The organism is Pseudolabrys taiwanensis (genome assembly GCF_003367395.1).
Classification (GTDB): Bacteria; Pseudomonadota; Alphaproteobacteria; order Rhizobiales; family Xanthobacteraceae; genus Pseudolabrys; species Pseudolabrys taiwanensis.
This window is the reverse complement of sequence record NZ_CP031417.1, coordinates 2,203,202-2,260,387: the sequence shown is the minus strand read 5'-3', so window position 1 is coordinate 2,260,387 and position 57,186 is coordinate 2,203,202. Positions and strand designations below refer to the sequence as shown.

The following is a 57,186-nucleotide window of genomic DNA, read 5'->3' as shown; positions in this document are numbered from 1 at the left end:
GGTGACGCCGCTGAGTTTCGCGAGCCTGACGGCCGGATCGCTCGACCGGAACCAGCAGAGCGTTGCGAGCGTGCTCGATGCGAACCGCCCGGATGCCGGCGCGGTGCCGAACGGCGCCGCGAAGGCGCTGTATGACGCGCTGTATACGCTGTCGTCACCCGAATCCTACAGCTCGGCTCTTAGTCAGTTGAGCGGTCCAAGCCAGCCCGCGGTCACCAGCGCAGCGGCGACGGCCTTCACGGGCTTCATGGGCTCGCTCGCCGACCGTCAGAACGCCTTGATGCTGGGCGCGGGCGATGCGCAGGAAGCGTCGTCGCAGTCGGTCGCTTTTTCCTATGCCAGCAACACACCGAGCGCCGAAGCACGGCAAGCTGCCGATGCCTTTGCCAGCGCCATGCCGGTTGCGCCGTCGAAGGAGGGGTGGGGCGTGTGGGGCCAGGCCTTCGGCCGATGGAGTTCGGTCGGGGATAATGGCGGCCTGCAGGGCTCGAAGAGCCGCAGCGGCGGTTTCACGCTCGGCGCCGACAGGTTGTTGGCGGATGACCTGGTCGGCGGCCTGGCGATGGGCTTTACCCGCACCACCACCGACGCGCAGAGCGGCAACGGTACATCCAACAGCTACTCCGGCGCGATCTATGCGAGCTGGACGCCGGGCCGTGCGGTCATCGACATGCGGGCCGCTCTCGGTCAAACACAGATGCAGACGTCGCGCATGACGGATCTGACCGCGGGCACCATCAACGGCAACACCCAAGGCTGGGGCGGCGGTCTTGGCATCGAGGCTGGCTATCTCATTCCGTTCGCGCACTTCACGATGAAGCCTTACGCCGGCATCGCTTGGCAAGGTTTGCGCCTCAACGGCTATAGCGAGACGCAGCAACCGTTTGGCCTGACTTATCCGGCGCAGAGCTTCGAAAAGCTCACCACGACGGTCGGCGCATCCTTCAGCGCCATGACTCATGTCGCGGGCGGCGTTACGCTCATGCCAGAACTCAAGCTGGGCTGGGCGCACGACCTGCGCGACACGACACTGGTGAGCCAGGCGGCGCTGCTCGACAATGCCTTCTACGTCAACGCCGCCGAGCCGGGCCGTGACGCCGCCTTGGTCGGACTCAAGCTGGCCGGCTGGACGCGCGAGAATCTGCGGCTTTTCGTGGCCTATAACGGCGAGTTCCGTTCCAACGCGACGAGCCACCAGTTTTCGGGGGGCGGTCGATTCACGTGGTGAGGTGCTGCCCGGTCCCGTGCAGCTTCGTATCTTGCGCCGCGGCGCTCAATGTCGCCTAACGCCAAGGCGCCGCCAGACTGTGTTTTTTGACACATTGGGCGTCACAGCATTCACCGGCATTTCGGTGCAGGCAGCCGTCTCGGTACATGTGTATGGGTCGCCGGCCGGTTCATCGCGTCCTTGCTCCTTGCGCAGGACTTCGTTGGGAACCCATCGGCGCCTTGCGGTTTGGTTGCACGTGGTACTTGGCAAAAAATGCGGAAGGAAAATGCCAGGTGACCGCGGACGAGGAGGTTAGTCGAATGCGTAAGCCGCTGACCAAACGGTGGTCCGATGGGGATATAGCTGAGCTGCGACAACTCTATTCGCGGCAGCTGCCGCTTTGGCGTATCGCGGCGCGGCTGAGACGCCCTCAGAAATCGGTCAGAGGCAAGCTGCAGGAGCTGCGCGGTTCGATAAGCCGTCCGGCGTTGTCCGAGAGCGGTGTGCTCACCATGCATGATGCTACGCCTGAAAAAGGCGACCCGCGCTGACTGGCGGTTTGGCGCGTTTGCACTCTGAGAGGCGTCTTAAGCTTTCAGACGCCGCCAATCCGCCGTCCGTGGACGGCCGCCAAGTAAGGCGCGCGATTCGTTTGCGCCAACGTGGCGCGCAATTCGCGAATGCTCATTCGCACGTCTTCGATGGCGTCGGAGAGGGAGCCGATCCGAGTCGACACGATGGTCACCGACTCCCGAAGATTGGACGGCAAGTGCTTGATCGTGTCGTCCAGCGTCGCGAACAGGATCTCAAAACACGGCGAGCGATCGGAATTGCAGACTTCGAGCCGCCAGACGCGAGATGCCGCCTCGTTATTCCGCATAAGTTCGCGCACGATCGTTTCCGCATGGGTGCGGGCGGCCGCTTCGTTGTCGAACTCGTTTCCGTCGAAGTCTCGCAGCAGCGAACGACCGGTTCTCAGATTAAAGAAATAGCGGGGCATGGTCGGACCACGATGGCTCTGTGGCTTCAGTATGGCGTCAATCTAGAAAATGTTTCAATCACAATTCGGTGCCGGGTTCTGCAGCCGCGTATGCGTGGCACGCCGGATCGTCTCAATGTCATCGATCCGCACGATTGCGTCGCGAACGATGCCGGTCTCCTTTTGGTATTCTTTTACTCGTCGCTCCCAGTCGGTCGCGACCAGCGTCTGGTGCCTCTGTCGGGCGTCCTTCTCTAGTTTGCCGGCGACCGCCGCTCGCTCTTCGAGGGCCCGCAAGGCTACGGCAAGCGCGCGACGCAGGCTTTCGTCGAGCGCAAGACTCATCAAATCGGCCGTGTAGGCGCTGCAACTGCAGCACCGATAGCGCGAAGGATTGCCTTCATCGATTTTCGTCAGGGGGGCGTGACAGGCGGGGCAGGAAAGCAACGACCGGCGCCTGAACTCGCCGGTTTGCTGCATACTGGCCCGTCCTGTGCGAGCGACTTCGACTTCGTACGGGAGGAGCTTCGAGATCGGCCGCGTGTCGCCAGCCGGCTGCCGTACGAGCCTGTCCAGAAGCTGCGGCATGTGCGCAAGCGGCACCACATGATCGGCGCTGACGCGGTCGAGTGCTTTGAGGGGCATATCGGAGAAAGCGGCGTCCTTTGGGTCCTGCACCACGGTCACGCCGCCGCATTCGGCGATCGAACATAGTCCGGAAGCGCCGTCGTCCAGGGTTCCCGTCAGGACGACGCCAACCGTCCGCGCCGCACAACACAAGGCCGCCGAGCGCAACATAGGATCGATCGCTGGACGGGCATTGCTCTCCCGTGGCCCATGTCCCAGCCGCACCCGGTCGTCGTCGATCAGCAAATGACGATCGGCCGGCGCGACATACATCGCTCCGTTTCTGATAAGCTCTCCGTCTTCGGCGAATTTGGTCGGCAACTGCCCCGCGCTGTTCAGCAACTCATCCAAGACGGACTCGCCATGGCTGGGCAGATGGATTGTCACGAGAACCGCTGCGGGAAGATCGGCATCGAGCTTCGATACGAGAAATCGAAGCGCCTCCACGCCGCCGGCGGACGTGCCAATCGCGAGGATATTTCGGTTACCCATCGGCGTTCTCCGCACCCCTTGAGAGGACAATTCGCCAAGCGAGATAGCGGTTCGAGTTCCCCTGAAAGCAACGCCAAGAAAGGTTTGTCAGTCCATGGGGCGAGTACTATGGTGCTGATATCGGGGCATTTTCTGCGGAATGAGAGCGTATGGCTGAGACAGGCGGTGGCGCTTCGACGCAGCCACGGAACGATAACGGTCGTCCAGTCATGGTGGCGATGGGGGCGTCCGCCGGTGGTCTGCGCGCCCTTCAAGCGTTCTTTGCGGCGCTTCCCGCCAATACAGGTGCGGCTTTCGTGGTTGTCACGCACCTCGATCCCGAGCGGCACAGCCAATTGCCCGAACTGTTATCCGCTCGCACCAGCATGACCGTCGTGTCCGTCGAACGTCGGATGAAGGTCGAGCCGAACCACGTCTATGTCATCCCGCCTGACCGTAGTCTACGGATTGTCGATCATGAGATCGAACCGATCGAGTTCGCGGAGCCGCGGGGCAAACGCGCGCCTATCGACGCCTTCTTCCGTTCGGTGTCCGAACGGCTCGGCGACGGCTTTGCGGTCATTCTAAGTGGTGCCAATTCAGATGGCGCCCTCGGCGTGCGAGCCGTCAAGGAAACGGGTGGTATCATTCTCGTGCAGGATCCGGCCGAGGCCGATCATGCGACCATGCCGCGCAGCGCCATTGCGACCGGTATCGTCGATTTTGTTCTGCCCGTACGCGAGCTCAGCGCGCGTCTCGCGGATTTAATCAGGCTGAAGCAGAGCGGGCCCTTTGCGGACGGGCCGAAGGTCGACGAGGAGTTGGTGCACCGGATCATGGCACACCTGCGCATCCGCACCGGTCACGATTTCTCGAAGTACAAGCGCTCGACCGTTCTACGCCGGATCGTCCGCCGGATGCAGGTGACGCGCACTGACGATTTGAAAGCCTATTACGATCACATGAGGGAGAACGCGGAGGAGGCTAATGCGCTCCTCGCCGACCTCCTGATCTCCGTGACGGGTTTCTTTCGTGACGCCGAAGCGTTCGAGGTGCTGCGGAAGTTGGCGCTTCCGCAGTTGTTCGACGCCAATGCCGGGGAGCCGATCCGCGTCTGGGTTGCCGGCTGCGCAACCGGCGAAGAGGCCTACAGCATTGCCATGTTGCTGTTGGAAGAGGCGAGCCGCCGCGAATTGCGACCTCCCATTCAGGTCTTCGGCTCGGATCTTGACGGTCGGGCTCTCACCATCGCGCGGGAAGGGCGCTATCCAGCAGCCATCGAAACCGACGTCAACGACGAGCGGCTAAGGCGCTTTTTCGTCAACGAGGGGGACGGCTACCGCGTGCGCCAGGAATTGCGCGACGTGGTGCTGTTTGCCGTGCATGATCTCCTCAAAGATCCGCCGTTCTCGCGCGTCGATCTGATCTCTTGTCGCAATGTTATGATCTATCTGGACCGTGAGCTGCAGGAGCAGGTCTGCGGGACATTCCACTACGCGCTCAATCCCGGAGGCTTCCTGTTTCTGGGGTCGTCGGAGACCGCCGAGAACCCGCCGGGCCTGTTTCGCAGCTTAGATCGCAGCGCGCGCGTTTACCAATCGACCGCTCATGCGGGCGAAAAACCAAGGCTGCTACCGCGCTTGCTCGGTCCGGTACGGATCAGAGAGCAAATCGGCCAACTGGCGCGGGGGATGACGCCGTCGGCGGCACTGAGCGATGCGGCCATGCACCGCCGGGCGATCGAGCGCGTGGCGCCGCCCAGCATTTTGGTCGACGAAAATCACCGCGTCATCCATCTGTCGGACCATGCCGGGCGTTATCTTTTGCCGTCCGGTGGGCCTTTGAGCGGCGATGTCGTCGATCTGGTTCGGCCCGAGCTGCGCTTCGAGTTGCGTTCCGCGCTACACCGGTTGTTCGAGCAGCATCTGCCGACGTTGAGTTTGCCTATTCACGTTCGCTTCAATGGCAGCACCAAACGCGTGTTGCTTCAGATCAAAGCGACGGAAGAGGAAGAGGCAAACCGCACGGCCATCGTCATGTTCGTCGAGGGGGACGAGGTCGAAGAAGGCGGCGCTTCGGCGGACCATCGGTCGACCAACGAGACGGTGCGGCGTCTGATGCAAGAGTTGGAGCTGACCCAGGCGCGGCTGCGGACCGTGCGTGAGGAGTCGGACGCCGCCAACGAAGAGCTGCGCGCCGCCAACGAAGAGCTGCAGTCGATCAACGAGGAGTACCGCTCGACGTCCGAAGAGCTGGAGACGAGCAAGGAGGAGTTGCAGTCGATCAACGAGGAACTGCAGACCGTCAACAGCGAGTTGAAACTGAAGCTCGAGGCCATTTCACGGGCGCATAGCGACCTGCAAAATCTCATGGCCGCGACGGATTTCGGTACGCTGTTTCTCGATTCACGCTTGCACATCAAGCGTTTTACCGAGCGGGTGACCGAGCTTTTCTCCATCAAGCCGGCCGACGAGGGAAGGCCGGTCACCGATTTCGCGCACCAGCTTCAGTATGACGATCTGATCAAAGACGTGCGGGCGGTGTTGTCGGACCTGGCGCCGGTGCGGCGTGAGATTCATAGCCGGGCGGGGAAGTGGTACGACGTGCGCATTCGGCCCTATCGTACTGTGGACGATAAGATCGACGGCGTCGTGATTACATTCGTCGACGTCACCGAACGTCGTGACGTCGAGGAGGCGCTGCGCGAAAGCGAGCTGCGCCTGCGGCAGCAGAAACAGCTCGTCGATCTGTCTCGCGACCCGATCTTCGTATGGGATTTCGACGGCGGCATTCTCGAATGGAACAAAGGCTGCGAAGTGCTTTACGGCTACAGCCGCGCCGAGGCGCTCGGAAAGGACAAAGAACGGCTATTGAAGACCGTGGTGCCAGGCGCGACTTTCGATGAACTTCGCGCGCGCCTGCTTCGTGACGGCAACTGGTCCGGCGAGTTGCGGCAGACCGTCAAGGACGGCCGGCAGATCACGGTCGAAAGCATCATTCAGCTCGAGGCCATGGATGGCCGCCGCTTTGTGCTGGAAAGCACGCGCGATATCAGCGAGCGCAAGGGGTGGGACGAGCGCCAGGATATGCTCCTCAGGGAGCTCAAGCACCGCGTCAAGAACATCCTCACCGTGGTCGGCGCGGTCGCAAACCAGGCCTCGCGCGAAGCCCAATCGACAAAGGAATTCCTCGATACCTTCCGCGGCGGCCTAAGCGCGCTTTCGAGCGCCCACGACCTCCTTGTGCAATCCGATTGGGAGGGTGCGGACCTGGAGGTGTTGGCACGCAGGCAGCTCGAGCCTTACATGTCGAAAGTGAAAGATCGTCTGACGGTGCGCGGCGAAGCTGTGCTTCTGCCGCCGGCCATGGCGACGCCGTTCAGCTTGGTTCTGCACGAACTGACCGTCAACGCCGCCAAATACGGCGCGCTCTCGGTCGCCAATGGCCGCATAGAGGTCAGTTGGACGGTCACGCCTCGGGATGGAGCCAATCACCTCTCGCTTGTTTGGCGGGAGAGTGGCGGCCCCACGCTGGGCGATGTCGAGAAGATGGGCGCGGGAAGTGCGCTGTTGAACCAGGCGATCCCCGGCGCGACCGTGAAGCGGACGTTCGAAAAGACGGGGCTCGTCTGCACGGTGGACGTGAACCTGCGGAACGCCATTTAGAACCGAGCTGCTCGTGCGATCGGCGCACTAGCAGTTGGCAGCCGCGGCGACGTTGCTGCCGTCGGCGGCTGCGGCGACACCAAACGACCTGTTCTTTCGCTACCCCTTGCGGGCGGGCGCCAGCGCGAAGTCGAAGTTGAGTGTGTGGTAATCCTTGTCCATCGTCTTGCCGTCGGGCGCGGTGCCGGGACGATGGTGGATGAAATCGGCGATGAGTGTGTCTTTCACGCCAAACACGGCATCGCTGTCGAGATACTGGTCGCCATTGACGAAGACATGCGTGGCGATTTTCTCGTAGCCGGGCGCCTCGATCATGAAATGTACGTGGGCGGGACGCCACGGGTGACGCGCCTGCACGGTCAGCATATCGCCGACCGGGCCGTCGTAAGGGATCGGATAGGCCGCGGGTTTGATCGTCCAGAAGTTGAAATCCCCATTCTGGTCGGTGCGGAAGCGGGCGCGGCCCGACAGGCCACCAACCTTCTCGATCTGTTGCACGTCGTAGTAGCCGTCGTCGTCCGAATGCCAGACATCGACGATGGCGTTGTCCAAAGGTTTGCCGTCGAGCGAGGTGACGCGCCCCGTCACGTAGAGCGGATCTCCCTTCATGCCGCCGTGAATGTCGGCGCCGAGCGGATACTCCGGCGGGTTGGGCACGTAGAACGGGCCGAGCACCGTCGTCTCCGTGCTGCCGGAGGTGCCGTGATTGATGGCATCGACCAGCATCGATACGCCGAGCGTATCCGACAACAGCACGAACTCCTGCCGATTGCCATCGCACTTCTGACCGGTGCGCGTGAGGAAGTCGATCGCCGCGGCCCATTCCGCATCGGTCACGCGTACATCGCGGACGAAATCGTGCAGATGGCGCACGAGCGAGGTGAAAATCTGCTTCAGGCGCGGATCGGGCGTGTTCTTGATGCGGTCGAGCACCGCGTCGGTGATCGTGTTCTCGTTGAAGTTTCGCATGGCGTTTCCTCCGAATTCTTATGTCAAGCCTCGGCACCGGAAACCGGCGGTTCGCCGGCCCAGGCGCCCGCAATGAGATCGCGGATCGCCTGGCGCTCCAGGGGGCGGGGATTCCAGTACGGGTTCTTTACCGCCAGATCGGCCGCATGGTCGATACCGTCTTCCGGCATGCCGAGCGAGCGCAGGCTCGTGGGCGCTTTGAGCGCGCCGGCGAGGTCGAACAAGGCGCGCGCGCCGTCGTTTCCGCCGAGCGCACGTCGAAGCACCTGTTCGGCCGCGGGCGCCGCCGCGGCGTTATACGCGAATGCGTGCGGCAGGACGACGGTGTGCGTTTCGGCATGCGGCAAGTCGAACGAGCCGCCGAGCACGTGGCACAGCTTGTGATGCAGTGCCATGCCCACCGATCCCAGACACATGCCGCAGAGCCAGGCGCCGTAGAGCGCGTCCGACCGCGCCGGTCTGTCCTGCGGGTTCGCGACGATGACGGGGAGGGCGCGGCCGAGGGCCGTGATCGCCTGCTCGGCCATCACCGAAATGATCGGGTTGCGGTCTTCGGCATAAAGGGCCTCCACCGCGTGCGCGATCGCGTTCATGCCGGACGTTGTCGACAATTTCGCCGGCAAGGTTAGGGTCAGATCGACGTCGTAGATCGCGACCTCCGGCTGCACTTTGGGCGATCTTTGCGTCGTCTTAACGCCGTTCTCCGTCTCGCCTAGGATCGGCGTCATCTCGGAGCCGGCATAGGTTGTCGGCAGCACGAATTGCATCGCGTCGGTGCGCAAGGCGATCGCCTTGCCGAGGCCGACGGCCGAGCCGCCGCCGACGGCAACGGTGCAATCGGCACCACATTCTTTAAAGCGTTCGAGCGCGGATTGCGTGACATCGGTCGGCGTATGCATCGCGGCGCCGGCAAAAGTGTCCACCGCAATCGGACCAAGCGACGCGGCAACGGCGTCGACGCTCGCTGCCTGCTCGCGTGTGCCGACGACGAAGGCGCGTCGGCATGGCGTCCGCTCGATCTCCGCGCGCAGGCGCGCCGCCGTTCCGCTACCGAAGATCACCCGGGTCGGAAGCCCGTTGTAGACGAATGTTTCCATGACGTTCACCGGCGGCGCTCTGAGCAAGAGCGAAAATATTTGCAAATGAAAATAAAACGCGATAGCCGTTCTGGCAAGGGCCGGCGCGATGGCGCGCCAAAAAGGGCAACGCGGGAGGTTTCGGATGAAGGGCAAGATCGGGCTGGAAGAGCACTTTGCCATCGAGGAGACGCTGCAGGATTCGGCCGGCTTCCTGCCCGAGGTCTACTGGAAAGAGCTGAGCCACCGGCTGATCGACATTCACGACACGCGACTGCGCGAGATGGATGCGCACGGCATGGAGATGATGCTGCTGTCACTCAACGCGCCGACGGTGCAGGCCATTCCCGACCCGAAGAAGGCTGACGAGATCGCCCGCCGCGCCAACGATTATTTGGCCGAGCAGGTGGCCAAGCGGCCGGACCGCTTTCAGGGACTCGCGGCCTTGCCGATGCAGGACCCGGACCTTGCCGCGCGCGAATTGCAGCGTTGCGTTCGCGATCTCGGCTTCAAGGGCGTGCTGGTGAACGGTTTCTCGCAGGTTCGCGAGGAAATCAGCGCCGTCTATTACGATCTTCCGCAGTATTGGCCGTTCTGGGCGGAGGTCGAGAAGCTCGACATGCCGTTCTATCTGCATCCGCGCAACCCGCTGCCGAGCATGGCGCCGATCTATGACGGCCATCCCTGGCTGTTGGGGCCGACCTGGGCCTTCGCGCAGGAGACGGCGGTCCACGCGCTACGCATGATGGCGTCGGGTCTTTTCGATCAGTATCCAAAGCTCGACATCATCCTCGGCCATCTGGGCGAGGGGCTGCCTTACAACATGTGGCGGATCGATAACCGCAATGGCTGGGCCAAGGCGCCGCCGCGCTACCCGGCCAAGAAGAAGCTTTGCGAGTATTTCCAGGCCAACTTCTATCTGACGACGTCCGGCAATTTCCGCACCCAGACGTTGATCGATGCGATCCTGGAAATCGGCGCCGACCGCATCCTGTTTTCGACCGATTGGCCTTTCGAGAACGTCGATCACGCGGCCGACTGGTTCGACACCACAAGCATCAGCGAGGCGGATCGGGTAAAGATCGGCCGCACCAATGCGATCGATCTGTTCAAGCTGAATCTCGATCGGACGTGATCGGGGTTTTGGCGCGGCGGCCGCGGCGCGCCGCTGTCTTGCCGGAGGCGGCCTTCCGCCGGGTCGCCTCGTCGAGGTTTTCGAAAACCTTCCGCAATGCGTGCTTGAGTTGAGCGATCTCGCTTTCGCTCAAGCCCTGCATGGCCACTTGCTCGTAATGAAGCGCGTAAGGCGCTACTTTCTCGACGAGTTCCAGGCCCTTTTCGGTGAGAGCCAGGCTTAAGGCGCGGCGGTCGAGACCGGAGCGGCGCCTCACCACCAGGCGCTTGCGCTGCATGGAAACGATCAAGCGCGACAGTGTCGAAAGATCGATGGTCGTCCGCTCTGCCAATTCGCCGAGGCGGTGGTCGCCTTTGTGCCAGAGCTCGATGAGGACGCGCCACATCGGCAACGTGACGCCATAAGGCTCGACGTCGCGCGAAAACACCAAGCCGATTTTCATACCGGCGCGGTTGAGGAGATAAGGCAGGAAATCCTGGAGGACCAGCCGTCGCGACATAGGTTCATTCGCATATATACGAATAAACCCAACTAAAGCACGCGGTCGGCCGGTGCAAGCCGATTCCGCCCGTTACGTCGTGCGCGAGGCGGTAAGCGGCATGTGGGCGCCGTACTGGCCGTTCTGGAAGATCAGGGGCGCAACGCTTTCGCGGAGGGTGACGTCCAGCACCGTCCCGATAAAGATCGTGTGTGAGCCGAAGGAAATCTGCCGCGTGTTCCTGCAGAACAGATTAGCCTGCGCATCGGTCAGGTAGCAAAAGCCATCGGCATTGCTCCAGCCGAAGCGGTCGTAATCCTGTGCCGTCGCCGGTTTGGAAAAAGCCTGGGACGCTTCGGATTGATCGCTGTACAGGACATTCACGCAGAACAGCTCCTGGTCTTGCAGGACTTTGTGAAAGCGCGATTCGCGATAGACGCAGACGAGAAGCGACGGCGGCTCCATGCTAAGGGACGTCACCGCCGTCGCGGTCATTGCGTGACGGACGTTGTCATTCAGTGTCGAAATGACCGATACGGTCGAGGCAAACCGGCGCATGGCGAGGCGAAAGGCATTTGCGGCGTGCGGCAGGTGGGCCATGTTCGTCTCCAAAATATTTGCAAATGATAATAATTGTTGGCGTGGCGGCGTGCAAGCGTTGAGCAGTTTCCGTTTCTTTCGCGACTAATGATGTTGCGATGCAGCGAGCGAGAAAATAATATTTGCAAATGCAAATTATTTCTTGATCGGGTTTTGGGGCGGGATTATCGTTTTGCCATTGAGGTCGTCTTGCGGCGAGGACTATGCGATGGCGCTAGCTGTAGTCAGGGAAGGTAGGTCCAGGCCCGAAGTTGCCGATCTGTTGCGGCGGGCTGGTGAGATCGCCGTATTGGCCCGGCAGTCCGCCCCGGAAACCGAGAGGAACCGCCGGGTTTCGGCCGACCTGGTCGCTCGCATGCGCGAGGCGGAACTCTTCAAGATCATGCAGCCGCGGGCGTTCGGCGGCTACGAATTGGGCTACGATGTGTTCGTCGAGGCGGTGGCAACCATTGCCAGCGGCGACGGCTCGACCGGTTGGGTCTACAGCCTCGGCGCCGTGCACCAGTGGCTGATCGCGTGCTTTCCGATGGAGGCTCAGCACGAGGTCTGGGACGATAACCCGGATGCGATCGCGGCCGCCTCTTATGCGCCAAGCGGACGCGCCGTACCGACACCGGGCGGCTACCGGTTGAGCGGCCGCTGGAGCTTCGCGAGCGGGGTCGACAACGTACAATGGGGCATGATCGGCGGTATGCTGCCGGGCGAGGGCGGGAGTAAGCCGGGCTTCCTCCTCGTGCCGCGCAGCGAATTCACCATCGATGACGATTGGTTCACGATGGGGCTCGCCGGCACGGGCAGCAAGACGATCGTGGTGGATGATGTCTTCGTTCCGGCTTACCGCACCGCATTGTTTTCCGACCTCCTGACCGGGCAGGCACCCGGCAGTAAGGCCAGCCCAAACCCGCTCTACAGGCAGCCTATGCTTGCGGTCGTGCCGCAATGTCTGCTCGCGCCGGTGCTCGGGATGGCGCGCGGCGCGTTGTCGACCTTTGTCGAACAGATCAGCGGCCGCGCGACCCGCGGCGCAGTCGCGGGCGGCAACAACAAGATGACCGAGTTCGCGACCGTGCAACTTCGCGTCGCCGAGGCGACCGCCTGCATCGATGCGGCGCAGCTCATGATCGCGCGCGACCTTACCGAGACACTCGATATCGTCCAACGCGATCAGCAGGTCGACGTGCCGACCCGCATGCGCAACCGTCTAACGCATACCTTCGCCACCAAGCTCCTGGTGCAGGCCGTCGATGCGGTCTTTACCGCCGCGGGTGGGAATGCGCTGGGAACGAAGCAGCCGCTGCAACGCTTCTGGCGCGACATCCACGCGGCAGGTTCGCATATCAGCCTGAACTGGGATGCCGTCGGGTCGATGTACGGCCAGCATATGTTCGGGTTGGAGCCGAGAGGGCAGTACTAGCGCGGGTTCGATGACAGCCGACGCCGAAAACGGTGCGGCCCAACGACAAGAATAAATAACGATAGGGAGAGACGCTATGGTTGAGCTCTATCATTTCTGGAGTTCTGTATGCTCCGTGCGCTGCCGGATGGCGCTGGAGGAGAAGGGCGTCGCTTGGACGAGCCGCTATATCGATCTGTTCAAGTTCGATCAGCTCAAGCCGGACTACTTGAAGATCAATCCGGACGGGATCGTGCCGACCCTCGTACATAATGGTGAGCCGGTACGGGAATCCACGATCATCAACGAGTACATCGATGATGCATTCCCGGGGCCCAAGCTCATGCCGGCCGACCCGCTCGGCAGGGCGCGGATGCGCGAGTTCATTCGCAAGTGCGAGGATGGCTTCGACGGCATCGTCAAGCTGACGATCGTGAAATACATCCTGCCGAAGCTGCGCAACCGTTGGGGCGATGCGGAGCTCATCAAGCAAGCCGCGCGCCGACCGATGCGATATTACCAGGATGTCCACTCGCGTGCGGTGCGCGGCGAGATCGCTGAGGCCGAGCTCGCTGCCGCACGTGGTATGATCGAGGAGCTGCTTGACCGCGTGGAGGCCACGCTCGATCCGGGGCCTTGGATCGTCGGCTCGGAGTTCACGCTCGCCGATATTGCCGTGGCGCCTTACATGTTCCGGTTGTCGGCGCTTGGCGCCGACCAGTTCTGGTCGAAGAGCCGTCGGCCACGCGTGAATGAGTGGTATCAGCGCCTGTCGGTCCGCCCTGCTTTTAAGACAGCCGTTTTCTGGCCGGACGAGAGTGGCGGCGGCTACGAGGAAGTGGGACTTCGTGCCACAATGCCGGCCGACGCCTGACGGCCGCTGAACGAGCCGACAACAAAAATAGAGGGAGAGAAACCTATGCGACAGATACTGCGTCTTGCTTGCGCGCTTGCGCTTGCCTGTGGATTGGCGACCGCCGCGGCCGCCCAGCAGTTCACGATGAAGATCTCCTCGCCGACCATCAACGATCTGTCGCAGGAGTGGGCCAAGCAGTTCAAGGCCGGCATTGAAGCCCGCTCCGGCGGCCGCATCAAGGTCGAGTACTATCCGGCGAGCCAGCTCGGTCCCATTCCCTCGACCGTCGAAGGCACCGCAATGGGCACCATCGAGGCGGTGGTGCCGGCGAGCGGCTTCCTTATCGGCCTGGAGCCACGCCTGCAGGTGTTCGATGCGCCGGGTCTGTTCACCGACATGGCGCAGGCACAGCGCGTCTTCGCGGACCCGCAGGTCCGTGCGCGGCTGGCGACCTTCGGCGCTGCGAAAGGCATCGAGCCGCTCGCGATCTTCGCGCATGGGCCGCTGATGTTGGTCTCGCACAAGGCTATCCGCAAGGTCGACGACTTCAAGGGACAGAAGATCCGCGTGCCCGGCGCCGCGCCGCTCCAAGTCGAGCCGTTCCGCAAGCTTGGTGCGCTCCCTGTGTCCATGCCGCTTGGCGAAGTGCTGTCTGCCATGCAGAACCACACGATCGACGGCCTCATCGCCAGTGCGACCGTGTTCACCGCGTTCAAATATTACGATCTGGCGAAGGGCATGACCGTGTTGCCGGGAGCGTTCCTCATTGCGCCCGTGATGGCGAACAAGGCTTTCCTGAAATCGCTCGGCCCCGAACTCGAGGCGATGGTGCGTGAGGAGGCCTTCAACGCCCAGCGCAAGGTCGAGAAATTCGGCCTCGAGGACGTCGAGCGTACGTACGAGATCTGGAAGAAGAACGGTGGCGAGATCATCACGTTGCCGCCGGCGGAACAAAAGGCCTATCTCGATCAGGTGCAGTCCGTGCTGCCGAACATCACCAAGGCCAATGCCACGCTGAAAGAAGACTACGACGTGCTGACGGCTGCGTCGGCACGTCTGAAATAGCTTCACCGCTGTCATCGCGCCGGAAATCATATGATCGAACGCGTCGGAAATCGGATCGTCACCGTGGCCGAGCGTATTCTTGCGCTCGGCCTCATCCTCGCAATCCTGCTCGATTTCGCCAATGTGTTGGGCCGCTATACCGGTGCGTTCTCCGTGCTCGGGATCGATGAAGTCGAAATCTACATCCTGATCTGGATTGCCTTTGTCGGGTCGGCCGCCGTCACCTGGCGGAGTCTGCATTTGCGGATGGACGTCTTCGTTGAGGCGTGTCCGCTGCCCGTCAAGCGGGTCATCGTCACGATCGAAATGGCCGTCATGTTCGCGGTCACGGCCTTCGTCGGCACGCAGTCCTATGCTTACGTCGCGAAAATCGTTGCGCTCGGCGCGGTGAGCGACATCGCCGGCATCCCGATGTGGATCCCGCATTCGGCCGTGTGCATCGGCTTCTTCGCGATCGCGGCGATTGTACTGGCCCGGGGGGTCGAGCGCCTGCGCGTCGTCGACCAAGTGAAGGGTGAGGTGAGGCCATGACCGTCGCCCTCGGCGCTCTGCCTATCGTACTGTTGTTCTTCGGCTTCCCGATTTTCCTGGTGCTGCTGACGTCAGTGACGGTGGCGCTGGTCTTCTTCATGCATCTGCCGCTCGCGGTGCTGCATCAGAACCTGTTCGGTTCGATCAACGGCTATGCGCTGCTGGCCATTCCCTATTTTATCTACGCTGGCGAGTTGATGGGGCGCGGCTCGGTGGCCAGACGGCTGGTCGATTTCGTGCAGGCCGGCGTCGGCTCGGTGCGCGGTAGCCTTGGTGTCACAACAGTTGGCACGGCGACAATTTTTGGTGCCATTTCCGGCGTCAGCGCGGCCGCGGTCGCAACCATCGGCAAGGTAATGTATCCGTCGATGGTGCGCGCAGGATACCCGGCTTCGTTCTCGGCCGGCCTGATCACCGCCATTGGGGCGATCGACATCATCATCCCGCCGAGCATTCCCATGATCGTTTACGGCGCGGCCGCGCAGGAGTCTGTGCCGCGCCTCTACGCGGCCGGTATTGTGCCCGGCCTGCTGCTGGCGCTGGTCATCGGCGGCTATGTTATTGTGCGCGCGTGGGTCGGCGGGTTCGGCAAGGGCGAGCCGTTCAACGGCACGCGTTTCGTCGCCGCGACATTGCGCGGCCTTTGGGCGCTTGGCGCGCCGGCCATCATCTTGGGCGGCATTTACGGCGGCGTCTTCTCGCCGACCGAGGCGGCCGCGGTCGCCTGTGTCTATGCGGCCTTCGTGACGCGCTTCGTCTTCCGCGAGCTGACATTCGGCGATATTGTCGAAGCCGCCGTGGCGACCGTGCGCTTCACGGCCCAGATCCTCATCATTGTCGCCTGCGCCGGCGTCTTCGCCTGGATTCTGACCGTCAATCAGGTGCCGGCGATGTTGGTCGCGACCATCCAACACTTTGAAGTGTCGCCCTGGCAGTTCCTGCTGGTCGTCAACGTTCTGCTGCTGTTTACCGGATGCTTCCTCGATCCGTTGTCCTGCATTCTCTTGCTGACGCCGCTGTTGATCCCGATCGCGAAATCGCTGGGGATCGACACGGTTCACTTCGGCATCGTGTTCATGGTCAATCTTGCGATCGGTCTCTTTCATCCGCCGTTCGGGATCAACATCTTCGTGGCGCAGTCGGTATTGGGCATCGATTTGAAGCAGATCTACAAAGGCATCATACCCTTCGTGATCCTGTATCTGCTGGTGCTGGTCGCGATCACCTACATCCCACAGATCTCGCTGATCGGCGTCCGGCTTTTCATGGGCTGACCAGCGTGGGGCGGTATCAAGGCGCTGGCGCGGCGCGAGAAGGCGCGCCAGTATAGTGGCTCAGACGCCGTGACCACGTTCGCCTTGAGGCAGCATCATGCCGGTTCCCGTGCCAAACCTCTATCCGCCGTTCAATATTGTCCGCCTCAGTCATATCGAGCTGGTCGTCACGGATCTCGCCAAGAGCCGAGCATTCTATGTCGACACCTTGGGCCTGCAGGTGACGCACGAGGGTAATCGCGAGATCCATTTGCGGGCGCTGGAGGAGAGGGGCCATCACTGCATCGTCCTGTGCCTGGGCGATACGCCACGCGCCGGTCATCTAGGCTTCAAGGTGTACGACGAGGGGGATTTGGACCGCGCCGAGGCCTTCTTCGGCGCTAAAGGGCTGCCGACCGAATGGGTCGAGCGGCCGTTCCAATCGCGCACGTTGCGCACCTGCGACGTGCAGGGTGTTCCCTTGGAGCTCTACTGCCGAATGGAGCGGCTGCCGCCGATCCACCAGCAATATGCGCTCTATAAAGGCGTGAAGCCTTTGCGGATCGACCACTTCAATTGCTTCTCGCCGGACGTCGACGAGTCGGTGGCTTTCTACAACGAGATCGGCTTTCGCGTGACCGAATACACCGAAGACGACGTGTCGAAGCGGCTATGGGCGGCATGGACCCATCGCAAGGGCGGTGTTCACGATATTGCCTTCACGAATGGCCGCGGTCCGCGGCTCCACCACGTCGCTTTCTGGGTGCCGCATCCGATCGCGATCATCGATCTGCTCGATCTCATGGCGACCACCGGCTACGTCGGCAACATCGAACGTGGGCCTGGCCGGCACGGCATATCCAATGCTTTCTTCCTCTACGTGCGCGATCCGGACGGCCATCGCATCGAGATTTACTGCTCCGACTATCAGACCGTCGATCCCGATCTTGAGCCGATCAAATGGGATTTGAAGGACCCGCAGCGGCAAACTTTGTGGGGGGCGCCGGCGCCGCGGTCATGGTTCGAGGAAGGCAGCCTGTTCGACGGCGTGACGCCGAAAGCGCCCATCCTCGAAGCACAGCCGATCGTTGCGCCGTGAATGAGCGCGGCCTAATTACGCCGCTGCGATTTCGATAGAGCGGCGCGCACGCGCATGGGCGTGATCGGCAGCTGATAAATCTTCGCGTCGAATGGCCTCAGCGCGTCCTCCACCGCCGACGCAATGGCGGCGGCAGCGGGGATGGTGCCGCTTTCGCCCGCGCCTTTCACGCCGAGCGGATTGAGCGGCGTCGGCGATTCCAGGTGCGTGATCTCGATCGGCGGCACGCAATTCGCAATCGGCAAGAGATAGTCGGCGTATTGCGTGGTCAGCGGCTGACCGTCTTCGCCGTAGCGCATCCATTCGTAGAGCGCCTGGCCGATGCCGTGCACGACACCGCCGAGGATCTGGCCTTCGACGAGCGTCGGATTGATCAGCCGGCCGCAGTCGTGAACGACGACATAGCGCAGAAGTTTGACGGCGCCGGTGTCGGGATCGACCTCAACCTCGACGACGTGCGTGCCGTTCGAATAAGTGATGGCGTTGACAGAGAAGATGGCGTCGGCGCCGAGCCCGGGCTCGAGTCCGCCGGGCAGGGCATAGCCGGGCAGGCCTTGCAGCGCTTGGGCGAGGGCGGCGATGGTCGTCCCAGATCCCGGCGCCCCGGCGACTTCGACGCGGCCGTCGCGCAAGATGAGATCCGCGGGCGCGACTTCGAGTTGGCTGGTTGCCGCCGCCAGGATCTTCTCTTTCACGGTGCGGCTTGCGGCCAACACAGCCGGGCCGGCCGTTGCGGCTTGACGGCTGGCGAACGCACCGAGGCCGACCGCGGTCGCTGCTGTATCGCCCGCGATAACGTCGATCATGCTCATGTCGACGCCGAGTTCGTCGGCGCAGATCTGCGCCAGGATGGTCGCTGTGCCTTGGCCCTGTGCCGTCGCGCCGGTGGTGATGACGATACGGCCGGAGGGCCCGATGCGCACGCCCGCCGCTTCGAACGGTCCGCGCCCTGTGCCTTCGACATAGTTGGACAGGCCGATGCCGAGATAGCGGCCCTGTGCGCGCGCCGCACGTTGCCGCGCCGGGAAGTCCGCCCAGCCGGCTTTCTGCAGGGCATCGGCCTGACAACGCGGATAATCGCCGCTGTCATAGGTCATGGTGCCGCCATCGCGCGTCTTGACGCCGGTGACGTAGGGCATCTGCCTGGGAACGATGAGATTGCGGCGGCGCACCTCGGCGCGGTCGAGGCCGAGACGCTCAGCCAGCCGATCGAGCAGGCGCTCCATCACGAAGGTGCCTTGCGGTCGGCCGGCGCCGCGCGTCGGCGTCGCCGGGATCATGTTGGTGATGACGAGCTTTAAGTCTAGATCGAAAGCCGGCAGCACATACGGCCCAATGAAATTGGTCGCCGAGTTGCCGGGCAGGGCGATGCCATACGGCGTATAAGCGCCGTGGTCATGGACCAGCGTGCCGCGCACGCCGAGCAGGTGGCCTTCGGCATCGGCGGCGGCCGAGATGTCCCAGACTTGATCGCGCTCCTGCGTCGTCGCCGTGAAACGCTCGTAGCCGTCTTCGAGCCAGCGCACCGGACGCCTGAGCAGCATTGCCGCGAGCGGGATCGCGACCTCCTCAGGATAGAAGACGAATTTCGGACCAAAGCCGCCACCGACATCGGGCGCGACCACACGCACGCGATACTCGGCAAGGCCGAGCATGGTCGCGATCAGCGCCTTGGCGCGGTGCGGCATCTGCGTCGAGTCGAAGACGACGAGTTGATCGAGGCCGCCGTCGAACTGCGCTAGTAGGCCGCGGCCTTCGATCGAATGCCCGCCGCCTTTGTGCAGCTCGAAATGTTCGGTGATGACGACGGCGGCTTTATTGAAAGCGCTGTCGCAATCGCCGTAATTGACACGGAAGGCGGCGGCGAGATTGTCGGCGCAGTCGAGCCGCGCCTGCGGCGCGCCGTTCGTCAGCCCCGCGACCGGGTCGACGACCGGCGGCAAGACCTCGTAATCGATATCGACCAATCCGGCCGCGTCCTCGGCGATGGATCGGCTCTCGGCGACGACCAGTGCAAGGGCTTCGCCGACGTGACAGACTTCGCGGCTCGTCAGCACTTCCGGATCGAGCACATGGCGGATCGCACCGCTCGGCATGCCGACCGGGATGCGCGGATGCTTGAGATGATGGGCGAGGTCGGCGGCGGTGTAGACCGCATGCACGCCTTCAAGCGCCCGGGCGGCCGTGACATCAATCGATTTGATGAGGGCATGCGCGTGCTGGCTGCGCACGAAAGCGGCGTGCAGCATCCCGGCTGGAGCGATGTCCCCGACATAGCGGCCACGCCCGCGCAACAGAGCGGGGTCTTCGAGACGCCGTACGCGCGCGCCGACCAGCCGGCGATGGCCACCGTCGGCGCTCATGGTTGAACGATCGCCCCGGCCGGCCGCATATGTCAGGTCGCCTTGCGCACCTTCGCCTTGGGCGTCAGCCGCTCGTCCGGCGGTGCGATCTCGGTGACGAGGTCGCCGATCAACACCTTGTTCGGCAGCGGCGCGAGCGTCATCTCGCCTTCGTGCAGGCGCGTGGTGCAGGCGTAATCGACCTCACCATCGATCACCATCATGCATTCCTTGCACGCATTGGCGTTGATGCAGGAGAAGCGGAACGCCAAGGACGGATCGATCTGGCTGCGCACCCAGCGCAGGCCGTCGAGCACCGTCTGGCCCGGCGCGAAGGGCACCTCGAAGCGCGCGTCGCTCGCCGGCTTCTGCGGATCGCCGCGGCGGATGATCAGGGTTGCGTTCATGCCGGGATGCTCACTTTCTTGGGTGGCGCCTGATAGACCGGCACCTTTTCGAGGCTGAGGTCGCCGCCCTTCAGCGTTGCGACCTGGTTGCACAGCCAAGCGTCGTCGTTGAGACCGGGGAAGTCCTCGCGCTGATGGGCGCCGCGGCTTTCGGTGCGGGCCTTTGCGCCGATGATCACGCTCTTGGCGACCAATAGCATGTTGCGCAGGTCGAGCCAGTCGAGCAGCACGGCGTCGTAGGGTGTGCCGGCGGCCATCGGATCGTCGCCGATCGCGGCGGCTATACGTTCGACATCGGCCAGCGCGCTGTCGAGCTTGTCGCCGGTGCGGAAGGGGCCGACCTTGTCCGTCATCAGCGCCTGCAATTCGACGACGAGCTCCGCCGGGTTCGCGGCGAGCTTGGCCGTCCGGCGCTTGAGCAGATCGAGCGCCGGCGCGGCCGCATCCGGAGACCAGCGGGCCGGCGATTTACGCACGGTTTCCGCCGCGCTTTCGCCGGCGCGGGCGCCGAAAGTGAAGGCTTCGGTGATGCCGTTGCCGGACAGACGGTTGGCGCCATTAGCGCCACCTACGGCTTCGCCGCAGGCGTAGAGGTTCGGCACGCCGGTGGCAAAACGCGTGTCCACGCGGACGCCGCCCATGTGATAGTGCGCGATCGGCGAGACCTCGATCGGCTGCTTGGTGAGATCGATGCCGTTGGCCGCGAGTGTGTCGATCACCGGGCCGAAGGAGCGCCGCAGCTCGCTTTCCGGTACGTGCTGGAAGCTCAGGTAAGCACCGCCGGCCGGGCTGCCGCGTCCGGCCTCGACTTCCTGCGTGATGGCATAGGTCGCGAGATCGCGGGTGAGCACGTACTGACCGTCATTGCGTTTGTTGGCGTTGGCGTAGCGGTGCTCGAACTCTTCCATTTCGCCGTTGAGCAGCGTGCCGCCGAGCTTGTAGCGGAACGGATCCCACATGATCGGATCGAGGCCGACGAGACGCGGGGCAAGATGGCCGATTGGGAAAAACTGCACGAACTCCATATCGATGAGCTGTGCACCGGCGCGCAGCGCCAGCGCATAGCCGTCGCCACCCATGTTGAACGAGGCGCTGTTGCGCCGGTAGAGTCGTGTGAGGCCGCCGGTGGCGATGATCACGGCCTTGGCGGCGATGGTCACCGGCGCGCCGGTCTGCATGTCGATTGCGGTTGCGCCGCAAGCGACGCCGTCGCCGTTGAGCGCGATGTCGACGATCATCAAGTCGCCGACACGGCGTACCTCCGGGATACCGATCAGCCGGCCGCGCAATGTTTTCGATACGGCGGGACCTGTACGCAGAAAGTCGACGTAAGCGCAGCGCGGCCGGTCGTGGCCCGGCGCATGCGCTTGCTTGATATGGCCGTTCTCGCGTGCCCAGCCGACCTTCCATTCGTCGAGTTCCAGGATGCGCTTCGGTCCGTCCTCGCAGAGGATGGCGGAAAGCCGTTCGTCGCAAAGGCCATGCCCGGCGGCGAGCGTGTCGGCGAGGTGATACTCCCAGTGGTCCGGCGTCTGCGCGCCGAGTGCGACCGCGACCGTCATCATCGCCATGACCGTGGCGCCGCCACGGCCGATCAGGCTACGGTCGGCGAGGATCACGGACGAGCCGCCTTTGGCCGCTTCGAGTGCGGCGTACATGCCGGCGCCGCCGGCACCGATTACCAGAACATCGGTCTCAAGATGCATTGCGTTATTCCACTCCGATGTCGTGCCATATGGTTTCGCAGAGCGAACGGAACTCCGGCATCATTCTTACCGCACGGAAGTCCCGTGGGCGCGGCAAATCGACGACGTATTCCGAGACGATCCGGCCGGGGCCGGCAGCCATGACGATGACGCGGTCGGACAAGCCGACGGCTTCCTCGATGTCGTGGGTCACGAACACGACGCTCTTGTCGTAACGGCTCCAGATGCGCAGCAGTTCGCGGCCCATGGCCATTTTGGTCATGGCGTCGAGCGCGCCGAACGGCTCATCCATGAGATAGAGCGCCGGTGCATAAGCGAGCAGGCGGCCGAGGGCCACGCGCTGGCGCATGCCGCCGGACAAAGAAGCAGGACGGAAGTCGCGAAATTTGGTGAGGCCGAGAAGGTCGATCAGCTCGGCGATCCGCGCGTCGCGCTCGCCCTTCGGCGTGCCGTTGAGTTCGAGGCCGAGCGCGATGTTCTGTGCAACCGTCGCCCAAGGCATCAATGTATCGCGCTGGAACATGAAGCCGACGTCGGGCGGCGGCTCGGTCACCGTCGCACCGTCGACGATTACCTGGCCGCGTGTCGGCGGCATCAGTCCGGAGATCAGCCGCAGCAGGGTCGACTTGCCGCAGCCACTGGGGCCGACGATGGCAATGAATTCGCGGTCGGCAATCGTGAGGTCGACTTTGTCGAGGACGGTGAAGGTCGCACCGTCGGTGCCGGTGAAGTCCTTGCCCACGCCTTCCAGCACAACGCGTGGACGCGCCTCCTCAGGCCGCAAAGCAGCCGTTTGGTTGGGCGCGATCCGCGTTTTGTCGTCCATGGGCTTGCTTACTTCAGCACCGAGGCGTCGAAAGCCTGTTCGAGCGTCACAGGCTTAAGAGAATCGTCGGTGGCGAGCACGATCTTGTTGAGATTGTCGATCGACTCCTTGGTGACGATGCCCCCCTTCGGCGCGCGCGCGACCGAGCTTTTGGCCACTTCCGCCGCGAGCTCCGGCGAGAAGTTGGGGTACATCTTCTGGATCATCGCCTTGGCAAGTTCCGGATCTTTCGACAGTTCGTCCATGGCCTTGACCGTGGCGCGGGCAAATCCCTTTGCCGCCTTCGGATTGCCCTTCACGAAACTCTCGAGCGCGAGCGCGGCGAAGGACGGGTAGGGCAGGGTACGATAGTCGAGCACGATCTTGTAGGCGCCCGGCGTCTTCATCATGTTCGCGACGTCGGTGAGGATAGCAAGACCCGCCGCTACGCGATCGCTATCGATCGCCGCCTTCATCGCCGCGCCGCCGCCGGCGCCGGACAGTTCGAAGTCGCGGTCCGGATTGAGGCCGAGTTCCTTGATCGAATAGCGGATCGTGTTGTCGGTCAGCGAGCCCGGCGCTGTGATGCCGATGCGCTTGCCTTTGAGGTCGGCGAGGCTCTTGGCCGGATTGTCGGCCTTCGCGACCAGCGCATAGGAGTGATACGTGTCGAGGCCGACGAGAATGACCGCCGGCTGACGCCGCGCGCGCAGCCGGATCACATGGTCGGCGGCGCAGAAGCAAACGTCGATGCTGCCGCCGGCGAGCGCCTGGACGGCCGGGCCGCCGCCTTTGAAGTCGACGAATTCGAGCGCGATGCCTTCCGCAGTGTAATAGCCCTTTTCCTTCGCGGTGTAGACCGGCAGCAGCGCCTCGTTGTAGGCCGCGACGCCGCCGGTGACTTTGGTTTGCGCCTGAGCCGGAAGAGCCATGAGGCTGGCGGCAAACGCCAAGGCAATAAGGCTGTACTTCGATGTCATGATGAACTTGTCCGTTGTGTTGAAGGAAATCGCTACGTGCGCTCCGGCACGAGCCAGCGTTCGACCAAATCGACGGCGGTGTTGAGAATAACCGCGATAATCATGAGCAGGACGAGACCGGCGAAGACACCGGTCGTATCGAGGCGGCCGCTCGCATTTTCGACGTACCAGCCGAGCCCGCGGTTGGCACCGAGCAGTTCGCCGAGCACGGAGCCGATGAGCGCAAGGCCGACGCTGATGCGCGCCGCGGTCACGAGCCAGGGCACAATCGACGGAAAGAGAACACGTCGGGCGATGAAGGCGCGTTTGGCGCGCATCGACCGCATGAGATCGACGAGATCGGGATCGACCGCACGCAGACCCTGCATGGTGTTCAACAGGAAGATGAACACCACCAAGGAGAAGACCATCATCACCTTGGAAAGCAGGCCGATGCCGAACCAGAGAATAAAGAGCGGTGCGAGCGCGATGCGCGGCAGGCTATAGAGTCCCATCAGGATCGGATCGACCGCTGCCGCGAGCCGCGGACGATAGGCGAGCGCGGCGCCGAGGCCGACGCCGCAGATGAGGCCGAGCGCCGAACCGAGCAGCGCCTGCCAGACGGTCGTCTGGGCGTGCCACACAAGATCGCCGGAGACGGCCATCTGATAGAGCCGCTGAGCGACGAGGGAGGGGCGGCTGATCCAGAAAGGATCGACGATCGTCCGCGCCGCGAGTTCCCAGATTGCGATGGCGCCTAGAAAGACGGCAAGCCGCTCCGCGACGAGGCGCAGGGTGCGGTTTCCCGTGCGTGCAGGGAGCTTCGGTTGATCTTTAACGGCGCTCGTACTCATCAATTCAACGTCACGGGTCTGATGTGAGATGGCTAGCTTTATCTATAAGCATGAAAAATTGCCGATAAACATGCCAAGGGTCGCAGCGTATCAATCTCGCTTCGCGGCATGGTGGTGCCAATAAAACAAGACAAGTCACGCGCGCTTGTCGGCGGAGGCGGCGCGTGACTGTTCTGGCTACGCACAAGACGTGCCAGAGGTTCGGCCCACAAACATTTTTGGCCGAGCGAGACTATCCGACCTTCGCCGACCCCGTGGGGCGGAAGAAGCTTCTCCGATACGGCGAAAGATTAGGCGGCATGTTGCTCAAGCCGTCCGCACCGCGGACGGCCGAGCACAGGGTCAATGCCGTGTCGCGCGACGGTCTAGTTCGATTGCCAGAGCGGTCGAAATTGCGTGGCGACGACATCGGCATAGCCGGGATGTGTTTTGAGAATACCGACGTCGCGGGCAAAGGCATTCATGCCGTCGACGAACGTCTCGGAAATCGTCGCGTCGTAATAGGGCAGGTCGCGGCGAATGAGCTCGGCGATCAGCTCGGCTTCCGCCGGCGGGAACAGCTTGCGGCCGACCGCTGTCGCGCGCTCCGGGTCTTGTCTCAGCGCGGATTGGGTTTTCACGATCGCACGGACGGCCGCGGCGGCGGTCTTTGGCGAGCGCTCGATCAGCGCATCGGTCGCCGCGATCGAGGCCATGGTGTAGTTGAAGCAAGGCTTCGGGCCGTCGCCGCGACGAACGTCCAACACGACTTTGCCGACGCCCCGCCGCACGGCGACTTCGGTGCCCATGCCGTTCGCCCAAAAGCCGTCGATCTTCCCGTCTTCGAGCGCCTTGGCCGCTGTCACGCCGAAGTTCACGCCGGCGCCCGTCGTGTTCGGGACGGGCGCGATCTTCACGTCGTCGCGGACGAGATCGATCCCGGCTTCGGTCAACAGTCGACGAAGTCCCATTTCAACCCATGGCGCGGCCCCGATGCTGCGGCCTTTGACGATGCTGACATCGCCCCGCACCGGATTGAGGTCCGCGCGCATGACCAGGAACCAGTACATACCCTGTGCCTGCGCGCAGAGCAGCTTGACGCCCTTCCACTCGGGGAAGGCCGCGAGCGCCGAATGCGCCGAACCGCCGACGAAATCGACCGCGCCATCGCGCATCGCTGCGTAGGCCTTGTCGACCGGGAAGATCATCTCGAGTTCGACATCGAGCCCTTCCTCTTTGAAGAAGCCCAGCTCGACAGCGGCGGCGGCGGGGAAGTACGAATTCGAAATGAGATCCGGAACGGCGATCTTGAGCGGCACGAATTAAACTCCTGGCATTGGCTGCCGCAGTCATAGCCGCATTTGTGCCGGGACGCATCGCCTTTCGACAATGCGTTCACGGCGGTGCAATGAGGCGGATGCCGCTGCTTCGTGCGTTGCTCAGGCCGACGGCAGCTGGGGGAACAACACGCGAGGATTGTCCTCGAGGATCGTCTTCACTTCCTCGGCCGAGAAGCCCGCCTTTCGGACCGTTTCAACCGGGTCGATATCGGCCGGCGGGAACGAATAGTCGCTCCCGAGCGCGATGCGATCGACGGAAACACGGCCGGCGAGCCATTTGAGAATGCTCGGATCGTGCAGGATGGTGTCGTAGTAGAAGCGTCGCAGATAGCTGGACGGCGCATGGAGAGCCACATCGCCCTGCTGCTTGCGGTCCATCCGCTCATGCATGATGTCGAAGCGCCCGGTCAGATACGGGAACGTGCCGCCGCCGTGCGACAGCAGAATGCGCAACGTCGGGAAGCGATCCAGCACGCCGGCCGAGATCAGCGATCCGACGGTGAAAGTCGTGTCGACGGTGTATTGCGCGATCTGTGACAGGGCGAACTTCGCCGAGCGTGGATTGGGCTGCGCCTGCACCGGATGGATGAAGATGCCGGCGTTGAGGTCGGCGGCCGTCTGCCAGAAGGCATCGAGATCGAGCTCGCCGAGATTTGTGCCCTCCACATTGGCGGCGACGACCACGCCGACGGCGCCCAGTTCTTTCATCGCGTATTCGAGCTCGGCGGCGGACTCTTGCGCGTGCGGGAAGGGCACCGAGGCGAGCATCGAGAACCGGTCGGGCGTCTTCTGGCAAAGTGCTGCCATATGCTCGTTCATGTAGCGGTGCCACTTCACCGACTTGTCGCGCGGCAGGCCGTGCGCGAAAATATCGGTCCACATCGAGAGCACCTGCCGGTCGACGCCCTGCTGTTGCATCGCCTCGATGCGGCGCTCCACCGGTTCGATCAGCTTCGGAAAGAAGGGCCTGATCTTGAGACCGTAGTCGAAGTGCAGCGCGCACGAGCAGGTGGGCGGATGCTGGATGACGGAGAGGCCGAAATCGGCCGCGCGACTTTCGACCGTCTCGATCAGTGACGGAGGCACATAATGGGCGTGAACGTCGATCGGCATGGCGGCACTCTATAGGTCACGAGGGACGAGCGGCGCGAACGATGTCGCGCCGCCCAACGAATGGACAGTGGCGTTTTACTGCGCCTTGGTGCCGGTGGCAGCGATGATCTCTTTCCACACCGGCAGAGCACTTTTCATAGTGGCAGCGAACTGATCGGGGCCGATGCCGGACGCCACCAAGCCTTGCACTTCCATCGACTTCTTCAGCTCGGGCGTGCCCATCGCCTTGAGGATCGATGCGTGTAGTTGTTCGAGAATCGGCTTCGGTGTGCCGGCCGGGGCCAGAACGCCGAACCAAGCCGAGAAGTCGAAACCAGGATAGGTTTCGGCGATGGTCGGCACATTCGGCATGAGTGCGATGCGCTTCGCTGTCGTCACGGCAATCGCTTTCAATCGGCCATCGTCGACGAAAGGCTTCACCGAAGGCACCTGGTAGATCATCATCTTCACCTGGCCCGACACGACATCGGTGATGGCCTGGCCGACGGCTTTGTAGGGCACGTGAGTGAGATTGATGCCGGCCTTCAGCTTCAAGGCTTCGCCGGCCAGATGCGTGGTCGTGCCCGTGCCCGCCGACGCATAGTCGAGATTGCCGACTTTCTTCACGTAGGCGATGAATTCGGCAAGATTGGTCGCCGGTACGGATGGATGAACGACCATGATGGCCGGTGCATCGGCGACCAAGGTGATCGGCGCGAAGTCGGCGATCGGATCGTAATTGACGTTTTGCATTGTCAGCGGGCCGACGGCATGGCTTGCCACGGTGCCGAGCACCAGCGTGTAGCCGTCATTGGGCGCTCTGGCCGCCTCCATCGCGCCGAGCGTGCCGCCCGCGCCGGGCTTGTTCTCGATAATAAAGGTCTGGCCCAAGTCGGCGCCGACGGAATTGCCGATCAGCCGAGCGATGACGTCGGCGGTGGAGCCGGCGCCGAACGGCACGATCAGCCGGATCGGCTTTGTCGGATACTTCTGGGCGTAAGCGAACGGCGGAAGAAGGGCGGTTGAAGAGAGTGCGGCGGCGGCCGTCAGAAATTGCCTTCGGTTCATTGCGGTGTTCCCTTATTTGCTTCGATTTATTCAGGAAGGCCCGGCCGGCGTACTTATTGCGTACGCTCTTTCTCTTCGTGAATGAGACTCCATATCGTCGGCGGCGACAATGGCAATACGCGCGGCTGCGCGCCCAGCGACCGCAGTGCGGCCGCGACGGCGTTGCCGATGGTCGCCGCAACCGGCACCATGCCGCCTTCGCCGGCGCTCTTCGCGCCCAATGGATTGGTGGGTGACAGGCGCAGTTCCAAGGCGACGCTGCGCAGGGAGGGGAAGTCCGTTGCCGTCGGCATCAGGTAATCGGCAAAGGAGGCCGTGAGAAGCTGACACTGATCGTCGTAGATCAGATGATCGAGGAATACGCCGCCGAGCCCTTGCACCAGCGCGCCGATGGCCTGGCCGCTGACGATCATCGGATTGATGGCGCGGCCGACATCCTCAACCGCGACATAATCCAAGACCTCGACGTGGCCGGTGTCGGGATCGACCGCAACGTATGCGGCGTGCGTGCCGTAGCTGTAGGTCGGCTTGTTGACGAGGAAGATGCCATCGACCGCGAGCGGACCCTCGTCCGCGCCGCGGCTCGCGGCGATCTCGGCGAGGCTGATCGATGCGCCACCCTCGGATGTGACGGCACCGTTTTCAAAGCGGAGCCCGGAATTCGGCCGGCCCAGCAGGTTGGCCGCGGCTTCGATCAACGCGGCGCGAAACTTTTCGGCGCCGTCGACGACCGCGGAGCCGCCGACGATGATCGAACGGCCGTGATAGCTGCCGAGGCCGTCGGCGAGCCGTGCGGTCGAGCGGTGGTCGATACGGAAAGCGGTGAGCGGAAGGCCCAACGTGTCGCCCGCGATCTGCGCCAAGGTCGTCTCGAGCCCTTGGCCGAGCAGGGACGAGCCGGTTGCGACGCTGATCGATCCGTCTTTCTCCAGGACGAAACGTGACGTCTCCTTCGGCCCCGCGCCGCCGCTCTCGACAAAGCTTCCAATACCGACACCATGATAACGGCCGTCGATCAGCTTACCCTGGACCGCGGCTTTCCCTTGCCAATCGATCTCGGTCAGGCAGCGCTCGAAGGCGGCGTGATAGTCGCCGGTGTCGTAGGCGGCTTCCGGCAGATGCGGCGCACGCTTGCCGATCGAATAAGGGAGCTCATCTTCCCGGATAAGATTGATGCGCCGGAACTCGGCAGGATCGATCTTCAGATCGGCCGCCACCATGTCGAACAGCCGCTCGCGAAAGAAGTTGGCTTCGAAGCGCCCCGGTCCACGATAGGTGCCGACCGGCGTCTTGTTGGTCATCAGCGCGAGAACGGTGATGTCGACATTGGCGATGCGGTAGGGGCCTTGCAGAAACATGCCGGCCGCCGTCGGCACCACGCCGCCATTGGTGCGGATGTACGCGCCCATGTCGCCGAACACGTTGCCGCGCAGACCGGTGATGGTGCCGTCGAGCGCACAGGCGATCTCGACCGTGGCGCCGACATCGCGCGAATGGTTTGTCGACATGAGGTGTTCGCGGCGATCCTCGATCCATTTGACCGGCCGGCCGACGAGGCGCGCCGCGAAGGGGATGAGGTAATCCTCGGGATAGAACTCGCCCCGTACGCCGAAGCCGCCACCGACGTCGACCTCGATCAGATCAAGGTTCTCCTCCGGCAAGCTCATCATGCGGGAGAGGGCGCGCCGATTGAAGTAAGGCACTTTCGCCGCGCCGTAGAGCTTCAGCTTCTGGCCGCTCTCGTCCCATTGCGCCAAGAGGCCGCGCGTCTCCATCGGCGCCGCGGTGTGGCGGTGGCTGCGGAAGGTTTCCTTGCGAGTATAAGCCGCTTGAGCGAAAGCTTTGTCCGGATCGCCCGATCGCGCGTGGAAACGCAGCGCGACATTGGTGCCTGTTTCCTCGAACAGAAAAGAGTCGCCTTCGTCGACCTCCTGATCGCCGACCGGCGGCAGGCTTTCGATGTCGATCTCGATCAAATCGAGCGCGTCCTCCGCGATCGACCGGCTGTCCGCGACGATGACGGCCAACGGCTCGCCGACATAGCGTACCTTTTCGGCGGCGATGATCGGCTGCAGATAGGGATCGAACTCCGGCAGCGGCACGAGGCGGAGCGGAATCGTCGGGATAGGCCGCGGTATGTCCGCGGCGGTGACGATGGCGTGAACGCCGGGCAGCGCGCGCGCGGCATCGAGTCCGAGGTTGACAATGCGGCCATGGGCGACGGGACTGCGCAAAATGGCGGCATGCAGCGCGCCGGGAATATTCAGATCGGCAACGTATTGCCCCTGGCCGGTGAGGAAGCGCTGATCCTCGACTCGCTCGAGCGAGGCGCCCACCAGCTTGTGGCCACTGACCGCCTTCATGGCTGGGCGCTCGTCGTTGACCGGGCGCGATAACTCTCGCGCGCTTCCAGGATCGCCTGAATGATCGTGACGTATCCGGTGCAGCGGCAGATGTTGCCTGAAAGCACTTCGCGAATGCGGGTCTCGTCGGCGTCCGGCTCCTGAGTCAACAAGGCGTGTGCCGTCGTCAGGATGCCGGGCGTGCAGAAGCCGCATTGCAACGCATGATGCTTGCGGAAGGCGCGCTGCAATGGCCCGAGGGTGCCGTCCGGCTCGCTCAAGCCTTCGATGGTCACGACCGTGGCGCCGTCCGCTTGCGGGGCAAGCATCAGGCACGAGCGCACCGCTTCGCCATCGACGATGACCGTGCAGGCGCCACAGATGCCGTGCTCGCATCCGACATGCGTGCCCGTCAGGCGCAGGTCGTCGCGCAGAAAATCGGCGAAGGTCGTGCGCGTGTCGGCGGCGTGCGCATGCTGACGGCCATTGACCGTCAAATGGATATCGATCTTGCGGCTCATGCGACGGCCTTTGACAAGGAAATGCCGGCCGACGCGGCAAGCGCGCGCTCGACCATCGTGCCGATCAGGGCGCGGCGATATGGCGCGGGCGCATGAATGTCTTCCGAAGGCGTCGTCGATCGCTCCGCCAGCGCACGTGCCTCGGTCAGAAGCGACCGCGTGATCCGCTGACCTGCCAGCAGATCCTCAACGTCGGTCAGGCGGCGTGCGCCGTCGGCATCGCCGATGATCCCGACATGCGGATCGAGCGCGCGCTGATCGCCATCCAGATCGTAGAAGACCGCCGCGGCGGCCATGGCGAAATCGCCGCGCCGACGTGCGAATTCCTCGAAGCCCCAGCGCCGCGCCTGCGGCCATGCGGGAAACCGGATCTGGACGATGATTTCGTCGGCCGCCAGCGCGGTCGTCATCGGCCCCAGTACGAAGTCGGCCGCCGGAATCACCCGCTCCCCGTCTTGCCCGGCCACAACGACCTCCGCGCCGCAAGTCACGACCAGGGTCGGAAACTCGGCGACCGGATCGCAATGGGCGAGGCTGCCGCCTGCCGTGCCGCGATTGCGGATCTGGTAGTGAGCGACGTGGCCGATCGCCGCGGCGAGCAGCGGATGCGCGGACTTGAGTGACGGATGACGCTCGATATCGTGCCATGTCGTCCGCGCGCCGAGGCGCACACCTGACTCCGTGATCTCGATGCCGCGCAGTTCGGACAAGCCGGCGAGGTCGATCAGAATCTTCGGCGCAAGCAGCCGAAAGGCCAGCATTGGCATGAGGCTTTGGCCGCCGGCGATCAGCTTCGCGTCGTCGCCATGCGCGGACAGAAGATCGAGCGCCTCTTTGAGCGTCTTTGGCCGAATGTAATCGACGTCCGGCAGCTTCAACCGCACACCTCAGACCGGATTGTTTGACGGGCTCGTCAGCACATTTGCGGCCGATAGTAAGTCCGGCAATTGTTTGTGTGCAAGCGAATTTATGACGATGTTCTGCGGGTTTTTACGGCCGCAAGTGCCACCCGGCTGGGCAGTAGCGCGCGCACTGCGGAATCGTCCGTCGCGTGATCGTTGCGGGCCGCCATTCATCGCCGATTGGTAGGTTAAGTCGCTAATGCGCGAGGGAAGCCGCTGCCTGCGAGGTGAAGACGACGATGTGCGGCGTTCCATCACGCGTGTTGTATCGATACGAGCACCGCGAGGGATGATGACGATCGTCAAGACGTTCGGGTGAGAACGCGACAACTTGTCTCGTGATGTCCGAGCCATCGCGCAATCCGTAACCTTCGCACACGTCGCTCGATGTTCTGCAGCGCAGCAACACCATACGTGCCTGATCGATGCGCTCATGGATGGGGACAGTGACCGGCGTCGAGCGTGCGCCAGTGGCGCCGCCCTCTCCATGCCGCGGGTTCGACGGGGCGACGGGCTTTCGGTGCGAGGTCCGCCATGAACTGCCTTCGCCGCCGGGGCCGGGCAGCCAAGACCGGCCGACCTCTGATAGATAATTAGTGACGAATATTGACAATCGTCAGCGCTCATGGGAGTTTGAATGCCTCCGACGAGGTGCTCTCGATGACGCGCTCCGCCATTTTAGCTAACCTGACCAAGCTGTTAGCGGTTTCGCCGGCATTTCTCGGCTTGGCGCTTGCCGGGTGCAACGACAGTGTGGCCGAGAAATCCGAGCCGCCGCGGCCCGTTCTTGTCGCCACCGTTCACTATGAGCCTCAGGCTCCTGACCGCAGCTTCGTCGGCACCGTCAGACCCCGCATCGAGAGCGATCTGGGCTTTCGCGTCGCTGGGAAAGTTGCTCGCCGCCTCGTTGAGGTCGGGGCGCTGGTCCAAACCGGTCAGCCTCTTGCCGTTCTCGACGAAGCCGATCTGAAGCTGCAAGCCGAGCAGGCCGATGCGGAGTTGCGCGCGGCCACTGGCGTGCTCGCACAGGCCGAAGCGGCCGAGACACGCAGCAAGGACTTACGCGCGAAAGGTTGGTCCACCGATGCCCAGATGGATCAGGCGCGCGCTACCGCCGATGAAGCCCGCGCGCGGCTCAATCGCGCGCAACGCTCGGTCGAACTGACACGCAATTCTCTTTCATACGCGACGCTCGTGGCCGATGCGCCTGGTGTCGTTACGGCGACACTCGTCGAACCGGGGCAGGTGGTCGCATCGGGACAGGCCGCGATCCGCGTCGCGCGGCTGGCCGAGAAGGAAGTCGTCGTTGCCATTCCGGAAACACTGCTGTCGCGCGCCAAGTCGGACGAGGCGCGCGTGTCGGTGTGGTCGGCGCCCGGCAAGCAATATGTCGCGAGGCTGCGCGAACTCGCGCCCGCCGCCGATCCGACGACGCGTACATACCTTGCGAAATTCTCCATGCCGGGCGCCGGCGACGACGTGCGCCTCGGTATGACCGCGACGCTGGTCCTCTCCGATGCGCAAAGCGAGCGCGCGGCGCGGCTACCGCTCGCAGCGCTGTTCAATCAGGGTGACGGACCTTCGCTGTACGTCGCCGACGCCGACACCGGCGCGCTGACGCTCAAGCGCGTCAAGGTCAAGGCTTATGAGAGCAAGGACGTGCTGATCAGTTCCGGCGTCGACGAGGGCGCCAAGGTCGTTGCCCTCGGTGTTCAGAAGCTCGATCCGGCGCAGAAGGTGAAAGTCGTATCGTCGTTGTCGTTCTGAGTAGCGACGATAGTCGGCGCCGCGGTCCCAAGAGCCCCCACAGGATCGCGTGCCAAGCCCGCTGGAAGCGAGTTCGTTCGCTTCGTCGGCGGGGAGTGGGGTGGGCGCCGATGCGGTGTTCTCCGACGCGGTATCGCGCCCACCCCACCCACTAGCGCATCGCGCCTTGGCGTGAGGGGGGGGACGACAGCGAGATATTTCGAACAAGGACGTTACGATGCGGCGGTCTAACCTATCGGCTTGGGCGGTGGCGCACCCCTCGCTGATGCTTTTTCTCATCGTGATGCTCGGCTTCGCGGGCTTTCTCTCGTATCGCAGCCTCGGCCGCGCCGAAGATCCGTCCTTCACCATCAAGGTGGTGATCGTCACCGCAATGTGGCCGGGCGCCACGGCGACCGAGATGCAGGCGCAGGTCGCCGATCCGATCGAAAAGAAGCTTCAGGAGTTGCCCTACTTCGACAAGGTGACGACCTATACCAAGCCCGCCTTCACCGCGATGACGGTGGCATTCAAGGACAACACGCCCGCGCGCGACGTGCCGCAGCTCTTCTATCAGCTGCGCAAGAAGCTCGACGATATCAGGGGCGATCTGCCGTCTGGATTGATCGGCCCGTCGATCAACGACGAATACGGCGACGTCGATTCGATCCTCTACATGCTCACCGCCGACGGCGCCGACTATGCCCAGATGAAGAAGGTCGCGGAGGCGTTGCGCCAGCGGCTGCTCAAGGTAAAGGACGTCACCAAGGTCAACCTCTACGGCACGCAAGACGAAAAAATCTACGTCGAATTTTCGAACGCCAAGCTCGCGACCCTCGGTATCACACCGGACCAACTGTTTCAGTCGCTGGCTAAACAGAACGCCGTCGTGCCGGCAGGCGTGGTGGAAACGGCGTCGCAGCGCGTGCCGCTGCGCGTGACCGGCGCGCTCGACGGCGCCAAGGCCGTCGCGGAAACGCCGGTGGAGGCCAACGGCCGCGTCTTCCGCCTCGGCGATATCGCCACCGTTACGCGCGGCTTCGTCGATCCGACCGATTATCTCGTGCGTCAGGAAGGCAAGCCGGCGATCGGCATCGGCGTGGTGATGGCCAAGGGCGCCAATATTCTCGATCTCGGCCACAACGTGGAGACGGCCACCAAGGACTTCATGGCGAGCGTGCCGGTCGGCTTCGAGCTCAAGCAGATCGCCGATCAGCCGGTGGTCGTCGATCACGCGGTCGGCGAGTTCGTGCGCTCATTCATCGAGGCGCTGGCCATCGTTCTGTTCGTGAGCTTCCTGGCGCTCGGTTTCCGCACCGGGATCGTGGTCGCGCTGTCGGTGCCGCTCGTTCTCGCGATCGTCTTCGTCGTCATGAACGCGATGAGCGTCGACCTGCATCGCATCACCTTGGGCGCGCTCATCATCGCGCTCGGTCTGCTCGTCGACGACGCCATCATCGCCGTCGAGATGATGGTCGTGAAGATGGAGCAGGGTTGGGATCGCACGCGCGCCGCGTCCTTCGCCTGGGAATCGACTGCGTTTCCCATGCTGACCGGAACGCTCGTGACGGCGGCGGGCTTCCTTCCGATCGGCTTTGCCAACTCTTCGGTCGGCGAATATGCCGGCGGCATCTTCTGGGTGGTGGCGATCGCGCTCGTCGCTTCTTGGGTCGTCGCGGTGATGTTCACGCCCTATATCGGTGTGAAGCTGCTGCCCGACTTCGCGCGTCATGGCGCGGCTGTGGGGCACGATACGCACAACATCTACGATACGCGGATGTATCGGGGCCTGCGCCGCATCATCGAGTGGTGCGTGCAGCGGCGGTTGACGGTGGTGTTCACGACGGTCGCCATCTTCATTGCGTCGATCGTGGCGTTCGGCAACGTGCAGCAGCAGTTCTTCCCGCTATCGGAGCGGCCGGAGCTGTTCTTCCAGTTGCGGCTCCCGGCCGGTACGGCGTTCGATACCACGTTGCAATCGGTAAAGAGGGCCGAGTCGCTGCTGAAGGGCGACAAGGACATCGCGACCTACACCGCGTATGTCGGGCGTGGCTCGCCGCGGTTCTGGCTCGGTCTCAATCCGCAATTGCCGAACGAGTCCTTTGCCGAGATCGTCATCGTGGCGAAGGACGTCGAAGCGCGCGAGCGTATCAAGGCGCGCCTCGAGAAGGCGGTGGCCGAAGGCGAACTGTCGGAAGCGCGGGTGCGCGTCGACCGTTTCAACTTCGGCCCGCCGGTCGGCTTTCCGGTGCAGTTCCGCGTCATCGGCCCGGATACGAAAAAGGTGAGGGACATCGCCTATCGGGTGCGCGACATCATGCGCGCCAATCCGCAGGTGGTGGACCCGCATCTCGATTGGAATGAGCAGTCTCCCTATCTGAAGCTCGTCGTCGATCAGGATCGCGTGCGCGCGCTCGGCATGACGCCGCAGGACATCTCGCAGTCGCTGAGCATGCTCATTTCCGGCACGCCGATCACCACAGTGCGCGACGGGATCGAGAAGGTCGAGGTCGTTGCCCGCGCTGTGCCGTCGGAGCGACTCGATCTCTCCCGCATCGACGATCTTGCCGTCTATTCGCGCAACGGCGTTGCCGTGCCGTTGTCGCAACTCGCCACCGTCGAATATGCGCACGAGGAGCCGATCCTCTGGCGTATCAACCGCGACATGGCGGTGACAGTCCGTAGCGACGTCGCGGAAGGCGTGCAGCCTCCCGACGTGACCAATGCCATCTGGCCGAAGCTGCAGTCGCTGCGAGACAGCCTCGATCCGAGCTACAGGATCGAGATCGGCGGCGCGATCGAGGAATCGGAGAAAGGCAATGCCTCGATCTTTGTGCTCTTCCCGCTGATGGTGGTGGTGATGCTCACGCTGCTGATGTTCCAGCTCCAGAATATCTCGCGTCTGATCCTGGTGTTTATGACCGCTCCGCTGGGCATCGTCGGCGCCTCGCTCGGCCTAAACGTGGCCGCGCAGCCCTTCGGCTTCGTCGCGTTGCTCGGCCTCATCGCGCTCGCGGGGATGATCATGCGCAACACCGTCATCCTGGTCGATCAGATCGAAACCGATGTCGCCGCGGGGCACACCCGCCGTGAGGCGATCGTCGACGCGACCGTCCGCCGCGCGCGGCCGGTGGTGCTCACCGCCCTGGCCGCTATCCTGGCGATGATTCCCCTGTCGCGATCCGCGTTCTGGGGGCCGATGGCGATCACGATCATGGGCGGGTTGTTCGTGGCGACCTTCCTGACGCTGCTGTTCCTGCCCGGTCTCTATGCGCTGTGGTATAGGAACCGCCTGGACGAGCGGGGCGAGGGCACGGCGGAGCAGCAGACGGCATCGCCGCCGATTCAGCTTGCCGCGGCGGCGGAATAATCTGACATAGAAGAGGGTTAGAGAACCTACCGATGACTGGCGTGGCCGACCATACCGAGACCGACATTCGCGAACGCATTCTCCTGACTGCGGAGCGGCTATTTCGTGAGATCGGCTACACCAAGACCACGGTGGCCGATATCGCCAAGCACCTGCGCATGAGCCCGGCCAACGTCTATCGCTTCTTCGATTCGAAGAAGGCGATTCATGAGGGCGTCGCCCGGCGGCTGATGGGGGAGGTCGAGGCGGCCGCGCTCGCCATCACCCAGAAGCAGGGGCTGCCGGCAGCCGACAAGCTGCGCGAGTTGCTGGCGGCGGTGCATCGCATGAACTCCGAGCGTTATGTTGACGACTCGAAAATGCACGAAATGGTCGCGGTGGCGATGGTCGAGAGCTGGGACGTCTGCATCGCCCACATGCAGTGCATTATCGGCTCCTTCGCGACCGTGATCGCCGAAGGCGTGGAGAAAGGCGAATTTCATGTCGCCGATGTGCCGACGGCAGCGATGTGCACCTGTTCCTCGCTGGTCAGTTTCTTCCATCCTCAGCTCATTGCCGAGAAGAAGGACATGCCCGGCCCGACGCTGGAGCAGCAGATCGAATTCGCGATAAGCAGTTTGAGTTATCGGCCGGCGCGCTGAAACGCGAGGCCGTACAGTCGCGGCGAGCCGGGCGTGCTGTCGTCAGCGCGCCGCCGGTTCAGCAGCTTCCAATCGATCGAGAACGCGCTCTGGTGTGAACGGCTGTGCCGTCATAACCGCGCCGAAGGGCGAGAGTGCATCGTTGACCGCGGTCCAGATCGCGGCGGCGCCACCGACCGTGCCGGCTTCGCCGACGCCACGGGCACCGAGCGTCGTGGCGCTGGTCGGGGTTTCCATATGGGCGACATGGATGTCCGGCATCTCGCCGGCCATCGGCACCAGATAGTCCGCGAGACTACCATTCTCGAGCTGGCCGTCAGCGCTGTAGATGCACTGCTCGTAGAGCGCCGCGCCGATGCCCTGCACCACGCCGCCCCGGATCTGTTCGTCGACCAGCAGCGGGTTGATGACGCGGCCGCAGTCGTCGACCACCCAGAAGTCGAGCACGCGGATGGTGCCGAGCTCGGGGTCGACCTCGACATGTGCGGCTTGTATGCCATTGGCGGCGACGTAAGGCACTTCGCGCGGGGCGAAGCTCTCGGTGATTTCGAGCGGTGGCAATTCGGTGAGTGGCACCGTATGCGCACTGAAGCACGCCGCGGCGGCAATGTCCGCGATCGTCATCTGTGCGAGGCCGGCGGCGCTATAGATCGTGCCGTTCCTGACGGTGAGGGCGCCGGCATCGGTCTGCAGCAAGGAGCCGGCGATCGCGAGCACGCTGTCTTTGAGGCGCCGAGCGGCGCGCAATGCCGCTTCGCCGCCGAGCGCTGTGCCGCGCGAAGCCCAGGCACCACCACCGAAGGGCGTGCTCTGGGTGTCCCCCGTGGCGATGTCGACCGTCTCGATGCCGACGCCAAGCTCATCGGCAACGATCTGGGCCAAGGCCGTGCGTGTGCCCTGGCCCTGGTCGGTGATGCTCGTGGCGCAGCGGACGCCGCCGTCCGCTTCGAGCGTCAGGCGACAGGTCTCCTGCGCCGAGGCGCGCACATTCTGAGGCCCATAAAGCGATGGCCCGACCGCGGTCTGTTCGATGAAAGCGGCAAAGCCAATGCCGCGATGAATGCCACGCTTGCGCAAGCTCGTCTGCTCGCGGCGCAACGTTTCGTAGTCCATGAGGGCGAGCAGGCGCTCATGGCAACGCTCGAGAGAAAGTTCGGACAACACGATCCCGCCCGCCGAGCGCGACGTCACGGTTGCGGCGTCGGCATAATTGCGTCGGCGAATCTCAGCGGGATCGAGGTCGAGCTTGCGAGCGGCAAGGTCGAGCAATTGTTCGGTGACGGTCGTCGCGATCGGCTGGCCGACGGCCCGCAACACGCCGCTCGGCGGCTTGTTCTGGAAATAGCCGCGCACGCGCCCGCGAAAGTTGGCAAGGCGATAAGGGGCGGCCGACATATGCACCGCCTGGAGACCTTCGCCGACGCTGCCACGGGGATAGGCGGAATAGGCGCCAAAGCCGGAAACGACGGACACCTCCATCGCCAACAGCGTGCCGTCGCCGGCGACCGCGAGGCGGCCACGCACCTTGGCCTCGCGCGCGTGGTTGTCGCTGATGAACGCTTCGAGGCGGTCGACGCAATACTTCACCGGCTTGCCGAGCAGCACGGCGATGGCCGCGACCGCCATTTCGTCAGGATAGGCGGCGAGCTTGAGGCCGAAAGCGCCGCCGACGTCGGGCGTGACCACGCGCACCTTGGACAGCGGCAGCTTCAGTTGCGCCGCGAACACGTCGCGCATCTGATGCGGCACTTGATGCGAATGGTGCACCGTGAGTTCGCCGACCCGTGGGTCGAACTCGGCGAGGATGACGCGCGGCTCGAGCGTGACGCCGGTCTGGCGGTCGAAGGCGAAGTCGTGCTCCACCACCACGGCGGCATCGCGAAACGCGCCGTCGGGATCGCCGGCGACGAAGTTGTGGTCGAGTCCGAGATTGCTCGTCATCGCGCCGTTGACCATCGGCGCGTCAGGCGCGGCGGCGGTCTCGAGGTCCGGCACGACCGGCAATTCGCTCCAGGTAATGTCGACGCGCTCGGCGGCATCCTCGGCCAAGGCGCGCGAGCCTGCTACGATGGCGACGACGGCTTCGCCCTGCCAACAGGCCTCGCCCTGCGCGAGCGGCATCTGCGGCGGCGACACATGGCTCGGCAGCAGTGCGAGCCGCGTCTGCCACGGCGCGCACACGGCGGCGAGATCGTCCGCGGTGAGCACGGCGACAACGCCTTGCATCGCCTTGGCGTCCTCGACATCGATGGTATCGATACGGGCGTGCGGGTAGGGGCTCCGTACGAAGGCGACATGCAACAGGCCGGCGACGTCGATATCGTCGGTGTAGCGGCCTTTGCCCGCGACGAGACGGGACGCTTCGCGCCGGGGAACGGGCGCGCCCATCTGGCCTGTGGTTGCGGCGCTCACGGGGCCCGCCGTTTCTGCGCCACGGCTTCGATGGCGTCGACGATGGCGTGATAGCCGGTACAGCGGCAGTAGTTGCCCGACAGCGCGTCGCGGATTTCCTCGCGCGTCGGCGCCGGATGCTCCAGGAGTTCGGCAGCAGTCGCCAGCATGCCGGGCGTGCAATAGCCGCATTGCAACGCGTTGCGGGCGGCGAACTCGGCCTGCAGATCGGCGATCTTGCCGCGTGCGGTCAGCCCCTCAATCGTCTCGACCGTCGTGCCGTCCGCCTGTACCGCGAGCATCAGGCAACTACGCGCCGAGCGGCCGTCGACCAGCACATTGCAGGCGCCGCACACGCCGTGCTCGCAACCGATATGCGTGCCGGTGAGCTTGAGCGTATGGCGCAGAAAGTCGGCCAGATGCAGCCGGGCATCGACCTCGGCCGAAACCGGTTGGCCGTTGAGCGTGAAGGAGATGGCGTGCGTCTCCGTCATGACACGGGCGCCTGTTCGGGGAAGGCGCGGTCGAGCACATCGCGCAACGCGCGGCGGATGAGCGTCGCGCCCTGCTTGCGCTTGGTGTCGCCGCGGCCCTGGTGATTGTCCATCGGCTCCATGTCGTCCGTGATGGCGGCGGCCATTTCCGCCAACGTCTTGTCGGAGGCATTGCTGGCGATGGCAAATGACCCGGCCGTTTTGCTCAGGAGCGGCGTCGCCTCCGAGCCGAAGATCGTCACGTCGAGGTCGTCGAGCCGGTCGCCAGCCTTCACTGCGCGCACGGCAACGCCGACGGTGGCGAAGTCGCCGTGCCGGCGGCTGAGCTCGGTGAAGCCGAACCACTCGTTGTCCGCCGCGTTCGGGAAAACGACTTCGACGATCATTTCGTCGTCGTCGCGCGCGGTCTCGTAGAGACCTTTGAAGAAATCACGGGCCGGCACGGTACGTCGCTCGCCCTTCTTCGCGAGAACAATGTCCGCATTGAGCGTCACTGCGACCGCGGGCATTTCGGCGGAAGGGTCGGCGAGTGCCAGGCTGCCGCAGGTGGTGCCGCGATTGCGTACGGCCATGTGCGCGACATGCGGCAAGGCCAATGCCAGCAGCGGCACCTTTTGCGCGATCATGCCCGAGGCGAGCACCTCGGCATGCCGCACCAGCGCGCCGAGGCGGATGCCGCCGTCGCGGGCCTCGATGCCGCGCAACGATGCAATGCGGTTGATATCGACTAGAACCGCCGGCCCGGACAGCCGCATGTTCAAGGTCGCCATCAAACTCTGGCCGCCGGCGAGGACCTGCGTGCCGCCGTCATTGTCGGCCAGCAGGTCCAAAGCCTCGTCCAAGGTATCCGGCCGACGGTAAGTGAAGACAGGGGCCTTCATCGCTCTTAGTTTGGCACAAAAGCGGTGACCATCCAGGGCATCACGAAGATCAGCGCCATCATGAGTATGGTCAGCCACACATAGGGAATGGCCGCGCGGTAGATCTGACCGACGGTGATGCCGGGAGGGGCGACCCCCTTGAGCACGAACAACAGAAGCCCGAAGGGCGGCGTCAGCAGGCCGATCTGCATGCAGAGCAGATAGAGGATGCCGAACCAGACGAGATCAACGCCCATGGTGCGCAACAAGGGCATGTAGAAGGGCAACGTGATCATCATGATGCTGGTCTGGTCAATGAAGAAGCCCAGGATCATCAGGATCGCCAGCATGCCGATGAGCACGATCACATGCGGCAGGCCGGCGCTCTCGATCATCGCGACGAGACCTGCCGTCGCGCCCGAGAAGCTCAGGAGCTGGGCGAACGTCGTGGCACCGACGATGATGAAGAGCAGCGAGCCGGAGATGACCGCTGTGCCCATCAGCGCTTTACGCAGGCTCGGCCATTTCAACTGTCCGTAGCAGGCGGCGAGCAGCACCGTGGCGAGGGCGCCAAGTGCGCTCGATTCGGTCGGCGTCGCCCAGCCGCTGGTCATGCTGACGACGACGATGCCGAACACGCCGATCAGGGGAACGACGGTGAGCAGCAGATTGAGCCAGGGATGCGCGACCGGCGCGCCGCTGTCTTCGTAGGCGGGCGCGAGAGCGGGATTGAGCCAGCAGCGCAGCACCACGTAGCCGATGAACAAGGCGGCGAGGATCAGGCCGGGAACGATGCCGCCGATGAGCAGGCCGGAAATGGAAATGCCGGCGAGGCTGCCGAGCAGCACGGCGAGGCCCGAAGGCGGAATGAGGATGTCGACGCCGCCGATGGCCAGGATCGGGCCCATGGCGGTTCGCGGTTCGTAATTCCGCTGCAGCATCTGCGGCAGCAGCAGCGATCCGAGCATCGCGGTCGTGGCGATGGTCGAGCCGGAGATGGCCGAGAAGATCGTGCCTGCGACCAAGGTGACGACCGCGAGGCGCCCCGGCACGCGGCGGATGACGGCCTCCACGGCGTCGATCGACTTCATGGCGAGGCCGGTGTGGAACAGCACTTCGCCCATCAGCACGAACAGCGGGATCGGCACCAGTGAGAACTGGGCGACCGAAAGCTGCTCGTTGCGCACCATCTGTTCGAGGCCGGGAAAGCCGCCGAAGATCAGATAGGACCCGACGATGTTGATGATGAAGAAGACGAAGGCGACCGGCAGCGCGGTGAGCAGCAGGCCGACCTTCGAGGCGAACATCAGCGCGAGAATTGAGCCCCAGCTCATGGCATTTCCTCTCGCTGGATTCCGGGCACGTGCTCGGCCGGCTCGTGGCTCACCGGCGTGTGTGACGTCCACAGCGTCGCCATGAGTTCGAAGGCCTGGAGGGTCAGGGACACGCAGGTGAGGGGAATGATCCAGTCCAGCCACCACTGCGGGAAGATCAGATCCTTGAAGATCAGCGTGTTGTTCTGGATGTTGCCGATCATGACCACGGTCGCGACGAAACCCGTGATGACCGAAATCGTCACGATACACAGAAGCACGCCGAACTCGACCACCCGCGCCGTTTCCTTGTCGGCACGCGACATCAGAATGTCGACGCGGATGTGCTCGTTATGCCGCAAGAGATAGGGGGCGGCGAAGAAGGTCGAGATGAAGAGCCCATATTCGGTGAGCTCGATCAGTCCGACGATGGAGGGAAAGCCGAAAATTCGCAGGATGACCTCGGCGCTGATGCCGAGGGTCATCGCCACGATCACGAGGATGGCCAGTACGATCAAGAGTCGTACCAGCCAGCCGTTGATCCAAAAGATCGCGCGCATGCCTGCGAACAGTCCTGACAGTTACTTCTTGGTGAGCTGCGATTGCAGCTTCGTGATCGCGTCGGGGCTGAGCTTCTTCAGATCATCCCAGTAGAGGTCAACCGCCATCTTCTTGAACTCGGGCCCGAAGTCGACGGTCTTGATGCCGGCCTTGGCCTGCATGTCGAGCGTCTCCTTGGTCTTTTCCGCGGTGTACTTCTCGTTGTCCTGCTCGAACCAGACGACGGCGTCGTCGATCACCTTGCGCTGAGCGGGGGTGAGCGCGTCGTATTTGGCCTTGTTCATCAGGATATTGACGATGACGTTGTAGAAGCCAGGGTCGACGCGCACCTTGGTCAGCTTCTCCCAGCCGAAGTCGTTGATGCCCCACAGCGGCCAGCCATAGCCCTGCACGGTGCCGCGCTCGAGAGCGGTGTAGGTTTCCGGCGCCGCGACGTTCACGCCGGCGATGCCGTAGTGCTTGAAGATGGCGTTGTAGTTCGGCTGGCCGCGGAAGCGCAGACCCTTGAGGTCTTCGATGCTCTTCACCGGCATGTCCTTGGTGACATACAGGTGGAACGGCACACCGATGCCGTAGGTCGTCAGATAAAACGAGCCGAGGCGCTCAATCGCGATCTTGTTGAGCGCTTCATAGGCGCCGGACTTGCGCTGCTCGGCGAGGCTCATGTCGGAGAGCACCTGCGCGTCGCCCTCGACCATCACACTCTTGTAGTAGGCGGGCGGGATCGAGGCGATATCGAGTACGCCGGTCTTCACCGCCTGCGCCTGGCCATCGGCTGGGACGGCTTCCGGGCCGCCGACGATGCGGATCTGCAGCACGCCCTTACCGGTTTCGTTGACGTGATCGACGAAGCGCTTGAACGGAATGCCGTAGGTCGTGGTCGGCGGCACGAACACGGCTGCTTTCAACGTGACTTCCTGCGCGTGCACGCTGGTCGACGCGAGCAGCAGACCCAATCCCGTTGCAGCGATCCGAAGGCGATGCGTGGCCGTCCGGCGTAGGGCGTTCATAATCAAATCTCCTTCGGTTTAGAAAAATTACGGTGCTGAACAATGTTGTTGTCATGAAATACGGTCAAGAGCCTTTGATTATCAAAAGCGAACTTTATTTGTGCATGGGCTGCCATGTTGCACGGCACTGTTTTGCGCGCTGCGTCATCGCTTTTCAGTTGAATGCATGTCGTTTGATCTGACGACATGCGCAAGAAATCGTCGATATATTGGGCTCTATTCAAGCGGGTTGAAATAATAAGTTGCGCGAGAGACTAAATATGCAGAGCAACATTAGGGGCCGAAACCGGCTGCGCCCGAAATTTGTGCTTCCAAAATCGAATAAGATTCGGTTTGCTGTCGACTGTATTCGCGCTGGCGCCAGCGCGAGAGGTTGCAACCTCTTATCGATCCTCTTCCCGCGGGTTTAATGGAGAACGCCATGGCCAAGATCCGACATATCGCCATTCAGGTCCCCGATCTGGAGAAGGCCGCTGCTTTCTACGAAGGTGCATTCGAGCTCAAGCGGGTCGCCCAGGTCGACAGCCCGATCGGCAACGCGATTTCGCTCTCGGACGGCATTATGAACCTGACGCTGCTGCACTTCCCCGAAGGCACGAAGGGCGGCAAGGGCGGTCCGGACTGGGCCGGGCTGCATCACTTCGGTTTCGTCGTCGACGACGAGGACGCGACGGCCGAGAAGATCAAGCAGCTTGGCGGCGAGTTCTTCATGCAATTGCCGGCGTATCCCGGCGTCGACGCCGAGAAGAAGTTCAAGGACGTCAACGGAATCGTCTTCGACGTTTCTTCGCACGACTGGCGGCAGGCGAAGGAAGGCTGATGCGTATCCTTGCCGTCCAGGAAAAGACGGTTCGGCTCGGTTCGGCGACGCGCAACTCCAGCATCGGCTTTGGTACGATGACCGCGAGTGCGATCGCCGTCCGCAGCGATGTCGTGCGTAACGGCAAGCCGGTCGTGGGCCTCGCCTTCGATTCGATCGGCCGTTACGGCCATGGCGGGCTGCTGCGTGAGCGCTTCATCCCGCGGCTGACCGCGGCGGAGCCGGACCGTTACACCGACGGCAATGGCGGCATCGATCCGCACCGCGCCTGGGACGTGTTGATGGCCGACGAAAAGCCCGGCGGCCACGGCGAACGTTGCGGCGCGGTCGGTCTTCTCGATGCGGCGATTTGGGATCTGAAGGCCAAGCTCGCCGACGAGCCACTATGGATCGTGTTGGCGCGCGAGAGCGGCCGTCCGGCGGGCGCGAAGGTCGCCCTCTACGCCAGCGGCGGGCATTATCGCGACGCCGATGATGTAAAGCTGCTGTGCGAGGACATTCGCCGCGCGATCGGCGAAGGTCACACACGTTTCAAGATCAAGATTGGCGGAGTCAGCCTGCAAGAGGACGTTGCGCGTATCGAAGCCGTTTTGGCCCTGCTGGGGCCGGGCATGTCGCTGGCGGTCGACGGCAACGGCACCTTCGACCGCGAGAAGACGGTTCGCTATCTCGATGCGCTCGCGGCCTATCCTTTGGCTTGGCTCGAAGAGCCGGTTCACCCGCTCGATTACGATCTGCATCACGACATCGCCACGGTATCTCCGCTGCCTCTGGCAACGGGCGAGAACCTGTTCTCGCGTGACGATGTCCGCAATCTGTTGCGCTATGGCGGCCTGCGTCGCGACCGCGACGTGCTGCAATTCGACATCTCGTTGAGCTACGGCATTATCGAATACCTGCGCATTCTCGACGACTTGGAAGAGCATGGCTGGCAGCGCGACCGTTGCGCGCCCCATGCCGGCCATTTGCTCGCCGCGCATGGCGTCGCCGGGCTGGGGCTCGGGCTCGCGGAGGTCGCGATGGATACCGCGGGTTTGTTCGGCAGCCTGACGGCGCATCTGCCGCTCGCCGACGGCGTCGCGTCCTTGCCGGACGCGCCGGGCGTCGGGCTCGAGGCGTCCCCCGCCTTCCCGAAGATTTTCAACGATTTACTGAACTGACGACTGCGCAAGTTGAGGTTACATCATGACCGACCATCAAGCGATCGAACTGCCGACAGCGGAGGATATCCGCAGCCTTGTGCGCCCGGACCACGTGCATCGGCGCGCTTATGCGGACCCGTCGGTTTTTCAGCTCGAGCAGGACAAGATCTTCGGCAAGCTGTGGATCTACGTTGCGCATGAGAGCCAGCTCAAGAAGCCGGGCGATTTCGTGCGCACGCGCCTTGCCGAACATGAAGTGCTGGTGACGCGGGGCGAGGATGGCAAGATCAACGTGCTCAAGAACCGCTGTCCGCATCGCGGCGCGCGCCTTTGCATGGCCGACAAAGGCACCAGCCGGCTATTCAGCTGCCCGTATCACGCGTGGGTGTTCCGGCCGGACGGTTCGCTGTCCTCCGTGCCGCACAAGAAGAGCTATCCCGAGAGCTTCGATCTTGCCGACCCGCGCAACCATATGCAGCGTATCGAGCAGATCGAGATCTATCGCGGCTTCGTCTTCGCCACGTTGAACGAGAATCCGGAGCCGTTGCTGAAGCATCTCGGCGAGATGACGGAGGTCATCGACAACCTGGTGGACCGCGCGCCGGATGGGGAGATCGAAATGGCCGATTCGGTCTTCAGTCTCGAGTATCGCGGCAATTGGAAGCTGCACATGGAGAATGCAGCGGACATTTTCCATCCGAGTTTCGTGCATTCGTCGTCGGTCATGCCGGCGCGCCGTGCGCCCGCCAATGCCTCGATCATCGATCAGGATCAGACCCGCGAGATGCTGATGGCCAACGGCTTCGGCTTCGATGAGTGGGAAGGCATCCAGCTCAACGGCACTCCGAGCGGTCATACCTACATGAAGAACTTCTATAACCGTGGCGTGCTGTCGCCGGAGCAGCAGGACCCCGTGGTGGTGCGCTATCGCGCCGCGCTGGTCGCCAGGCTTGGCGAGGAAAAGGCCGCGCACGTGCTCGGCATGAACCGCTTCAACAACATCATCTATCCGAACCTGATCATCAACGCGCAGTACCAGCAGATGCGCGTCGCGACGCCGCTCGCGGTCGATCGGACGCTGGTGCGCATCTTCTGTTTCAGGCTGAAGGGCGCGCCGGACGAGATGTTCCACCGTGCCGTCCGGTTCCAGACCACGCTCGGCTCGCCGGCCTCAATGATCTTCTCCGACGACGTCGAGATGCTCGAACGCTGCCAGCAGGGGCTGTCGAAGGAGGAGGGCCCTTGGGTCGATTTCTCCCGCGGTCTCGACAGCGACCGGCGTGCCGAGAGTGGCGCCGTGTCGGGCGCGGCAAGCGAAATGCCCATGCGCGTGCAGTTCCAGGCGTGGGTGAACTATCTGACGGCCGAGGCGGCGTGATGCTCGATTACCAGACGCAGCGGCAGATCGAGTTGTTCCTGTTCGAGGAGGCGCGCCTCCTCGACGACGGCGATTTCCAGGGCTGGTTGAAGCTCTACGAGCCGCAGGGCATCTACTGGATGCCGAGCCAGCCCGGGCAGACCGATCCGCTCAACGTCGCTTCCATCATCTACGAAGACCATGGCATCCTCTCGATCCGCGTGCAGCGGCTCCTGGAGGAGCGCGCGCTGGTCTTGACGCCGATGCCGCGCACGACCCATCTCGTCAGCAACATCGTGGCGCGGACCGCGGAGGATGGCGGCTTTGCGGTCGAGGCCGCCTTCGTCTGCGTCGTGCACCAGGACGTGAAACAGAAGCTGTACTCGGGGCGGCATGCCTACGAACTCGTCCGGAACGGCGATACCTTCCGAATCAAGTTGAAACGCGTATCCTTGATGAATTGCGACGGTGTTCACACGCCGATGGCCATCCCCCTCTAAACGGAACGCCGGTGGTTCAGGTCAAGAAAAAGCAGGTTCGGCAGGCGATCCTCGACAGCGCCTACGATTTGTTTTCGGAGCGTGGCTACAACAGCACGACCCTGCAAGAGATCGCCGAACGGGCCGGCGTCGGCGTCAGCAGCCTTTACTCGTATTTTCCGTCGAAGATCCACCTCCTCTATGCGGTGGTGGAGCCTTGGACTAAGGAGGCTTTCGACAGGCTTGAAGAACGTGTGAAGAAGCAGAAGACGCCGCGGGACAAGCTCAGCACGATTCTGCTCGGTGTTTGGCGTGATGTGCCTATGGAGAACCTTGGGCTCGCCAACAGCCACATGGAGGCCCTTGCGTCGGCCGACCCGAAGCAGCAGAAGCCTGCACCGCTTCTGAAGTGGGTCGAGGAGCGGCTGATGATGATGCTGGCCTCGGCGCTGCCGGAGAGCAAGATCGACTACGAGGTGCTGCCGAACCTGTTCATGATGGCTTACGACGGTTTCGTCATTAACCGCCGCCTCAACGATCTGCGCGACATCGAGCGGGTGTCGAACGCGATGTGCGATATTCTTCTCGGTCCCGCCAAGCCCTGAGAGGTACCAGGCACCTACAGGCCCATGAGGTCCAAGGCGGTCCGGCCGAGGCGGGCGCTCGGATCGGCGAGCGTCAGCACGACTTCGTAATGGTTGAAGCCTTCATATTCGACGGGCGCCGCCGCCAGGCATCCGCCGAGCGCGGCGGCGAAGCTGCGGCTCTGCCGCTTGAATTCGTCGCTCTCCCCTGAGCCGTAAGCGACGAATACCGGACCGCTGATCTTGTCGAGATGGCGCATCGGGCTGAGCGCGTGCTCGGTTTCCAAGGTCAGCTTCACATACTCGTTGCGCGCGCTTAAGCGCACCGGGAGTAGATCGTACATGCCGCTGGCGCAGATGGTGCTTTTCACGGTATCGGCCGGCAGGTCGAGCGCCGTCCAATCGGTCACAGCGACGCAGCCGGCGAGATGGCCGCCGGACGAGTGACCTGAGACATGAATACGCGCCGGATCGCCGCCGAATTCATGAGCGTGACGGTAGATCCAGCCGATCGCGCGCCGCACCTGCGCCACCATCTCGGGCAGCGTCACGGCGGGGAGGAGGGCAAAATCGAGCGCGATGAAATGCGCGCCGGCGTTCACGAACGCCTCGGCGGCAAAGCCGCTGTCGCTTTTGCTCAACAGACGCCAGGCACCGCCGTGGATGAAGACGTGGATGGGCGCGTTCGCCGCCTTGGTGGGATAGAGGTCCAAGGTCTCCGCGGGTGAAGGGCCGTAGGCGAATACTTTGGGCTCGCCCAGCACCTTCTTCACGCGATCGGTCTCTTCGGTGTACCGGCGGATGGCGACGGCTCCGTCCGGCGCCCACACGCGTTGATCGTACTGCCGATCCAGCTCAGCCTGATTGTAATTGAGGAACGTCACTGCCCGTGCACCGTCATGTCGAAAGCTTGTTGCGGCTTTCATGACATTTGCGAGCGGCGCGGGCAATCCAGATGTGACCGAGTCTGTGGCGCTTGGAGCGAAGCGCAACGCGGGGCGGAGCGTGTCGCGAAAGCTGATCCCGGATTTGGTGCCGCTCTCCAGCCTACGGCTTATGTGCGCGAGCGATCCGTGCCCGCGGCGCCATAGAGGAACAGGCGGGCCGCTGCCTTGACGGTCTTTGCGACGTCCTTCGGCGAAGTGCATTCGAACGACGAGGTGAGCAGCGCAAGCTGATGCTTGGCTGTCAGCATGTCGAGAAACAGTTCGGCCTGCACGTCGGCGTCGCCCTCGTGGATCTTGCCGGCGGCTTGCTGCTGCCGGATCCACTTGGCGACGAGGTTATAGGCGGTCTGCGGCCCGGCCTGAAAGAACATCTGCGCGACGGAGGGAAAATTGCGGCCCATCGAAACCATGAGCCGGTGCTGCTCGAGAATGCGCGGGTGCAAGATCAGATTGAGAAAGTGCGTGCCGATCTCGACGAGCTGCTTCTCGACGCTCGTATGCTTTTCGATGCCGGTGAACAGATCGCGGTGTACTGTCGCGCAATAGTCCTTGATGACCATCTCGAACAGCCCGGCCTTGCCGCCGAACCGATCGTAAAGCGTGCGCTTCGATCCGCCGATGCGATCGACGATGTCGTCGATGGTGACGGCTTCGTATCCGTGTTCGAGGAAGAGGGGAGCGACGAGCGACACGATTTCCTGACGGCGTGCTTCGGTCAGACGTCCGCCGCGCCGCGGCCGTGCGCCATTGGCGGTCTCGCTCTGCTGCCGTGGCCGCTTTTTATTATTTTCAGTCGCGAGGTCGGGCATTGGATCGGTCTGCTCTCTGACGGACATTGCCGCCATGAATCGGCACTTTCGAGATTTCACCGTCATAGTTCGTGCAACGGTGGGCCTGTCAATTGAACCAACATAGCGCTTGCAAGTCCCAAAGGATACGGTAACGTACCGTACATAAACGATACGCCCCTTGAAGGGCGATACGGGGAGGAAATGCGATGAGGGCGTCGGCCTTGTGGCCGCCGTTGGCGCGCGTCTGCGCGCCGGCCGGCATCATCGATAACAATCGACACGTCGAATCCACGCTGTCCTGCGCTCCGGCCGTCATCGGTCTCGGGCCTGTGTTCCTTTCGCAGGAGTGAGGACGATGGAAGAAGGCTATCGGCTCGTCTCTTATCGGGCAGGCGACGGCACGCCCACCGCGGGCGTGAAAATCGGCGACCGCATTTATCCCGCGGACAAAGTGATACCCGGTCAGCACACCGTGCTCGGCTTGCTGCGCGATTGGGATCGCGTGCATCCGCTGCTCGACCAGGCCGCAAAGAGCCTCGATCCGAAAGCGGGCGTTGCGCTCGATCAGACGTCGCTGCTCGCGCCCATTCTCTATCCGGGCGCCTTGTTTTGCGCCGGCGCCAACTATTGGGACCATCTGGAAGAGATGGCCGAGATCGCCAAGCGCACGACAGGGCAGGCGCCATCGATGACCAAGGGCGCCGAGCCCTGGTTCTTCCTCAAGACCTGCGCCGGCTCGATCGTTGGCCCCGGAAGTCCGGTGCGCTTGCCGTCCTTTTCGAAGCAAGTCGATTGGGAGGCCGAACTCGGCGTCGTGATCGCACGGCCGACGCGCAACATCCCGGAAAGCCGGGCGATGGAAGCGGTCGCCGGCTATCTGATCGTGCACGACGTCTCCGCGCGCGACCTGATGAAGCGCGAAGGCACGCCCTTCATCTATGATTGGATCGGGCAGAAGTGCTTCGACGACAGCGCGCCGATGGGGCCGTGGTTCACGCCGGCCGCCTATGTGCCCGACCCGAACAATCTGAGCATCAAGCTGTCGGTGAATGGCGTCGTCAAGCAGGACTCCAATACGAGCCGCATGGTGCACTCGATCGCGGAACAGATCGCGTATCTCAGCCGGCACGTCACGTTGCAGCCCGGCGACGTCATTGCCACCGGCTCGCCGGCGGGCGTCGGCATGCCGCGCGGTGAATTCCTCAAAGTCGGCGACACCGTCGAGATCCAGATCGACGGTTGCGGCACCCTCGTCAACACGATGGTTGCGGACACGACCGGAGCGGCCTCATGAGCGGCACGGCGGAAAGCCTACTCGCGCGCATGCTGGGCAAAAAGCTCTTTGTGGTCCTCTGGAAAGCCCACGAGGGCGCGCAACTCGGCCCGGTGTTGCACGAGCATTTGCAGTTCATGATCGATCTGGAAAAGCGCGGCGTGCTGTTCGCGTCGGGGCCTTTGTCCGGCACGCCGGGCGACGGGCTTTCCGTCCTGCGCGCGGCGAGCATGGACGAGGCGCAGGCGATCGCCGAGCGCGATCCTTTCGTCCTCAAGGGACTGCGGACTTTCGATCTGCGCGAATGGACGGTGATGGAGGGCTCCATCGGCCTCACCATCAACTGCTCCGATCGCTCGGTCGCGCTGGCATAGGGGGGCTGACATGCAAACGATCGGCTTCATAGGCGTCGGCAAGATCGGCCTGCCGATCTGCCAGCATCTGCTCAAGAGCGGGTATCGCGTCGTCGGCTATCGCCGTTCCTCGCTCAGCGATTTCGAGAAGCTCGGCGGCGTTGCCGCGCATTCCCCGGCCGAGGTCGGCGAACAAGCCGATATCGTCTTCACCTGCCTGCCGAGCGATGAAGCGCTCGAGGAGGTGATCGCCGGCCCTGCGGGGCTCATCAAGGCCGCACGGCCAGGCCAGATTATCGTCGAGTTCGGCTCGCATGCCGTTCCGGTCAAGAAGGCCTATGTCGCGCCGCTGGCGGAGAAGGGCGCTGTCTTCCTTGACGGCGAAGTCAGCGGCACGCCGGGCATGGTCGTTGCGCGTAAGGGCGTGATCTATCTCAGCGGCGATGCCGGGGCCTGTGAAGCATTGCAGCCGATCGTCAAGTCGTTTGCCGAGGTATCGCTGTATCTCGGGCCGTTCGGCGCCTCGACCACAGTCAAGGTGATCAACAACATCCTGGTCGGGCTGCACATCGCCGGCACGGCGCAGGCCATGGCCATCGGTCTGCGCGCGGGCGTCGACGTCGATCTCATGATCAAAGCGATCGCCAACGGCAGCGGTGGCTCGATGCAGTTCGGCATCCGCGCGCCTTGGATGGCAGAACGCAAATTCATGCCGCAGCAGGGCTCGGCGCCGGGTCTCATGCACTACATCGAGCGCGGCAAGAAGATGGCCGACGATGTCGGCGTCGATGCCCCGCTGCTGGATTGCTTGCTCGACGTCTTCCATCGCGCGTTGCCGGGGATCGGCGAGCGCGATGTGGCCTCGATCATCGAGGTCTTCGAACGCAACGCCAACACCAACAAATCCGTCGCTTAAAGAGAGGTCAAAGCCATGATCGGCGTCCGCAAAATCGCACATGCCAGCTACGAAATCCCCGATCTCGAACATCAGGTCGAGTACTACACCGAGGTCCTCGGTCTGACCTTGAGCGCTCGTGAGAAGGATACGGTCTATCTCTCGAGCACCATCGACCACCACTCCATCGTCCTTCACAAAGGCTCCGAGGCAAAATGCATCCGCCTGGGTTTCCAACTCGGGCCGGACGACGACCTCGACGCGTTCGAAAAGCAGACCAATGCCGCCGGCGTGAAGACCTCGCGCAAGAAGGATCCCGAGCCGACCATCACCGACATGGTGTGCTTCGAGGACACCAAGGGCACCATCATGGAGGTGTTCAAGCGGCCGGACTTCGAGCACCAGAAATTCCAGCGCAAGGGCATCATCCCGCACAAGCTCGGCCATGTCGCGTTCCATGTGACCGATGCGAAGAAGGCGACGCAGTTCTATTGCGATATCCTCGGCTTCCGCGTCTCGGACTGGATGGGCGACTTCTTCTCGTTCCTGCGCTGCGGTCCCGATCACCACACCATCAACTTGATCGAGACCGGCAAGAACAAGCACTTCCACACGGCGTTCGAACTGCGTGACTGGTCGCATCTGCAGACGGCCTGCGACTACCTGAGCTACAGCGGTTATAAAACGCTGTGGGGCCCGGGCCGGCATGGCATTGGCCACAATCTGTTCACTTATCACCGCAGCCCGTCGGGGCTCATCACCGAGCTGTTCGCCGAGCTCGACCAGATGAAGGACGAGGCGCTCGGCTATTTCGAGCCGCGTCCCTGGCATCGCGATAATCCGCAGCGTCCGAAAACCTGGGCCAAGGATCCGTCGGCCGCCAACCTGTGGGGCCCGATGCCGCCGGACGAGATGATGGCCTAAGGCTGGCCATCGCCACGAAAGACAAAACAAAGCCGCGCCGAAGAGCGCGGCATTCAGGGGAGGAAAGCATGTTCAAGATTGCAAGGCGTAAGTTGCTTGCACTGGCGGCGGCGTCGCTCGCGACGTTCGCCGTGACGATGCCGTCGCATGCGGCGGATCCGATCAAGGTCGGCTTCAGCATGAGCCTGACCGGGCCGGGCGCGCCGGCCGGCAAGCAGATCGTCGTCGCGCTGGAGATCTGGCGCGACGATGTCAACGCGAAAGGCGGGCTGCTCGGACGGCCGGTCGAATTGACCTACTACGACGATCAGAGCAATCCGGCGAACGTCCCGGGCATTTACGCCAAGCTCCTGACGGTGGACAAAGTCGATCTGCTGGTCGGACCGTATTCGACCAATATGACGGCGGCGGCGATGCCTGCCATCATCCAGCAGAAGAAGATGACGATCAGTCTTCTCACCATCGGTGTGAATGAGAAGTTCAACTACCCCGGGCACTTTTCCATGGTGCCGGTCGGACCCGACGGCGTGAAGGCGTTCTCGCAGGGCTACTTCGAACTGGCCGCGGCTCAGAATCCGAAGCCGAAGACGGTCGCCATCGTGGCGGCGGATTCGGAATTCGCCCGTACTTCGGCCGACGGCGCGCGTGAGAATGCGAAGGCGCTGGGCTTCAATATCATCTACGACAAGTCCTATCCGCCTTCGACGACCGACTTCGCACCGATCATCCGCGGCATCCAGGCGACCAATGCCGATATCGTCTTCGTCGCCGCTTATCCGGTCGATACCGTCGGCATCGTGCGCGCGGCCAACGAGATCGGCTACACGCCCAAGATGTTCGGCGGCACGCTCGTCGGCCTGTTGGTGACGCCGATCAAGGTGCAGCTCGGCCCGCTGATGAACGGCATCGTCATCATGGAGAGCTTCGTCCCGGCGCCGACGTTCAACTTCCCGGGTCTGAAGGAATTGCTCACCCGATACGGCGAACTGGCGAAAGGGCAGCAGATCGACCCCTTCGGCTACGGTTTCGCGCCGTTTGCCTATGCGGCCGGGCAGATCCTGGCCACCGCCGTCAATGAGACCAAGAGCCTCGACCATCAGGTGCTCGCGAAATACATCCACGAGCACAAGTTCAACACGGTGGCCGGCGAGATCGAATACAACAAGGCGGGTGATTGGACCAAGCCGCGCACCGTGTTCACGCAATTCCAGGGCGTGGCGCCGGGTAATCTCGAACAGTTCCGTGGCGTCGAGAAGCAGGTCGTGCTTTGGCCGAAGGAGCACGCGACCGGCAAGATGATCTATCCGTACGCCGAGGCCAAGAAATAGGCTGCCGCCGCCGGAAATCTGTCGACAGGACTGCCGTGCCGCCCCTTACAGGGCGGCACGCGCTTTTCAGCTCACGTCCGGCCGTGGGAAGGCGTGCTCGATCAACTGCTGCTGCACCGTGCCGAGATGCGCGCGCATCGTTTCCTCGGCGAGCTTGGGATTGCGCTCGCAGATCGCAGCAGCGATCTTGCGATGGGCGAGGGCGTAGCGCGCCTGATTGTTGATGCAGTGCGCGGTCTCGCGGCCGTGCCGCCATGAGCGGTCCGATGCGACGTGCAGCACTGCCTCGAAGATCGTGACCAAGAGCGGATTGCGCGCCGCCGTGGCGATGCGGCGATGGAAGGCGGCGTCGGCCTTCTCGTAAGAGATCGGGTCCTTCGCCACGCGGCTGGCGTCGGCCGCTTCGAACAGCTTGTCGAAATCGGCTTGGGTGCCGCGCAGTGCCGCGAGCCGCGCCAGCGCCGGCTCGATCGCCATGCGCGCCTCCAGCGTATCCACAGGATTCGTGAGCTTGGCGAGCTGCGTGCTCAGATCGAGCGTGCCGGCACGTGCATCGCAGATCAACGTACCGCGCCCTTGTTGGCGTGTGATGCGGCCTTCGGCTTCCAGCATGTCGAGCGCGTGGCGGACCGCACGCCTGCTGACGCCGATTTGCTCGGCCAGGACGCGTTCGGGCGGCAAACGTCCGGCGGCCTGAATGTCGCCGATTTCAATCAGCGAACGCAGGCGATCGAGCGCCGTTTCCTTGGCTTGAGCCGGCGACAAAGTTGCGCCGGGAAAACCGCTCGTCTGGGGCGTGAGAAAATCCATGCTCACCTGAAGGTCTCCTGCATTCGACACCGACAGCCGCGGCATTGTTGCCTGCGCAACGGTCAGCGTGCGGAGAATAATAGCACCGTCTGGCGAACCAATAAAGGGATTGGTGCGATACAGTTCGTTGACGAGTGGACCATCTATGCTAGCGTTTGGACCAAGGTCACGCTTTCTCATGATGGAGTTCCACTATGTCCTCCTCGTCTGCCGGCAACGTCACGCGGCTGCCGAACCGCGATACAGCGTTGAAAGCGCTTTACGACGACGTGTCCGCCAAGCACATGTTTCCGTTCTGGGCGACGTCCACGGATGTCGAACATGACGAGGTGAAGCAGCTTCTCGCCACGCCCAAGGCGGTCCCGTACCTGTGGCGCTGTGCGGAGGATATCGAACCAATTCTCAACCGTGCGGTCGAATTGGTTACGATGGACGACTCCGAACGCCGCTCGCTGGTGCTGGTGAATCCCGGCCTGGCGCCCAAGCGCGCCACGGTCAGCACGATGTATACGGCCTATCGCCTGAACGACGCCAACGAGATCATGCCGCCGCACCGGCACTCGCCGAGCGCCATCCGCTTCGGCTTGAAGGGCAAAGGCAACTTCACCGGCGTCGACGGCGAGAACATCGTGTTCGGCCCCGGCGACATGGTGCTGACGCCGAACGACACTTGGCACAACCACGGCACCGTCGGGAACGAGCAGGCGCTCAACCTCTCGGTGCTCGACCTGCCGCTGGTCGAGACCTTGAACGCCATCCATTTCGAGCACGACTACCAGGAAATGGAGAACGGTAAGCTCGTTTCGAAGAAGCAGCAGGCCGAGCGTTTCTCGCCGGACTATTCGCAGCGCATCTACGGCTATGGCGGCCTCCTGCCGCGGTTCGCCAGCAAGCAGGCGCGCGGCGCGGGTCTGTCGTCGCCGATGTTCGTCTACCGCTGGGAGATGATGCGCGAACTGCTCGACCGTCACCGCGACAACGACGGCGACGCCCATGACGGCCTGCTGGTTGAATACATCGATCCGACGACCGGCCAGCCGGTATTCAAGACGATCACTTTCTTCGTGCAGATGCTGCAGCCGGGCCAGAAGACCCTGCCGGTGAAAACCACGTCGAGCCTTTTGGTCTCGCCGTTCGAGGGCCAGGGCCATTCGATCGTCAACGGCCAGAAGTTCGATTGGAGCCAGTTCGATACGCTGGCAATCCCGGGCGGCTCGTGGTTCGAGCACGTCAACACGTCGTCGAAGGATCCGCTGTTCCTGTTCATCGCATCCGACGAGCCGACGCTGAAGAAGCTGGCGCTCTACAAGAAGTGGGGCAAGTCGGCCTCGGGCGAGATCACGCAGATCTTCGACTGATAAGTTCGAATGACG

At 63.2% G+C, this 57,186-nt stretch carries 51 protein-coding genes (1 of these 51 running past the window's edge); 24 read left to right on the top strand and 27 right to left on the bottom strand.

Annotated features, from left to right (window positions below):
• Together DW352_RS10825 and DW352_RS26765 are read left to right on the top strand one after the other, a co-directional pair.
• Positions 1-1,228: the 3' portion of an autotransporter domain-containing protein gene (locus DW352_RS10825; RefSeq protein ID WP_115691117.1), read on the top strand. The gene continues 2,354 nt to the left of window position 1, outside the view; the window shows 1,228 of its 3,582 coding nt (coding positions 2,355-3,582); the start codon falls outside the window, past its left edge; it ends in the stop codon at positions 1,226-1,228.
• Positions 1,229-1,530: 302 nt separating this feature from the next.
• Positions 1,531-1,761, top strand: a complete 231-nt coding sequence (locus tag DW352_RS26765) for a hypothetical protein (RefSeq protein ID WP_162826905.1) — start codon at positions 1,531-1,533, stop codon at positions 1,759-1,761.
• A gap of 44 nt (positions 1,762-1,805) precedes the next feature.
• On the opposite strand, the gene DW352_RS10820 is transcribed toward DW352_RS26765, so the two are convergent.
• The gene (locus tag DW352_RS10820) at positions 1,806-2,210 is read right to left on the bottom strand and encodes a DUF6894 family protein (RefSeq protein WP_115691115.1); all 405 of its coding nucleotides are present in this window, start codon (positions 2,208-2,210) and stop codon (positions 1,806-1,808) included.
• Between the two features lie 54 nt (positions 2,211-2,264).
• Positions 2,265-3,308 (bottom strand): chemotaxis protein CheB, encoded by a 1,044-nt coding sequence (locus DW352_RS10815; protein WP_115691113.1) that lies wholly within the window; start codon positions 3,306-3,308, stop codon positions 2,265-2,267.
• Between the two features lie 149 nt (positions 3,309-3,457).
• Between DW352_RS10815 and DW352_RS10810 the strand changes: the two genes are divergently transcribed.
• Positions 3,458-6,952, top strand: coding sequence for a chemotaxis protein CheB (locus tag DW352_RS10810; RefSeq protein WP_115691111.1), 3,495 nt, complete (start codon positions 3,458-3,460; stop codon positions 6,950-6,952).
• A gap of 99 nt (positions 6,953-7,051) precedes the next feature.
• Here DW352_RS10810 and DW352_RS10805 read toward each other — a convergent pair whose 3' ends face one another.
• Both DW352_RS10805 and DW352_RS10800 read right to left on the bottom strand, forming a co-directional pair.
• Positions 7,052-7,921, bottom strand: a complete 870-nt coding sequence (locus DW352_RS10805; protein ID WP_115691109.1) for an intradiol ring-cleavage dioxygenase — start codon at positions 7,919-7,921, stop codon at positions 7,052-7,054.
• Positions 7,922-7,944: 23 nt separating this feature from the next.
• A complete protein-coding gene (locus DW352_RS10800; RefSeq protein WP_115691107.1) occupies positions 7,945-9,018 on the bottom strand; it encodes a maleylacetate reductase in 1,074 nt (357 codons plus the stop codon).
• Between the two features lie 124 nt (positions 9,019-9,142).
• Here DW352_RS10800 and DW352_RS10795 point away from each other — a divergent pair, with 124 nt between their 5' ends.
• A complete protein-coding gene (locus tag DW352_RS10795; protein WP_115691105.1) occupies positions 9,143-10,132 on the top strand; it encodes an amidohydrolase family protein in 990 nt (329 codons plus the stop codon).
• Here DW352_RS10795 and DW352_RS10790 read toward each other — a convergent pair.
• Together DW352_RS10790 and DW352_RS10785 are read right to left on the bottom strand one after the other, a co-directional pair.
• Positions 10,107-10,631, bottom strand: coding sequence for a MarR family winged helix-turn-helix transcriptional regulator (locus DW352_RS10790; protein WP_115691103.1), 525 nt, complete (start codon positions 10,629-10,631; stop codon positions 10,107-10,109). The two genes, DW352_RS10795 and DW352_RS10790, sit on opposite strands and share 26 nt — an antisense overlap.
• A gap of 72 nt (positions 10,632-10,703) precedes the next feature.
• Positions 10,704-11,210: a flavin reductase family protein gene (locus tag DW352_RS10785; protein ID WP_115691101.1), complete on the bottom strand. Its 507-nt coding sequence runs from the start codon at positions 11,208-11,210 to the stop codon at positions 10,704-10,706.
• Positions 11,211-11,418: 208 nt separating this feature from the next.
• Between DW352_RS10785 and DW352_RS10780 the strand changes: the two genes are divergently transcribed.
• From DW352_RS10780 to hpaD, 6 genes are all read left to right on the top strand, one after another.
• Positions 11,419-12,624, top strand: a complete 1,206-nt coding sequence (locus DW352_RS10780; protein WP_162826904.1) for a flavin-dependent monooxygenase — start codon at positions 11,419-11,421, stop codon at positions 12,622-12,624.
• Positions 12,625-12,700: 76 nt separating this feature from the next.
• Entirely contained in the window at positions 12,701-13,477 is a 777-nt protein-coding gene (locus DW352_RS10775; protein ID WP_115691097.1) for a glutathione S-transferase family protein, read from the top strand.
• 45 nt (positions 13,478-13,522) lie between these two features.
• Positions 13,523-14,524: a TRAP transporter substrate-binding protein gene (locus tag DW352_RS10770; protein WP_115691095.1), complete on the top strand. Its 1,002-nt coding sequence runs from the start codon at positions 13,523-13,525 to the stop codon at positions 14,522-14,524.
• Positions 14,525-14,554: 30 nt separating this feature from the next.
• On the top strand, positions 14,555-15,055 hold the full coding sequence (locus tag DW352_RS10765) for a TRAP transporter small permease (RefSeq protein WP_115691093.1): 501 nt from the start codon (positions 14,555-14,557) through the stop codon (positions 15,053-15,055).
• On the top strand, positions 15,052-16,329 hold the full coding sequence (locus DW352_RS10760; RefSeq protein ID WP_115691091.1) for a TRAP transporter large permease: 1,278 nt from the start codon (positions 15,052-15,054) through the stop codon (positions 16,327-16,329). Before DW352_RS10765 ends, DW352_RS10760 begins: the two co-directional genes overlap by 4 nt.
• 97 nt (positions 16,330-16,426) lie before the next feature.
• Complete coding sequence (gene hpaD, locus DW352_RS10755; protein WP_115691089.1) at positions 16,427-17,407, top strand: 3,4-dihydroxyphenylacetate 2,3-dioxygenase; 981 nt, start codon at positions 16,427-16,429, stop codon at positions 17,405-17,407.
• An 11-nt stretch (positions 17,408-17,418) separates the two neighbouring features.
• Here the strand turns inward: hpaD and DW352_RS10750 are convergent, their stop codons facing one another.
• The 12 genes from DW352_RS10750 to DW352_RS10695 form a co-directional block, all read right to left on the bottom strand.
• Positions 17,419-19,770: a xanthine dehydrogenase family protein molybdopterin-binding subunit gene (locus DW352_RS10750; RefSeq protein ID WP_115691087.1), complete on the bottom strand. Its 2,352-nt coding sequence runs from the start codon at positions 19,768-19,770 to the stop codon at positions 17,419-17,421.
• A 32-nt stretch (positions 19,771-19,802) separates the two neighbouring features.
• Positions 19,803-20,156, bottom strand: a complete 354-nt coding sequence (locus DW352_RS10745; RefSeq protein ID WP_115691085.1) for a 2Fe-2S iron-sulfur cluster-binding protein — start codon at positions 20,154-20,156, stop codon at positions 19,803-19,805.
• Positions 20,153-21,862, bottom strand: coding sequence for an FAD-binding protein (locus DW352_RS10740; RefSeq protein ID WP_115691083.1), 1,710 nt, complete (start codon positions 21,860-21,862; stop codon positions 20,153-20,155). Before DW352_RS10740 ends, DW352_RS10745 begins: the two co-directional genes overlap by 4 nt.
• A 4-nt stretch (positions 21,863-21,866) precedes the next feature.
• On the bottom strand, positions 21,867-22,688 hold the full coding sequence (locus tag DW352_RS10735) for an ABC transporter ATP-binding protein (RefSeq protein ID WP_115691081.1): 822 nt from the start codon (positions 22,686-22,688) through the stop codon (positions 21,867-21,869).
• Positions 22,689-22,696: 8 nt separating this feature from the next.
• The gene (locus DW352_RS10730; protein WP_115691079.1) at positions 22,697-23,647 is read right to left on the bottom strand and encodes an ABC transporter substrate-binding protein; all 951 of its coding nucleotides are present in this window, start codon (positions 23,645-23,647) and stop codon (positions 22,697-22,699) included.
• Positions 23,648-23,679: 32 nt separating this feature from the next.
• A complete protein-coding gene (locus DW352_RS10725; RefSeq protein WP_115691077.1) occupies positions 23,680-24,480 on the bottom strand; it encodes an ABC transporter permease in 801 nt (266 codons plus the stop codon).
• A 365-nt stretch (positions 24,481-24,845) separates the two neighbouring features.
• The gene (locus DW352_RS10720) at positions 24,846-25,778 is read right to left on the bottom strand and encodes an ABC transporter substrate-binding protein (RefSeq protein ID WP_115691075.1); all 933 of its coding nucleotides are present in this window, start codon (positions 25,776-25,778) and stop codon (positions 24,846-24,848) included.
• A gap of 120 nt (positions 25,779-25,898) precedes the next feature.
• Positions 25,899-26,912 (bottom strand): amidohydrolase family protein, encoded by a 1,014-nt coding sequence (locus tag DW352_RS10715; protein WP_115691073.1) that lies wholly within the window; start codon positions 26,910-26,912, stop codon positions 25,899-25,901.
• A gap of 75 nt (positions 26,913-26,987) precedes the next feature.
• Positions 26,988-27,959, bottom strand: coding sequence for a Bug family tripartite tricarboxylate transporter substrate binding protein (locus DW352_RS10710; RefSeq protein ID WP_115691071.1), 972 nt, complete (start codon positions 27,957-27,959; stop codon positions 26,988-26,990).
• 53 nt (positions 27,960-28,012) lie between these two features.
• Positions 28,013-30,322: a xanthine dehydrogenase family protein molybdopterin-binding subunit gene (locus DW352_RS10705; RefSeq protein WP_115691069.1), complete on the bottom strand. Its 2,310-nt coding sequence runs from the start codon at positions 30,320-30,322 to the stop codon at positions 28,013-28,015.
• Positions 30,319-30,822, bottom strand: coding sequence for a (2Fe-2S)-binding protein (locus DW352_RS10700; RefSeq protein WP_115691067.1), 504 nt, complete (start codon positions 30,820-30,822; stop codon positions 30,319-30,321). Before DW352_RS10700 ends, DW352_RS10705 begins: the two co-directional genes overlap by 4 nt.
• The gene (locus DW352_RS10695; protein WP_115691065.1) at positions 30,819-31,700 is read right to left on the bottom strand and encodes an FAD binding domain-containing protein; all 882 of its coding nucleotides are present in this window, start codon (positions 31,698-31,700) and stop codon (positions 30,819-30,821) included. The genes DW352_RS10700 and DW352_RS10695 overlap by 4 nt, the downstream gene beginning before the upstream one ends.
• A 684-nt stretch (positions 31,701-32,384) precedes the next feature.
• On the opposite strand from DW352_RS10695, the gene DW352_RS10690 reads away from it, so the two are divergent.
• From DW352_RS10690 to DW352_RS10680, 3 genes are all read left to right on the top strand, one after another.
• Positions 32,385-33,491, top strand: coding sequence for an efflux RND transporter periplasmic adaptor subunit (locus DW352_RS10690; RefSeq protein WP_115694357.1), 1,107 nt, complete (start codon positions 32,385-32,387; stop codon positions 33,489-33,491).
• Between the two features lie 217 nt (positions 33,492-33,708).
• Positions 33,709-36,840 (top strand): efflux RND transporter permease subunit, encoded by a 3,132-nt coding sequence (locus DW352_RS10685; RefSeq protein ID WP_115691063.1) that lies wholly within the window; start codon positions 33,709-33,711, stop codon positions 36,838-36,840.
• A gap of 32 nt (positions 36,841-36,872) precedes the next feature.
• Positions 36,873-37,481, top strand: coding sequence for a TetR/AcrR family transcriptional regulator (locus tag DW352_RS10680; RefSeq protein ID WP_115691061.1), 609 nt, complete (start codon positions 36,873-36,875; stop codon positions 37,479-37,481).
• A gap of 42 nt (positions 37,482-37,523) precedes the next feature.
• Here the strand turns inward: DW352_RS10680 and DW352_RS10675 are convergent, their stop codons facing one another.
• The 6 genes from DW352_RS10675 to dctP are packed head-to-tail and all read right to left on the bottom strand — an operon-like array spanning position 37,524 to position 44,110.
• Positions 37,524-39,893: a xanthine dehydrogenase family protein molybdopterin-binding subunit gene (locus tag DW352_RS10675; RefSeq protein ID WP_245434402.1), complete on the bottom strand. Its 2,370-nt coding sequence runs from the start codon at positions 39,891-39,893 to the stop codon at positions 37,524-37,526.
• Positions 39,890-40,366, bottom strand: a complete 477-nt coding sequence (locus DW352_RS10670) for a (2Fe-2S)-binding protein (RefSeq protein ID WP_115691057.1) — start codon at positions 40,364-40,366, stop codon at positions 39,890-39,892. Before DW352_RS10670 ends, DW352_RS10675 begins: the two co-directional genes overlap by 4 nt.
• Positions 40,363-41,247, bottom strand: coding sequence for an FAD binding domain-containing protein (locus tag DW352_RS10665; protein ID WP_115691055.1), 885 nt, complete (start codon positions 41,245-41,247; stop codon positions 40,363-40,365). The genes DW352_RS10670 and DW352_RS10665 overlap by 4 nt, the downstream gene beginning before the upstream one ends.
• Before the next feature lie 5 nt (positions 41,248-41,252).
• Complete coding sequence (locus tag DW352_RS10660; RefSeq protein WP_115691053.1) at positions 41,253-42,560, bottom strand: TRAP transporter large permease; 1,308 nt, start codon at positions 42,558-42,560, stop codon at positions 41,253-41,255.
• Positions 42,557-43,099, bottom strand: a complete 543-nt coding sequence (locus tag DW352_RS10655; RefSeq protein WP_115691051.1) for a TRAP transporter small permease — start codon at positions 43,097-43,099, stop codon at positions 42,557-42,559. The genes DW352_RS10660 and DW352_RS10655 overlap by 4 nt, the downstream gene beginning before the upstream one ends.
• A gap of 21 nt (positions 43,100-43,120) precedes the next feature.
• Positions 43,121-44,110, bottom strand: coding sequence for a TRAP transporter substrate-binding protein DctP (dctP, locus tag DW352_RS10650; protein WP_115691049.1), 990 nt, complete (start codon positions 44,108-44,110; stop codon positions 43,121-43,123).
• A 421-nt stretch (positions 44,111-44,531) separates the two neighbouring features.
• Here dctP and DW352_RS10645 point away from each other — a divergent pair, with 421 nt between their 5' ends.
• The 5 genes from DW352_RS10645 to DW352_RS10625 are packed head-to-tail and all read left to right on the top strand — an operon-like array spanning position 44,532 to position 48,513.
• Complete coding sequence (locus DW352_RS10645) at positions 44,532-44,930, top strand: VOC family protein (protein ID WP_162826903.1); 399 nt, start codon at positions 44,532-44,534, stop codon at positions 44,928-44,930.
• Positions 44,930-46,090 (top strand): enolase C-terminal domain-like protein, encoded by a 1,161-nt coding sequence (locus tag DW352_RS10640; protein WP_115691045.1) that lies wholly within the window; start codon positions 44,930-44,932, stop codon positions 46,088-46,090. Before DW352_RS10645 ends, DW352_RS10640 begins: the two co-directional genes overlap by 1 nt.
• 25 nt (positions 46,091-46,115) lie before the next feature.
• Positions 46,116-47,450 carry an aromatic ring-hydroxylating oxygenase subunit alpha gene (locus DW352_RS10635; RefSeq protein ID WP_115691043.1) on the top strand — a complete coding sequence of 445 codons (1,335 nt, stop codon included), beginning with the start codon at positions 46,116-46,118 and terminating at the stop codon, positions 47,448-47,450.
• Positions 47,450-47,929 carry an aromatic-ring-hydroxylating dioxygenase subunit beta gene (locus DW352_RS10630; RefSeq protein ID WP_115691041.1) on the top strand — a complete coding sequence of 160 codons (480 nt, stop codon included), beginning with the start codon at positions 47,450-47,452 and terminating at the stop codon, positions 47,927-47,929. Before DW352_RS10635 ends, DW352_RS10630 begins: the two co-directional genes overlap by 1 nt.
• Positions 47,930-47,940: 11 nt before the next feature.
• Positions 47,941-48,513, top strand: a complete 573-nt coding sequence (locus DW352_RS10625; RefSeq protein WP_162826902.1) for a TetR/AcrR family transcriptional regulator — start codon at positions 47,941-47,943, stop codon at positions 48,511-48,513.
• A gap of 14 nt (positions 48,514-48,527) precedes the next feature.
• Here DW352_RS10625 and DW352_RS10620 read toward each other — a convergent pair whose 3' ends face one another.
• Together DW352_RS10620 and DW352_RS10615 are read right to left on the bottom strand one after the other, a co-directional pair.
• Complete coding sequence (locus tag DW352_RS10620) at positions 48,528-49,376, bottom strand: alpha/beta hydrolase (protein ID WP_210209962.1); 849 nt, start codon at positions 49,374-49,376, stop codon at positions 48,528-48,530.
• Positions 49,377-49,546: 170 nt separating this feature from the next.
• The gene (locus DW352_RS10615; protein WP_162826901.1) at positions 49,547-50,284 is read right to left on the bottom strand and encodes a TetR/AcrR family transcriptional regulator; all 738 of its coding nucleotides are present in this window, start codon (positions 50,282-50,284) and stop codon (positions 49,547-49,549) included.
• Positions 50,285-50,585: 301 nt separating this feature from the next.
• Between DW352_RS10615 and DW352_RS10610 the strand changes: the two genes are divergently transcribed.
• The 5 genes from DW352_RS10610 to DW352_RS10590 all read left to right on the top strand — a co-directional run bounded on the left by DW352_RS10610 (position 50,586) and on the right by DW352_RS10590 (position 55,003).
• Positions 50,586-51,524: a fumarylacetoacetate hydrolase family protein gene (locus DW352_RS10610; protein ID WP_115691033.1), complete on the top strand. Its 939-nt coding sequence runs from the start codon at positions 50,586-50,588 to the stop codon at positions 51,522-51,524.
• The gene (locus DW352_RS10605; protein ID WP_115691031.1) at positions 51,521-51,877 is read left to right on the top strand and encodes a YciI family protein; all 357 of its coding nucleotides are present in this window, start codon (positions 51,521-51,523) and stop codon (positions 51,875-51,877) included. Before DW352_RS10610 ends, DW352_RS10605 begins: the two co-directional genes overlap by 4 nt.
• Positions 51,878-51,887: 10 nt before the next feature.
• Positions 51,888-52,772: an NAD(P)-dependent oxidoreductase gene (locus DW352_RS10600; RefSeq protein WP_115691029.1), complete on the top strand. Its 885-nt coding sequence runs from the start codon at positions 51,888-51,890 to the stop codon at positions 52,770-52,772.
• A gap of 15 nt (positions 52,773-52,787) precedes the next feature.
• Positions 52,788-53,675, top strand: a complete 888-nt coding sequence (locus DW352_RS10595) for a VOC family protein (RefSeq protein ID WP_115691027.1) — start codon at positions 52,788-52,790, stop codon at positions 53,673-53,675.
• A gap of 68 nt (positions 53,676-53,743) precedes the next feature.
• Positions 53,744-55,003: an amino acid ABC transporter substrate-binding protein gene (locus tag DW352_RS10590; RefSeq protein WP_115691025.1), complete on the top strand. Its 1,260-nt coding sequence runs from the start codon at positions 53,744-53,746 to the stop codon at positions 55,001-55,003.
• Positions 55,004-55,069: 66 nt separating this feature from the next.
• Here the strand turns inward: DW352_RS10590 and DW352_RS10585 are convergent, their stop codons facing one another.
• Positions 55,070-55,813, bottom strand: coding sequence for a FadR/GntR family transcriptional regulator (locus DW352_RS10585; RefSeq protein WP_245434466.1), 744 nt, complete (start codon positions 55,811-55,813; stop codon positions 55,070-55,072).
• A gap of 194 nt (positions 55,814-56,007) precedes the next feature.
• On the opposite strand from DW352_RS10585, the gene DW352_RS10580 reads away from it, so the two are divergent.
• Positions 56,008-57,171 (top strand): cupin domain-containing protein, encoded by a 1,164-nt coding sequence (locus DW352_RS10580; RefSeq protein ID WP_115691021.1) that lies wholly within the window; start codon positions 56,008-56,010, stop codon positions 57,169-57,171.
• Positions 57,172-57,186 lie beyond the last annotated feature (15 nt).

Bases quoted from the DNA above. Each gene is read 5' to 3' on its own strand.
- hpaD (WP_115691089.1), top strand. From the start codon at position 16,427: ATGCCGGTTCCCGTGCCAAACCTCTATCCGCCGTTCAATATTGTCCGC.
- DW352_RS10600 (WP_115691029.1), top strand. From the start codon at position 51,888: ATGCAAACGATCGGCTTCATAGGCGTCGGCAAGATCGGCCTGCCGATC.
- DW352_RS10765 (WP_115691093.1), top strand. From the start codon at position 14,555: ATGATCGAACGCGTCGGAAATCGGATCGTCACCGTGGCCGAGCGTATT.
- DW352_RS10680 (WP_115691061.1), top strand. From the start codon at position 36,873: ATGACTGGCGTGGCCGACCATACCGAGACCGACATTCGCGAACGCATT.
- DW352_RS10715 (WP_115691073.1), bottom strand. From the start codon at position 26,912: ATGCCGATCGACGTTCACGCCCATTATGTGCCTCCGTCACTGATCGAG.
- DW352_RS10775 (WP_115691097.1), top strand. From the start codon at position 12,701: ATGGTTGAGCTCTATCATTTCTGGAGTTCTGTATGCTCCGTGCGCTGC.
- DW352_RS10590 (WP_115691025.1), top strand. From the start codon at position 53,744: ATGTTCAAGATTGCAAGGCGTAAGTTGCTTGCACTGGCGGCGGCGTCG.
- DW352_RS10630 (WP_115691041.1), top strand. From the start codon at position 47,450: ATGCTCGATTACCAGACGCAGCGGCAGATCGAGTTGTTCCTGTTCGAG.
- DW352_RS10710 (WP_115691071.1), bottom strand. From the start codon at position 27,959: ATGAACCGAAGGCAATTTCTGACGGCCGCCGCCGCACTCTCTTCAACC.
- DW352_RS10685 (WP_115691063.1), top strand. From the start codon at position 33,709: ATGCGGCGGTCTAACCTATCGGCTTGGGCGGTGGCGCACCCCTCGCTG.
- DW352_RS10735 (WP_115691081.1), bottom strand. From the start codon at position 22,688: ATGGACGACAAAACGCGGATCGCGCCCAACCAAACGGCTGCTTTGCGG.
- DW352_RS10795 (WP_115691105.1), top strand. From the start codon at position 9,143: ATGAAGGGCAAGATCGGGCTGGAAGAGCACTTTGCCATCGAGGAGACG.
- DW352_RS10785 (WP_115691101.1), bottom strand. From the start codon at position 11,210: ATGGCCCACCTGCCGCACGCCGCAAATGCCTTTCGCCTCGCCATGCGC.
- DW352_RS10805 (WP_115691109.1), bottom strand. From the start codon at position 7,921: ATGCGAAACTTCAACGAGAACACGATCACCGACGCGGTGCTCGACCGC.
- DW352_RS10605 (WP_115691031.1), top strand. From the start codon at position 51,521: ATGAGCGGCACGGCGGAAAGCCTACTCGCGCGCATGCTGGGCAAAAAG.
- DW352_RS10610 (WP_115691033.1), top strand. From the start codon at position 50,586: ATGGAAGAAGGCTATCGGCTCGTCTCTTATCGGGCAGGCGACGGCACG.
- DW352_RS10655 (WP_115691051.1), bottom strand. From the start codon at position 43,099: ATGCGCGCGATCTTTTGGATCAACGGCTGGCTGGTACGACTCTTGATC.
- DW352_RS10615 (WP_162826901.1), bottom strand. From the start codon at position 50,284: ATGGCGGCAATGTCCGTCAGAGAGCAGACCGATCCAATGCCCGACCTC.
- DW352_RS10700 (WP_115691067.1), bottom strand. From the start codon at position 30,822: ATGAGCCGCAAGATCGATATCCATTTGACGGTCAATGGCCGTCAGCAT.
- DW352_RS10770 (WP_115691095.1), top strand. From the start codon at position 13,523: ATGCGACAGATACTGCGTCTTGCTTGCGCGCTTGCGCTTGCCTGTGGA.
- DW352_RS10635 (WP_115691043.1), top strand. From the start codon at position 46,116: ATGACCGACCATCAAGCGATCGAACTGCCGACAGCGGAGGATATCCGC.
- DW352_RS10595 (WP_115691027.1), top strand. From the start codon at position 52,788: ATGATCGGCGTCCGCAAAATCGCACATGCCAGCTACGAAATCCCCGAT.
- DW352_RS10810 (WP_115691111.1), top strand. From the start codon at position 3,458: ATGGCTGAGACAGGCGGTGGCGCTTCGACGCAGCCACGGAACGATAAC.
- dctP (WP_115691049.1), bottom strand. From the start codon at position 44,110: ATGAACGCCCTACGCCGGACGGCCACGCATCGCCTTCGGATCGCTGCA.
- DW352_RS10790 (WP_115691103.1), bottom strand. From the start codon at position 10,631: ATGTCGCGACGGCTGGTCCTCCAGGATTTCCTGCCTTATCTCCTCAAC.
- DW352_RS26765 (WP_162826905.1), top strand. From the start codon at position 1,531: ATGCGTAAGCCGCTGACCAAACGGTGGTCCGATGGGGATATAGCTGAG.
- DW352_RS10665 (WP_115691055.1), bottom strand. From the start codon at position 41,247: ATGAAGGCCCCTGTCTTCACTTACCGTCGGCCGGATACCTTGGACGAG.
- DW352_RS10750 (WP_115691087.1), bottom strand. From the start codon at position 19,770: ATGAGCGCCGACGGTGGCCATCGCCGGCTGGTCGGCGCGCGCGTACGG.
- DW352_RS10645 (WP_162826903.1), top strand. From the start codon at position 44,532: ATGGCCAAGATCCGACATATCGCCATTCAGGTCCCCGATCTGGAGAAG.
- DW352_RS10670 (WP_115691057.1), bottom strand. From the start codon at position 40,366: ATGACGGAGACGCACGCCATCTCCTTCACGCTCAACGGCCAACCGGTT.
- DW352_RS10745 (WP_115691085.1), bottom strand. From the start codon at position 20,156: ATGAACGCAACCCTGATCATCCGCCGCGGCGATCCGCAGAAGCCGGCG.
- DW352_RS10690 (WP_115694357.1), top strand. From the start codon at position 32,385: ATGACGCGCTCCGCCATTTTAGCTAACCTGACCAAGCTGTTAGCGGTT.
- DW352_RS10580 (WP_115691021.1), top strand. From the start codon at position 56,008: ATGTCCTCCTCGTCTGCCGGCAACGTCACGCGGCTGCCGAACCGCGAT.
- DW352_RS10815 (WP_115691113.1), bottom strand. From the start codon at position 3,308: ATGGGTAACCGAAATATCCTCGCGATTGGCACGTCCGCCGGCGGCGTG.
- DW352_RS10640 (WP_115691045.1), top strand. From the start codon at position 44,930: ATGCGTATCCTTGCCGTCCAGGAAAAGACGGTTCGGCTCGGTTCGGCG.
- DW352_RS10820 (WP_115691115.1), bottom strand. From the start codon at position 2,210: ATGCCCCGCTATTTCTTTAATCTGAGAACCGGTCGTTCGCTGCTGCGA.
- DW352_RS10740 (WP_115691083.1), bottom strand. From the start codon at position 21,862: ATGCATCTTGAGACCGATGTTCTGGTAATCGGTGCCGGCGGCGCCGGC.
- DW352_RS10800 (WP_115691107.1), bottom strand. From the start codon at position 9,018: ATGGAAACATTCGTCTACAACGGGCTTCCGACCCGGGTGATCTTCGGT.
- DW352_RS10760 (WP_115691091.1), top strand. From the start codon at position 15,052: ATGACCGTCGCCCTCGGCGCTCTGCCTATCGTACTGTTGTTCTTCGGC.
- DW352_RS10660 (WP_115691053.1), bottom strand. From the start codon at position 42,560: ATGAGCTGGGGCTCAATTCTCGCGCTGATGTTCGCCTCGAAGGTCGGC.
- DW352_RS10585 (WP_245434466.1), bottom strand. From the start codon at position 55,813: ATGGATTTTCTCACGCCCCAGACGAGCGGTTTTCCCGGCGCAACTTTG.
- DW352_RS10780 (WP_162826904.1), top strand. From the start codon at position 11,419: ATGGCGCTAGCTGTAGTCAGGGAAGGTAGGTCCAGGCCCGAAGTTGCC.
- DW352_RS10725 (WP_115691077.1), bottom strand. From the start codon at position 24,480: ATGAGTACGAGCGCCGTTAAAGATCAACCGAAGCTCCCTGCACGCACG.
- DW352_RS10730 (WP_115691079.1), bottom strand. From the start codon at position 23,647: ATGACATCGAAGTACAGCCTTATTGCCTTGGCGTTTGCCGCCAGCCTC.
- DW352_RS10705 (WP_115691069.1), bottom strand. From the start codon at position 30,322: ATGAAGGCGGTCAGTGGCCACAAGCTGGTGGGCGCCTCGCTCGAGCGA.